This window comes from Limnothrix sp. FACHB-406 (assembly GCF_014698235.1).
Classification (GTDB): Bacteria; Cyanobacteriota; Cyanobacteriia; order CACIAM-69d; family CACIAM-69d; genus CACIAM-69d.
In genome coordinates this window covers 1-57671 of record NZ_JACJSP010000016.1, presented here as the reverse complement: position 1 = coordinate 57671, position 57671 = coordinate 1, and the positions used below count along the sequence as shown (strand labels likewise).

The 57671-nt window shown below is 56.2% G+C and carries 50 protein-coding genes and 1 tRNA gene (1 of these 51 running past the window's edge); 30 read left to right on the top strand and 21 right to left on the bottom strand.

Going from position 1 to position 57671, the window contains the following annotated elements; genetic code table 11:
• Positions 1-745, bottom strand: the 5' portion of a protein-coding gene (locus tag H6G53_RS14620) for an acyltransferase family protein (protein WP_199309266.1). It extends 452 nt beyond the left edge of the window; 745 of the gene's 1197 nt are visible here — the first part of the coding sequence; its start codon is at positions 743-745; the stop codon falls past the left edge of the window.
• 297 nt (positions 746-1042) lie between these two features.
• On the opposite strand from H6G53_RS14620, the gene sipA reads away from it, so the two are divergent.
• From sipA to H6G53_RS14605, 3 genes are all read left to right on the top strand, one after another.
• Positions 1043-1288 (top strand): regulatory protein SipA, encoded by a 246-nt coding sequence (gene sipA / locus H6G53_RS14615; protein ID WP_099533234.1) that lies wholly within the window; start codon positions 1043-1045, stop codon positions 1286-1288.
• 79 nt (positions 1289-1367) lie between these two features.
• Entirely contained in the window at positions 1368-1877 is a 510-nt protein-coding gene (gene coaD, locus H6G53_RS14610; RefSeq protein ID WP_099533235.1) for a pantetheine-phosphate adenylyltransferase, read from the top strand.
• Entirely contained in the window at positions 1835-2530 is a 696-nt protein-coding gene (locus H6G53_RS14605) for a DivIVA domain-containing protein (RefSeq protein ID WP_190534140.1), read from the top strand. The genes coaD and H6G53_RS14605 overlap by 43 nt, the downstream gene beginning before the upstream one ends.
• A 62-nt stretch (positions 2531-2592) precedes the next feature.
• On the opposite strand, the gene H6G53_RS14600 is transcribed toward H6G53_RS14605, so the two are convergent.
• A complete protein-coding gene (locus H6G53_RS14600; protein ID WP_347343148.1) occupies positions 2593-3234 on the bottom strand; it encodes an ABC transporter ATP-binding protein in 642 nt (213 codons plus the stop codon).
• A 957-nt stretch (positions 3235-4191) separates the two neighbouring features.
• Positions 4192-5433, bottom strand: coding sequence for an FtsX-like permease family protein (locus tag H6G53_RS14595; protein WP_190534134.1), 1242 nt, complete (start codon positions 5431-5433; stop codon positions 4192-4194).
• 130 nt (positions 5434-5563) lie between these two features.
• Between H6G53_RS14595 and H6G53_RS14590 the strand changes: the two genes are divergently transcribed.
• Positions 5564-6100, top strand: a complete 537-nt coding sequence (locus tag H6G53_RS14590; RefSeq protein WP_242026418.1) for a hypothetical protein — start codon at positions 5564-5566, stop codon at positions 6098-6100.
• A gap of 69 nt (positions 6101-6169) precedes the next feature.
• On the opposite strand, the gene H6G53_RS14585 is transcribed toward H6G53_RS14590, so the two are convergent.
• The gene (locus H6G53_RS14585) at positions 6170-6541 is read right to left on the bottom strand and encodes a hypothetical protein (RefSeq protein WP_099533239.1); all 372 of its coding nucleotides are present in this window, start codon (positions 6539-6541) and stop codon (positions 6170-6172) included.
• Positions 6542-6979: 438 nt separating this feature from the next.
• Between H6G53_RS14585 and H6G53_RS14580 the strand changes: the two genes are divergently transcribed.
• Together H6G53_RS14580 and ruvX are read left to right on the top strand one after the other, a co-directional pair.
• On the top strand, positions 6980-7756 hold the full coding sequence (locus tag H6G53_RS14580) for a hypothetical protein (protein WP_190534131.1): 777 nt from the start codon (positions 6980-6982) through the stop codon (positions 7754-7756).
• 42 nt (positions 7757-7798) lie between these two features.
• On the top strand, positions 7799-8272 hold the full coding sequence (ruvX, locus tag H6G53_RS14575; protein WP_099533241.1) for a Holliday junction resolvase RuvX: 474 nt from the start codon (positions 7799-7801) through the stop codon (positions 8270-8272).
• A gap of 78 nt (positions 8273-8350) precedes the next feature.
• On the opposite strand, the gene H6G53_RS14570 is transcribed toward ruvX, so the two are convergent.
• The 3 genes from H6G53_RS14570 to H6G53_RS14560 all read right to left on the bottom strand — a co-directional run bounded on the left by H6G53_RS14570 (position 8351) and on the right by H6G53_RS14560 (position 11223).
• On the bottom strand, positions 8351-9397 hold the full coding sequence (locus H6G53_RS14570; RefSeq protein WP_099533242.1) for a hypothetical protein: 1047 nt from the start codon (positions 9395-9397) through the stop codon (positions 8351-8353).
• A complete protein-coding gene (locus H6G53_RS19330) occupies positions 9375-10346 on the bottom strand; it encodes a 2OG-Fe(II) oxygenase (protein WP_199309265.1) in 972 nt (323 codons plus the stop codon). Before H6G53_RS19330 ends, H6G53_RS14570 begins: the two co-directional genes overlap by 23 nt.
• A gap of 232 nt (positions 10347-10578) precedes the next feature.
• Positions 10579-11223, bottom strand: coding sequence for a histidine phosphatase family protein (locus H6G53_RS14560; RefSeq protein ID WP_099533244.1), 645 nt, complete (start codon positions 11221-11223; stop codon positions 10579-10581).
• A gap of 178 nt (positions 11224-11401) precedes the next feature.
• On the opposite strand from H6G53_RS14560, the gene H6G53_RS14555 reads away from it, so the two are divergent.
• Positions 11402-11773, top strand: a complete 372-nt coding sequence (locus H6G53_RS14555) for a DUF1818 family protein (RefSeq protein ID WP_099533245.1) — start codon at positions 11402-11404, stop codon at positions 11771-11773.
• A gap of 268 nt (positions 11774-12041) precedes the next feature.
• Here the strand turns inward: H6G53_RS14555 and H6G53_RS14550 are convergent, their stop codons facing one another.
• Complete coding sequence (locus H6G53_RS14550; RefSeq protein WP_099533246.1) at positions 12042-12497, bottom strand: VOC family protein; 456 nt, start codon at positions 12495-12497, stop codon at positions 12042-12044.
• A 26-nt stretch (positions 12498-12523) separates the two neighbouring features.
• Positions 12524-13030 carry a TIGR02652 family protein gene (locus H6G53_RS14545; RefSeq protein WP_099533247.1) on the bottom strand — a complete coding sequence of 169 codons (507 nt, stop codon included), beginning with the start codon at positions 13028-13030 and terminating at the stop codon, positions 12524-12526.
• Between the two features lie 139 nt (positions 13031-13169).
• On the opposite strand from H6G53_RS14545, the gene H6G53_RS14540 reads away from it, so the two are divergent.
• The 4 genes from H6G53_RS14540 to H6G53_RS14525 all read left to right on the top strand — a co-directional run bounded on the left by H6G53_RS14540 (position 13170) and on the right by H6G53_RS14525 (position 17346).
• The gene (locus H6G53_RS14540; RefSeq protein WP_190534128.1) at positions 13170-13724 is read left to right on the top strand and encodes a gamma carbonic anhydrase family protein; all 555 of its coding nucleotides are present in this window, start codon (positions 13170-13172) and stop codon (positions 13722-13724) included.
• Between the two features lie 147 nt (positions 13725-13871).
• Positions 13872-13985, top strand: a complete 114-nt coding sequence (locus H6G53_RS14535) for a photosystem II protein Y (protein ID WP_099533248.1) — start codon at positions 13872-13874, stop codon at positions 13983-13985.
• A 365-nt stretch (positions 13986-14350) separates the two neighbouring features.
• Complete coding sequence (locus H6G53_RS14530) at positions 14351-15574, top strand: folylpolyglutamate synthase/dihydrofolate synthase family protein (protein WP_190534230.1); 1224 nt, start codon at positions 14351-14353, stop codon at positions 15572-15574.
• 347 nt (positions 15575-15921) lie between these two features.
• The gene (locus H6G53_RS14525; RefSeq protein ID WP_190534125.1) at positions 15922-17346 is read left to right on the top strand and encodes a type IV pilus twitching motility protein PilT; all 1425 of its coding nucleotides are present in this window, start codon (positions 15922-15924) and stop codon (positions 17344-17346) included.
• Positions 17347-17493: 147 nt separating this feature from the next.
• On the opposite strand, the gene hflX is transcribed toward H6G53_RS14525, so the two are convergent.
• Positions 17494-19368, bottom strand: coding sequence for a GTPase HflX (gene hflX / locus H6G53_RS14520; protein WP_099533250.1), 1875 nt, complete (start codon positions 19366-19368; stop codon positions 17494-17496).
• A 197-nt stretch (positions 19369-19565) separates the two neighbouring features.
• On the opposite strand from hflX, the gene H6G53_RS14515 reads away from it, so the two are divergent.
• Entirely contained in the window at positions 19566-20081 is a 516-nt protein-coding gene (locus H6G53_RS14515; protein WP_190534122.1) for an AAA family ATPase, read from the top strand.
• Positions 20082-20083: 2 nt separating this feature from the next.
• Here H6G53_RS14515 and H6G53_RS14510 read toward each other — a convergent pair whose 3' ends face one another.
• The 3 genes from H6G53_RS14510 to H6G53_RS14505 all read right to left on the bottom strand — a co-directional run bounded on the left by H6G53_RS14510 (position 20084) and on the right by H6G53_RS14505 (position 21704).
• A complete protein-coding gene (locus H6G53_RS14510) occupies positions 20084-20524 on the bottom strand; it encodes a hypothetical protein (RefSeq protein WP_190534120.1) in 441 nt (146 codons plus the stop codon).
• Positions 20499-20630: a hypothetical protein gene (locus tag H6G53_RS19010; protein WP_255512376.1), complete on the bottom strand. Its 132-nt coding sequence runs from the start codon at positions 20628-20630 to the stop codon at positions 20499-20501. The genes H6G53_RS14510 and H6G53_RS19010 overlap by 26 nt, the downstream gene beginning before the upstream one ends.
• Positions 20631-20894: 264 nt before the next feature.
• Positions 20895-21704: a carbon-nitrogen hydrolase family protein gene (locus tag H6G53_RS14505; RefSeq protein WP_099533253.1), complete on the bottom strand. Its 810-nt coding sequence runs from the start codon at positions 21702-21704 to the stop codon at positions 20895-20897.
• A 757-nt stretch (positions 21705-22461) separates the two neighbouring features.
• Here H6G53_RS14505 and dnaA point away from each other — a divergent pair.
• On the top strand, positions 22462-23880 hold the full coding sequence (gene dnaA, locus H6G53_RS14500; protein ID WP_190354999.1) for a chromosomal replication initiator protein DnaA: 1419 nt from the start codon (positions 22462-22464) through the stop codon (positions 23878-23880).
• 92 nt (positions 23881-23972) lie between these two features.
• A complete protein-coding gene (gene leuD / locus H6G53_RS14495) occupies positions 23973-24566 on the top strand; it encodes a 3-isopropylmalate dehydratase small subunit (RefSeq protein ID WP_099533286.1) in 594 nt (197 codons plus the stop codon).
• 75 nt (positions 24567-24641) lie between these two features.
• Here leuD and H6G53_RS14490 read toward each other — a convergent pair whose 3' ends face one another.
• On the bottom strand, positions 24642-26864 hold the full coding sequence (locus tag H6G53_RS14490; RefSeq protein ID WP_199309264.1) for a recombinase family protein: 2223 nt from the start codon (positions 26862-26864) through the stop codon (positions 24642-24644).
• 232 nt (positions 26865-27096) lie between these two features.
• Here H6G53_RS14490 and H6G53_RS14485 point away from each other — a divergent pair, with 232 nt between their 5' ends.
• The 4 genes from H6G53_RS14485 to H6G53_RS14470 all read left to right on the top strand — a co-directional run bounded on the left by H6G53_RS14485 (position 27097) and on the right by H6G53_RS14470 (position 31855).
• Positions 27097-28584 carry a proton extrusion protein PcxA gene (locus tag H6G53_RS14485; protein WP_190534115.1) on the top strand — a complete coding sequence of 496 codons (1488 nt, stop codon included), beginning with the start codon at positions 27097-27099 and terminating at the stop codon, positions 28582-28584.
• Between the two features lie 34 nt (positions 28585-28618).
• On the top strand, positions 28619-29632 hold the full coding sequence (gene ylqF, locus H6G53_RS14480) for a ribosome biogenesis GTPase YlqF (protein ID WP_190534112.1): 1014 nt from the start codon (positions 28619-28621) through the stop codon (positions 29630-29632).
• Positions 29633-29773: 141 nt separating this feature from the next.
• A complete protein-coding gene (locus tag H6G53_RS14475; protein WP_190534109.1) occupies positions 29774-30223 on the top strand; it encodes a secondary thiamine-phosphate synthase enzyme YjbQ in 450 nt (149 codons plus the stop codon).
• A gap of 630 nt (positions 30224-30853) precedes the next feature.
• On the top strand, positions 30854-31855 hold the full coding sequence (locus tag H6G53_RS14470; RefSeq protein ID WP_190534106.1) for a hypothetical protein: 1002 nt from the start codon (positions 30854-30856) through the stop codon (positions 31853-31855).
• A 98-nt stretch (positions 31856-31953) separates the two neighbouring features.
• Here H6G53_RS14470 and H6G53_RS14465 read toward each other — a convergent pair whose 3' ends face one another.
• The 3 genes from H6G53_RS14465 to H6G53_RS14455 form a co-directional block, all read right to left on the bottom strand.
• A complete protein-coding gene (locus H6G53_RS14465; protein ID WP_199309263.1) occupies positions 31954-32613 on the bottom strand; it encodes a DUF3124 domain-containing protein in 660 nt (219 codons plus the stop codon).
• 39 nt (positions 32614-32652) lie between these two features.
• Entirely contained in the window at positions 32653-34689 is a 2037-nt protein-coding gene (locus tag H6G53_RS14460) for a serine/threonine-protein kinase (RefSeq protein ID WP_190534103.1), read from the bottom strand.
• Positions 34690-34983: 294 nt separating this feature from the next.
• Complete coding sequence (locus H6G53_RS14455; RefSeq protein ID WP_190534100.1) at positions 34984-37017, bottom strand: serine/threonine-protein kinase; 2034 nt, start codon at positions 37015-37017, stop codon at positions 34984-34986.
• Between the two features lie 437 nt (positions 37018-37454).
• On the opposite strand from H6G53_RS14455, the gene H6G53_RS14450 reads away from it, so the two are divergent.
• From H6G53_RS14450 to H6G53_RS14440, 3 genes are all read left to right on the top strand, one after another.
• Positions 37455-39197 carry an ABC transporter ATP-binding protein gene (locus H6G53_RS14450; RefSeq protein WP_190534097.1) on the top strand — a complete coding sequence of 581 codons (1743 nt, stop codon included), beginning with the start codon at positions 37455-37457 and terminating at the stop codon, positions 39195-39197.
• Positions 39198-39322: 125 nt separating this feature from the next.
• Positions 39323-40738 (top strand): mechanosensitive ion channel domain-containing protein, encoded by a 1416-nt coding sequence (locus H6G53_RS14445; RefSeq protein WP_190534094.1) that lies wholly within the window; start codon positions 39323-39325, stop codon positions 40736-40738.
• 286 nt (positions 40739-41024) lie between these two features.
• Positions 41025-42122, top strand: a complete 1098-nt coding sequence (locus tag H6G53_RS14440; RefSeq protein WP_190527322.1) for an alkene reductase — start codon at positions 41025-41027, stop codon at positions 42120-42122.
• Positions 42123-42280: 158 nt separating this feature from the next.
• Here H6G53_RS14440 and carB read toward each other — a convergent pair whose 3' ends face one another.
• On the bottom strand, positions 42281-45580 hold the full coding sequence (carB, locus tag H6G53_RS14435; RefSeq protein ID WP_190534090.1) for a carbamoyl-phosphate synthase large subunit: 3300 nt from the start codon (positions 45578-45580) through the stop codon (positions 42281-42283).
• A 330-nt stretch (positions 45581-45910) separates the two neighbouring features.
• Between carB and H6G53_RS14430 the strand changes: the two genes are divergently transcribed.
• Positions 45911-45984 (top strand) — tRNA-Asp (locus H6G53_RS14430).
• Between the two features lie 374 nt (positions 45985-46358).
• Here H6G53_RS14430 and H6G53_RS14425 read toward each other — a convergent pair.
• The gene (locus H6G53_RS14425; protein WP_099535626.1) at positions 46359-47084 is read right to left on the bottom strand and encodes a response regulator transcription factor; all 726 of its coding nucleotides are present in this window, start codon (positions 47082-47084) and stop codon (positions 46359-46361) included.
• A gap of 411 nt (positions 47085-47495) precedes the next feature.
• On the opposite strand from H6G53_RS14425, the gene H6G53_RS14420 reads away from it, so the two are divergent.
• Together H6G53_RS14420 and trpE are read left to right on the top strand one after the other, a co-directional pair.
• A complete protein-coding gene (locus H6G53_RS14420; protein ID WP_099535524.1) occupies positions 47496-47945 on the top strand; it encodes a photosystem I reaction center subunit II PsaD in 450 nt (149 codons plus the stop codon).
• 410 nt (positions 47946-48355) lie between these two features.
• Positions 48356-49882, top strand: a complete 1527-nt coding sequence (gene trpE / locus H6G53_RS14415; protein WP_190534087.1) for an anthranilate synthase component I — start codon at positions 48356-48358, stop codon at positions 49880-49882.
• Positions 49883-49957: 75 nt separating this feature from the next.
• Here trpE and H6G53_RS14410 read toward each other — a convergent pair whose 3' ends face one another.
• Positions 49958-50620: a hypothetical protein gene (locus tag H6G53_RS14410; protein WP_190534084.1), complete on the bottom strand. Its 663-nt coding sequence runs from the start codon at positions 50618-50620 to the stop codon at positions 49958-49960.
• 616 nt (positions 50621-51236) lie between these two features.
• Here H6G53_RS14410 and H6G53_RS14405 point away from each other — a divergent pair.
• The 3 genes from H6G53_RS14405 (at position 51237) to H6G53_RS14395 (ending at position 54720) form a co-directional block, all read left to right on the top strand.
• Positions 51237-52823: an adenylate/guanylate cyclase domain-containing protein gene (locus tag H6G53_RS14405; RefSeq protein ID WP_190534081.1), complete on the top strand. Its 1587-nt coding sequence runs from the start codon at positions 51237-51239 to the stop codon at positions 52821-52823.
• Between the two features lie 386 nt (positions 52824-53209).
• Positions 53210-54061: a glutamate racemase gene (gene murI, locus H6G53_RS14400; protein WP_099535624.1), complete on the top strand. Its 852-nt coding sequence runs from the start codon at positions 53210-53212 to the stop codon at positions 54059-54061.
• Positions 54062-54249: 188 nt separating this feature from the next.
• Positions 54250-54720, top strand: coding sequence for an NADAR family protein (locus tag H6G53_RS14395; protein ID WP_099535622.1), 471 nt, complete (start codon positions 54250-54252; stop codon positions 54718-54720).
• A gap of 104 nt (positions 54721-54824) precedes the next feature.
• On the opposite strand, the gene H6G53_RS14390 is transcribed toward H6G53_RS14395, so the two are convergent.
• Entirely contained in the window at positions 54825-55667 is an 843-nt protein-coding gene (locus tag H6G53_RS14390; RefSeq protein WP_190355360.1) for a universal stress protein, read from the bottom strand.
• 678 nt (positions 55668-56345) lie between these two features.
• Here H6G53_RS14390 and H6G53_RS14385 point away from each other — a divergent pair.
• The 3 genes from H6G53_RS14385 to H6G53_RS19320 all read left to right on the top strand — a co-directional run.
• A complete protein-coding gene (locus H6G53_RS14385) occupies positions 56346-56789 on the top strand; it encodes a thioesterase family protein (RefSeq protein ID WP_099535620.1) in 444 nt (147 codons plus the stop codon).
• 147 nt (positions 56790-56936) lie between these two features.
• Positions 56937-57512 carry an IS607 family transposase gene (locus H6G53_RS19325; RefSeq protein WP_190534078.1) on the top strand — a complete coding sequence of 192 codons (576 nt, stop codon included), beginning with the start codon at positions 56937-56939 and terminating at the stop codon, positions 57510-57512.
• Positions 57415-57671 (top strand): helix-turn-helix domain-containing protein (locus H6G53_RS19320; RefSeq protein WP_347343147.1); only part of this gene is annotated, 257 nt, incomplete at its 3' end. The genes H6G53_RS19325 and H6G53_RS19320, both read left to right, overlap by 98 nt.

Genomic DNA, 57671 nt, shown 5'->3' with positions numbered 1-57671 from the left:
TGGGCTGGGTTTTCAGCCACTGCACCGCCCAATAGCCCGCTAGGGTAGACCCGATCGCGGGAAGGGTGCTCAACAGTCCTTCCGGGTCAAAGGCCACGGTTTGTTGATTCAGGGTGAGTTGGTAGAGATGACTTGCGCCGAGCAGGGTTCGATCGACCCAACCGACGATCGAACCATCAGGCGTAAGCGGCGTGGTGCTCAACAGGGCCCAATAGCCCAACCACAGGCCCGCCACGGCGATCGCTTGGGCCCGCCGAGAGCAGTGCAAAACCAGGAGCGCCGAAGCACCATAGGCCAAGGCAATCCGCTGCAAAACACCCAAAATTCGCCATTTTTCCCAGAGGAGCGGGGCCCCTTCAAACCAAGTCCGCATCAACAGGGTGGAGGCATTCAGGGCTAAGCCTAAGCCAAATAAAATCAGCACCCGTTGCAGCAATTTGCGATGGATTTGCCGCTGTTGGGGGCGATCGAGTGGGGCCTTTTCCGCCACGCGCCCCAAGGAGAAGGCCATGGCTCCCCCAACCACGAACAAAAACAGCGGAAAGACCAAATCTGTGGGCGTGAAGCCGTGCCACTCGGCGTGGAGCAGGGGGGGATAAACCTGGGCCCAACTGCCCGGATTGTTCACCAAGATCATGGCTGCGATCGCCAGACCCCGCAGCAGGTCTAAGCACCGAAACCTTGGGAGCTTGGTAGGTTCGGCGGGCAAAGGGCGATCGACCATCATGGCAAAACCGGTGGGCAATCAACCGGCGCAAACAACTGAAAGCAAGAATACAAATTTGCGATGCCAGCTTGCGATACTGGCTTGCGATAACGGCTTGCGATAGGCGCTAGGGGCGATTCGTTTGCGACGGGTCAGCCACTGAAAGCCGGGTGCTAGTCTGGACGGGGGGAAGGGGCGATCGGGTTCGGTTGAGTTTTCATTCAGCCATCCCAATTTGCCAGCTCTCGATTCCAATCCCGATTTACATCCCGATTCAGACCTCAACTCCAGTCCCGACCCGCGTGCAAACCCGTGTCCTAACCTGATTCCTGACCTATGAGCGAATTGCAAGACTCTGACCGTTTCACCCTGGCCGCGGGCGATCGGGTGCGGCTTGTGGCCCTGCCGCCCTACGTCAAAACGGCGGAACCCATGCCCATGTTGCGTCCGCCGTCGGTTTTGACGATCGGGGACTTGGGAACGGTATTGGGTTGCCGGCCCGGGAACTGTTGGGCCATTCGGTTTGCCAATGGGGCTTATCTGCTGACGGCGCAATATCTAGAACGGGTGCAGACTCCGTGAATGCTGAACCCCAATTCCTGAAGTAAATTTGCTAAGTCCTCTGAATTTTCTGATCCAATTGAGCTAGAGCAGAGACCATATGGGTGTCAGGGCGATCTATCCGGGGAGTTTTGACCCCATCACCTTGGGGCATTTGGATATCATTGAGCGAGGCTGCCAACTGTTCGATCAGGTGATTGTGGCGGTGTTGCGCAATCCCAATAAACAACCCCTGTTCGAGGTTGCCCAACGGATTGAACTGATTGAGCGATCGACCAGCCATTTAAGCAATGTTAAGGTCGATACCTTCAATGGTTTGACGGTGGAGTACGCTCGACAACAAAAGGCAACCGTATTATTACGGGGATTGCGCGTGTTGTCGGATTTTGAGTACGAGCTGCAAATGGCCCATACCAACAAGACGCTCTCCGAGGCGATCGAGACCGTCTTTTTGGCAACGCGCAATGAGTATAGTTTTTTGAGTAGTAGCCTGGTGAAAGAGATCGCCCGCTTTGGTGGCCCGGTCGATCGCCTCGTTCCCGATCCTGTTGTTGCGGAGATTCAGCGATGTTTTCCTCAGATGCCTCTGGTTTCGCCCCCCAGCCCGTAGCGGATTCGGCAGCTTCGGCGGCGGAACCAGCAGCGAATGAGACGCAATCGGCGGCGAGTCCCCAGGGGCGATCGAGCGGTTTTGATGTGCAACGGGCCCTCGATCGGCTCGAAGAAATTGTGCTGGACAGTCCCCGTATTCCCTTCGGGCGACGCACCTTGGTGGATGAGGAAGTGTTGCTGGACCAACTGGATTCGGTGCGGCTGAATTTGCCCGCCGCCTTTCGGGAGGCCGAGGCGATCGTGCGGCAACGGGAGCAAATTCTCTTTGAAGCCCAGCAGCAGGCCAAAGACATCATCGAAGGGGCCAAACAGCAGGCCGCCCGCGCCATTTCCGAAACGGAGCTGGTGCGCCATGCCCAACTGGAGGCGGACTCCATTCGGCAGCAAGTGGAAGAAGAATGCCAGGCCGCACGCGATCGGCTGCTGAATGAATTAGACCAGACGCGCCAGGCCGCCGCCGCTGAGCTGGAAGAAATGCGGCGGGCCGCCATTTCGGAATGCGAAGCCATCCAAGATGGGGCCGATGATTATGCCGATCGGGTCTTGGGCAGCATTGAGCGACAACTGGGCGACATGCTGCGGGTCATTCGCAACGGTCGCCAACAGTTACAGCAAGAAGCCGATCGCGCCATGGGCAAGTTGGGCAAATAGCCAAAACCCGTGCGGAGTTGCCCCTAATTGCTCAGCTCAATTACTCAGCTTAATTGCTCAGTTCAATTGCTCAATTCGCCATCTTCCAAGTGGGCCACCCGATCGGCAATATCCATAATTCGGGGATCGTGGGTCACAATCACGATCGTGCTGCCATCTTCCTTGGCCAAACTCCGCAACAGTTCCATCACCCCATGACCATTGCGGGAGTCCAACGCGGCCGTTGGTTCATCGGCCAAAATCAGCGGTGGATGGCCCGCCAAGGCCCGGGCGATCGCCACCCGTTGTTTTTCCCCACCCGACATCACCTTGGGCAGATGATCCGCTCGATGGCTCAAGGCCACGCGATCGAGCAACTTTCGCGCCATCTTCTTAGCCTGGGGGCCGCGAATGCCCTTTAAATTCAGGGCCACTTCCACGTTTTCCGCCGCCGACAGAGCCGGAAACAGATTGAACCCCTGAAACACAAATCCAATATTTTGGAGCCGGAAATTAGCCAACTGCTTTGGAGCCAACTGGGTAATTGCCTGGCCCAGCAGATCCACATGGCCGCTAGTGGGGGTCAAAATGCCCGCCAAAATTGACAGCAGCGTGGTTTTGCCCGACCCCGACGGCCCCATCAGCAATTGAATGTCTCCCCGCTTCACCCGCAGGCTCACATCCTTCAGCACATGGATGGCTTCATCGCCACCGCTGTAGCGCATGTCAACATGCCGCGCGTCGATCGCCCAAGTACAATCGCCTTTGCTCTCATGGCAGCGATCGCGACGGATCAGGGGTGGCGACACCGGAGCGGTTAAAGCGGGCGCAGTCGTGAAATTGGTAGACGCGGTCATGGGGGAAACGGCTGGTTTAAGGATGGGAGATGATACCGATTCGATCGAGGTGGGTGGTGGGGGTAGAGCTTAGTGTAAGCGGTTAACCGACCTGGCCGAGGTGACTAATCGATCAGTTCTTGGCGATCGGGAACAGGAGGCCCGTTAACCACTTCATTAATTGTCTATAGCTCTCCATTTTAGAATTGTCTATTTTCAAGGTTGCCCAGGATTGGGGGAAATTTTGGGAATTCGCGACTCCAGGCGATCGATATCTCCAGTTTCAGCCACGGGGAGTCATTTATTTCCGTCCATGACAGACAATTTCAGAAGCGGCCACAAAAATAGCCCAGCGAGAAAAGCAAGCCGAAAACAGGTCAAAAATCACTCACAGGCGACTCAAAAGCAACGTTAATCAAAACATAGAGTGATCCTCAATTGCCGGAAGATATGAAATAAATGACTAAGATGATGATCAACAAAGCAATCAGAGAAAGCATTTTATTGCAAGAAAGAAACGAGAAAATATAGAAGTAATATTAAAGCAATCTTAAGCTGATTTTCAAGAAATGAGAAAGCGATAATGAAGCAAAGATTGGGTAATGGGGCGATCGATTAGTTTCCAATTAATTTTTTAATTGATTTGTCTTGATTGACTCAAGAATGCTGATTGATATGAATTGCGAATCATTAAAACCGAAAACAACCACGAATGACCGAGTAGCAACCCATGCAAAACCGATTCATGATTAATGAATCACTCATGAACGGCTAAGGATGGGGCACACTGGGGCGCACACTGATTGATCGCATCTTAGCGCAATCGCCGGGTCATGATGGCTCTTTCTAGGCCTTGAAAACCACGGCGGGGTCAATGCGATTAACCTTTTGAATGGCAAACAGGGCCGAGCTGACGCACATCACCACCGTCACACCAAAGGTCAAAAAGGCGCTGAGGGGCGTAATGGCAATGACGACACCGGCTGTGGTGGCAAATTGCGCCACGCCCACACAAAGACCTATGCCGGGTAAATATCCCAAGACGGCCATCCAAAGGGACTGCTCAACAATAATGCCGCGCAAAACCCAACTGGAAGCGCCCATGGCCTTGAGGGTGGCGAATTCGCGGACGCGCTCGCTGGCGGAGGCGTAAAGAATTTGGCCCACGATCGCGATGCCCACGATCGCCCCGACGATCGCCCCAAGGGTCAAGATAAACCCCACGCCCGTTCGATCGCGCCAGTAGGTTTGCGAGAGGCGGGACAACTCCGCGCGGGTGAAGGCTCGGGAGTCTGGCAAGGCCGCCTCAATGCGGCGCTGGAGGTCTGGAATCGAGCTGCCCGGCTTGGCCCGCACCAAAATAAAGTTCACCGGGTCGGATGCATTGAGCGATCGAGGTGGCACAGGGCGATCGGCTCCGGTGGGCTTGGGGCTGACCCGATTCACACAATCCAGTCCCCCATCGGGCTGCACACTACAGGTCAACCGCGATTCTCGCCCAGCACTCAGCAGGCTGTTGGCCGAAACGGCAGACATAAACAAAAACGGGCTGAACACGATCGATTGCAGCCCCTGGCCCACCGCGCCCACTTGCAATGGGGTGGAACCCACCGTGCCCCGATCGCCCACCCGCGATAGCCCCAACTTCCGAAGATTCGTCACGTCGGTGATCGCCCGGTAGGGTTGTTGAACTTCGGTTGCTCGGCCTTGGGTCAGGTTCCAAGGTTGAAATAACACCCCATCCGGCTGATAGCCCAAGGTAATCACTGACTCAATCCGATTGTTGGGAGCACGCCACAGCACTTTGCCAAAAATCAGCGGCTCCGCCCGTTCTACCCCCGCCAACCGCTGGACACGGCTCAGGTGGTCGAAGGATAGGGGCAGGGTCAGTTCCAAATGCACCAAGTCCTTGGATGTGACCCAAATATCGGCCTTGGAGCGATCGACCAGCAGCGATGTGGATTCTGTGAAACCGCGAAACACGCCCGTTTGGATCGTCACCAGGCTCACGGCAAACAGAATTCCCGCTTGGGCCACCAACAGGCGCGGAATATCTTCAAATAGATTTTTACGGGCGATCGAGGGCATAGACCACCTAAAAAAGAATCGCCAAGCAGTTCATCAGACCGAGCAATCAGTGCCGTCAGAATCGAGAGATGCGCGCCAATGACCAGAGCGGATAAGCTAGGTGTTCTAGTCAGTTTTTTGTATTGCAGTTTTGACGGTTCATCGACAGCAGATGCGTCCCAAATTAACAGATTTAAACGATTGGTATCGGGCTGAGTTACTGATGCAGCCAGCCTTCCTGCGAACGATCGACAACATTCGCAAGCAACTGGAATCTTCCGGCTGGAAAGGAACCTACGAAGAATTTCCCGTCTTTCCCTACGGCACGTCTGAAGAAATCCAAACCCGCGTCACCCTCTTGCAGCAGGAACTAACCACCGCCAGCGGCGAACGGGCGGCGGAAATTACGGCGGCGTTGGATGACTTGCCACAACCCTATCCGGGCTATTGGTTCACCCTGGAGCACGATGGCCAGTCCACGCGCGTTGACGTGTGGGAACTGTGCTACAGCATTTGCTTCCGCGACTACCAAGCCCTCAGCACCCTCAGTGCGGGCGATGAGGTGATGGTCACCATTGATTTGGATTTGATTGGGGAGGATGGGGATGTGGACTGGCATCGGCTGGATGAAAAAGCCCAGCGGGTGGTGGCGCAAGTGTTCGATCGCCTAGCAAACATCATCAACTAGCGCTCTCCACTAGCACCCTCCGCTAGTACCTTGTTCGTGGGCTGAATGGGGTGGCAGGTTCCGCTGGCCCTAGCGCAACGAATTGAGGTCGATCGCCCCCACGCCGCCCCGTTGAATTTGGCGCAAAATAATTCCAAACTGCCACCAAACCGTCAGCGCTCCACCCACCGCCACCGGCACGGAAAGTTTATAGGACAGGTCGATCGGGAACGCGAAGCACTGCAACGTGGCCGCCAAAAAAAAGCCAGCCCCGCCGGCCATCCCCACAAAGGGGAGCCACAACTCAGGCCCTTTCATGGCCGCTGGATCCCGATCGGGTGACTTGAGCCAAACTCGCCCCTGTTCGCGCAAACTTTTCGCAAAGGCCAACCCCGACAGCGCTCCCGCCGCAACCCCGGCCGCCAACAACACGTAGGGCGATCCGCCGCTGGTGTAATCCATTGTTTCTATTAATGACGTTCAAAGCTTATATTCCAAGGCGTTTATTCTATCGTCTCTATTGCCAATGTAGACTAGATGTGAACGATGGGTGTTATCTCCAACCGAACGGGTTCAGGCTCACGGAACCCAACCCAACCAGCATGGCCCCACAGACCACAATTCTCGCAATTCTCAACGTTGCCAGTGGTCGCGGTGGGGGGTAACTTTGTGCTTGTCTGCGTCTAGGAAGTTTTGGCCCCCACCCGATCGCACCGCAGCTACGGTGATTGGCTCCAGGGGGTTAATCAAAAGAAAGTTACCGTTGACTAACAGGGGGGAAACGGGAAATTTTCTAAATTCATCGAAAAATTCATCGAATTCAACAAATTCACCGATCGCCCGTGAGGATTCGTATCTGTGAGTTGCCCAATGAGTCATTCAATGACAACATTGCCTGTCATGACGACCTCCATTATTCCGGTCATTAGCTTGCCCGCCGGGCCCCTGGCCCAGGCCCCAACCACCCCGGCTCCTGCTAATAATTTGTGGCTCATGAGCAGTGGCGCTTTGGCAGTGTTACTGGTCGCTGGTGGTGTTTATTTCAAGCTAGAAACAGACAAGCTCCAAAAGAGAATTCGTGCAGAAGAATTCCGAGTTCGTGAACTCAAAAAACGCCTTGACTTAGCCCTCAAAAGCATTCACAAGATGGAAGCAAATCCCGATCTTGTGAATTCTCGTGAGTTCAACTTGGATTACTTGCGAATGCGGATGCAGGAGGAGATCTTCCACTTCGCGATCGTGAATCAGATCAAGATGAAGATCAAAACCATGGTGTCCGTGGCCCTGCGGCCGACCCAACAACAGGCCGGCACTCAAAACAACGCGCAGACCAACCAAGGCCGCCAAGTGGATCAGCTCTTTGATGTGGAGTATGAAACTTGCACCGATGGCGTGAAGCGGGTGAAGCGGGTGTTGTTTCGAGTGCAGGTGCGCATCACCAAATTGCCCACCCAGCCCACTTCCCGGACGATCGAGGAAATCATCAACTGCCTGGAGCGCTACCTCAGTTTGGCGGATGATGATGACGATCGGTGGCAACCGACGATCCAGGGGCGCATCGTCACCATCAGTTGGGATCAAAAAGCCAAACCCACGCCGCTGTTGGTGTTGGAGCAGTCCGGTGAGGGCATGAATGTCACCCTCAAGACGCGGCGTGCGGCCGGTGCGGCTAAGTAGGCGGGTTGCTGTGTTTTGGTTCTGCACAACCGATGAGAGTCTATGGCGGTTGATTTAGGGGCGGCTGATTTGAGGGCGGCTGATTTGAGGGCGGTTGAATCGGGAGCGGTTTATTTGGGGTTTGATCCAGGCAGCGCCAAATGTGGATTGGCGGTGCTGCGATCGAGTGGCGAGATTTTGGCCCATGAGGTGGTGCGATCGGACGGGGCGATCGAGCAATTGCGCCAATGGCAGCAGCAGTACCAAGCCACGGCCATCATTATGGGTGACCAAACCACTTCCAAGGCCTGGGTCAGCCGTCTGGAACAGGGTTGGCCCGATGCCCCCCCGATCCAACGGGTTGATGAACGCTACAGCACCCTAGCCGCGCGCGATCGCTATTGGGAACTCTATCCGCCTCGGGGTTGGCGAAAGTTGCTGCCTCGGGGCCTGCGCCAGCCGCCCCGCCCGGTGGATGATATTGCGGCGATCGTTTTGGTGGAGCGGTTTTTAGCGAATAGCTCTCCCAAGAACTGAGTTTCGCAGAGAAATTTCACAGAGAAAATTTCGCAGAGAAATTCCGCCGGGTGCATTCAGCCTGCTCAAAGCTCTGGGCTAAATCCCGCGCGGCAGATGTTGGACGGCACGCTTGGCGCGATCGGACACGGGCCAACGCCACACATCTTCAAAGAGCCAAACCAAATTGTGCTGGGTGGTTTCGCTGAGGGCAATGATCCAGTTGTCCACGGCTGCTTGGGTGCTGGTGGCATCGGGGCGATCGCGCACGGCGGCCCACAACCGCTTAGCAAAGGTGGGATCGTTGGGACTGTAGCGATCGCGCACTTCCAGCAACATGGCCGCCCACAATTCCGGCGCACCAATGCAAATTCCCCGCTCAGAACAGAGGGGGTTTTTGGGAGCTTGACCCGATCGCAGGGTGTTGTGCCAATTCAAAGTGCGATCGGCTTGATAGCGCCATAGGAGCGATCGCAAATCCTGACGATAGATTTCAAACGGCGTGCCATACACCGATCCCGGCTCAATTTGCAGCACGTCCAACACTTCCAAACGCATAAAAGCCGCAAACCCGGTGCGTACCGTAACGCTAGCATCGGCTCCCTGATATTCCAGTTTTTTGGCATAGGATTTCAGCCAAAAATTGCGCCCCAATTCATAAATGGGCAGGGTCTCAAACTCGCCGGTTTTCTGATAGTTGCTGTAAAGATCTTGGAAATAAGGAGCTTTTACCTCAATGCCGGTGCTGGAGATGTAGCCACAGCCACCACCACAGGTTTTGGGAACAATGGCCACCGTTCCCAATTGATCGCGAATGGTGGGGCCGTAGGGGGTGGGCTTGCCGGCCACGGCTTCGGCATAGAAATCATAGGCGCGATCGACCAGTTCAATCAGGGGTTGCAATCGTTCCGGCTCCCAAGTTCCCTCCGGCAACAGCCACACCAAATTGCGGCCACGATAGGGATATAACTGCAACTCGGTTCGATCGAACGCTACGTAGGGAATGGGAGCCGGCCGGGCCGGTTGGGATGGCTCGATCGCCCCGGCTGCCCCGGCCGCCAACCACAGCAACCCCGCCCCCAGACAACCCAACCAAACCCGCCGGACTGATCCCCGCCGAGGACTAAGCCCGCCGAATCCAGCCATTGAGCGTGAACCGGCCATGGTCAAATTGGCGCGACGGACAAACAACGGGCAGCACTTCATGTTTACAGCGACTATCAAAAAAGACAATCCGATTATTCAGCGGTTCAATGGTCTCGAAGCGATCGGACGCGGTTACCATGGGCCCGCTGATATCCGTTTCATACATTCGCAATTCGCCACCCGAAAACCGCTTCGGTTCCTGATAGAAATAGTAAACATAGGTCAGGACGCGCGTGGCCGTTTCCGGACTGCCTGAATCGTTGTGAATTTTATAAAAACAGCCATCATTGTGAGCCGTTAGCTGCATCTCCACTTGTCCCGGCTCAAAGCCAGGCATTCCCAATTGCTGCACAACCGTTGGCAATAGGCCAATTAACCGTTGGCGCAAGAGTTCGTAGAGATCTGGATAGAGCGTGGCATACAAAATACTGGAGCGACGGTAATCGCTGGCGTTGGTTGTGGTTTTGGAACCAACGAATTGATCGGCCTTATTCAAGGCCGTGCTGAGGGCAAATTGATGCTCTTCATGACTTAGAAAGTTGTCAATTTCTAAAACCGTTGGCTCCAAAACTTGGTCATTGCGAGCCGCTGAAGGAGCAGTCGCAACGGGGTAGGCCAGGGACTGATGTTGGGTGGTGGCGGTGCTGTTTGAATGGGGGCGATCGGGGCCGATGGCGGGCTGGCCCTTGGCAGCGGATCGCAATCTTGCGTCCAGTGGCGATGCTGACCACGATTCCGGGCCCGGGTTCGTCAGGCGTTGGGTCAGTTGCGGCAATTCCCAACCATCGGTGTTGAGACCTTCGATCGGGTCGGTTCCATGGGCCAATTCCAAAACACGCAGGGCCACCAAGGTTCGATCGCGCAATGACAGTTCAGGAGAGTCCAGCGCTTCATTGAGGGTGCTCACTGCTCGATCGAGCAGGCCCTGCATTTCGTCTGATTGAGTCACCGTTTATGGGGGGCGTTAGGTTGCCAGAGGTTTATCCAGGAATCAACCATCGGCGTTGATTCCTGTGGATTCCTTCCGTCTTATCAGATCGATCGGGAATCTGAGAACTGATTGCGGCGGCCATCTTGATTCCCTGGAGGAAAAGCCATGGCGATCGGTCTTGCCCAGATTTCTAACCAGATTTCTAGCCAGATTTCTAGCCAGATTTCTGGCCAGATTTCTGGCCATGCTCCTAAGTGGAAGGAAGGGCCCGCAATCGTTCATCTAAATAACTACGATCGGCCACACTGTGGAACAGGGGCCCCCGATCGCTCATTTCCACCACATTCAACCCCGCCACCGGCAACGAGAAGCGATCACGATAGCGACCCACATCAATGCCCATCAGCACACAAAGCAAAATCCGAATCGTTGCCTTATGGGACACCAACAGCACTGAACCCGTGGGGTGACGACGCTCAATTTCGTCCAAAACCAATGAAGCTCGGCGGGCAATGTCCACACCCCGCTCGCCTCCCGTGGGCGCATTCCAAGCCGGATCCGTCAGCCACCGCACATAGTCATCGTGATAGATTCGATCGACCTCGCGGGGGTGCAACCCTTCCCACTTCCCGTAGGCAATTTCCCTTAGCCCATCTCGCAACTGCATATTCAGCCCCGTCATTTCGCACAGAGGCGTTGCAGTCTGGATCGCGCGGCGCAGCGGACTGGTGTAGATGGCTGTCCACTCAAGGGAGGCATAGGCGATCGCGAACTTCTCAGCCATTTCATGCCCCTCGGGCGTGAGGCCGGGATCATTTTCAGGCGTGCCGCAATAACCACCGGATGCACTGTAGGCCGTCTGAGCATGACGCAAGAAGAAGAGCTTAAGAGCCATGGTGGAGTTCGATCGACATGGAGCTTCAATGGTTCAATCCTAGATTCAATCCTAGGACTGAAAAGGAGTAGTGGAAAAATTAGACGGTCTCCATGAAGGTACTTTTCAGACATCTGCTCGGAGCAGTTCAATCCGGAGATAAGCTAAATCCGGCAATTTAGGGCCAATCAACAGCGCTATGGCTAACGATCGAATCTTGAAGTCTGGCCCAGGATGGCGATTGGGCTGGCAGCCTTCGGCCACGAAATTTTCGGGATTGGTGGGCAGTGATGATTGGGCTGTGGAGCTGACGGAGCCGGAGTTAACCGACTTTTGCCGACTGCTCGATCGCCTGGTGGATTCAGTGCGGGCGATCGCCGATGAGTTGATGCCCGAGGAAAAAATTGCTTGCGAGGTGGAGAGCGATCGGCTCTGGCTGGGGGCCGAGGGCTATGCAGATGCCTTTGGGGTACGGTTTGTGTTGCTGTCGGGGCGGGGTGCTGAAGGGGGATGGCCGCCGGAAGCGGTGGATGGGTTGGTGCAGGCGGCCCGCACGATCGGGCTGTTTTAGCGCCCTTTCTCAAGGCTATCTCTCAACGCCATCTCTCAACGCGATTCCCAAACATCGTGCCTCACCAGAACGCCACGACGCTGAACGATGACTCAATAGACCTCTTGCACGAATCAGCTCGTTGCCCTCATCCCCCAACCCCTTCTCCCAAGGTGGGCGAAGGGGAGCCAGAACTGCTGGGTTACGGCGATCTCGTGGCGGGTGATCAAGTCCCTCTCCCGACTTGGGAGAGGGATTTAGGGTGAGGGTCTTGATTAATGCAAGAGGTCTAATGTTCAGCGTCGATCGCGCCCTTGGGTGGCGGGAGTTGAGATTGAAGGCGCAACAGTTCGATCGGCATTCCATCCGGATCTGCGATGAATGCCACCTCATAGACCCGATCGCCAATCATTTGCTGGCAAGGGGCCAACAACAGGGGCAGGGGCTGCGGAGCCAAGCGATCGCCCATCAGACGCAACCAATCCGGCAGCGTTTCTGGGCGATCGGGCGATTGGGCCAAATCTAGCGACAAATGGTAGTAGCCCACATAATGCTCATTGCCAAAGGGATCGGGCGGCGATTGGGGTTCCGGCACTTGCAGCAGCTCAATCCGTCCCCCCCAACCTTCCATCCAACAGGCCAGGGTCATGCCCGCCGTGAACCGTTCGGCCATCCCAAACCCGATCGCCTCATAAAACGCGATCGCCCGGTGAATATCCGCCGTTTTTAAGGAAACATGGTGCATTGCGCCGCTACCGCCCCCCCCTTGGGCTACTCAAACAGCCGGAAATAGGGATAGCGCACCGGCACACCGGGTTCCTTGTCCAACACAAAATTAATCACATCCCAACAGGGATCCGCCGCTTCCGTGGCGCTGAACTCCACCGGCAAGCCATAAAGCCGCGGCCGACCGTCGGAACTGGGATTGCGCGGGTTTGCCCGATCGAGATAGGACGCAATGAGGGTTTGGTAACGATGGGCAACGGTTACCTTTGTGGCCCGGAAGCCTTGGGTATAGAGCCGATCGAGCGCTTCATGAATTTCAAAGCGAATGCCGTCGGGGTGCGTATGCTGGCGATACCATTCACCTTCCCACTGCCGCCAATGGCGACTGGATTGCAAATGCACCAGTTCTTTGGTGTTGGGGTCGGCTTCAAAGGCCCCATGCCGGGGACAAAGGTACGTGTCCGTAAGGGTCAGGGCCGGGATCGGCTGCCGACAATGGGGACACAAAATTTCTGGGCCAAAGATGGGATATTGCAACGTCGGATTCAGCATGGGTTCGATCGAAACCTCGTGCAGGACGGCGGTGGGAGCGGGGGTTCGATCGCGGGCCGTCGCCTCGCTACCCTATTATAGCGATGGCATTTTGGCGGTCTGGGCAAAACCAACGCTTCTTGAAATATTTGTCACGTTTATGTCACGTCTAGAGGCAACAGGGGCGATCGCCCATCCCATTTTGGGCACACCGGACATCGCGGCTGCGGCCTTTGTCGCTCCCAACGCCACCATTATCGGCCGGGTCACCCTGGCCGCCGGGGCCAACATTTGGTATGGCGCGGTGCTGCGGGGGGATGTGGAGCGAATTGACATTGGCGAAAACACCAATGTCCAAGATGGCGCAGTGATCCATGGCGACCCGGGCCAGCCCACAATTCTTGAGGCCGATGTGACCGTGGGCCACCGGGCCATCATCCACTCCGCCCACATTGAACGGGGCTGCACGATCGGGATGGGAGCCATCATTCTCAACGGTGTGCGCGTGGGTGCGGGTAGCATCGTAGGGGCTGGGGCCGTGGTGACCAAAGAGGTACCACCCCGATCGCTCGTGGTGGGAATTCCGGGCAAGGTCGTCCGATCGCTCAGCGGTCAGGAAGTGGCGGAACAAATTGAACATGCGGCCCGCTACGTGAAGTTGGCCCTGGTGCATGGCGGCCAGGGCACGGATCTGGGTTTTCACGGGGCGCACTAGGTAACTCGGCCTACCCCAATGCCCGCCAGTGACCCAGTTCCCAGGATTCCGATCGACTGGTCGCGTTCGGGAGGCCCCAAATGCCCGACAATGGCATTTAATTAAATTGGCTCGCCTGTTTTTAGAACTGTTACGGGAGATCAAGATATGGATTGGCGCGTTTTGGTTGTGGTGTCTCCGCTGCTGCTGGCTGCTGGCTGGGCTGTTTTCAACATTGGTAAGGCAGCTCTCGAGCAATTGCGTCGTCAGCTAGACAGCTAGGTTCGTAGTAAACTCTGGCGGTTTTGTCGCGATCGCCCACAATCGATACCCAATCGCAGAATAGTAGGGGCGCTTTGATGGCGCTCCTACTTGTTTTTGGGCATTTTTGGCCCCCCGCAAGGCGCAATAGGCTAAGGAGCAACACCATGACCCCGGCGATTGAACCATCCAACCCAGAGCCGCTAGATTCAGCAAATTGGGTCAGTGCAGCTCACCCGGCAACCCAGGATCATCAGGGCAATCACGCCAATCACGCTCACCAGGCCAATCAGGATCATCAGACCCATCAAGTAGATCAGGTAGACCAACTAGACCAGCAATTAGCCAGTTTTCAACCCTTCGGCGTGCAGTTGGGTTTAGAGCGGATGCTAGGGGTGCTGGCGGCTTTGGGGAATCCTCAGCAACAGTTGCCGATCGTCCATGTGGCGGGAACCAATGGCAAAGGTTCCGTTTGTGCTTACCTGTCCAGCATTCTGACGGCAGCGGGCTATCGCACCGGGCGCTACACTTCACCGCACCTGGTGGATTGGACGGAGCGAATCACGGTGGATCAAGTCCCGATCGAACCGCAAGTTCTGGCTGAGTTGCTGCATGAGGGGGAACAGGCGATCGCCCAAACCGGCATTTCCCTGACCCAATTTGAGCTGGTGACCGTGGCCGCTTGGCTGTATTTTGCGCGCCAGCGGGTGGATTTGGCGGTGATGGAAGTGGGGCTAGGGGGGCGGTTGGACGCGACCAATGTGGTGGATGGGCCGATCGCCTGTGCCATCACCTCGATCGGACGGGATCATTGGCAGGTTTTGGGCGACAGCTTGGGACAAATTGCCGGAGAAAAAGCCGGCATCCTAAAGCCGGGGCGGCCGCTGGTGGTGGCTCCCCTGCCGCCCGAGGCCCGGGCCGTGGTGGCCGATCGCGCGGCCCAACTGGCCTGCTCGATCGATTGGGTGGAGCCGGCTGAGCCGATCGCCCCGCCGGCCGAATCTTGGCCCCACTTACCTTGGATGCGATCGGGCAATTTAACCTATCCGCTGCCCCTGGCCGGAACTGTCCAGCGCACCAATGCGGCCGTCGCGATCGGGCTGGTGCAACAGTTGCGAGCGGCCGGTTGGGCCATTTCCAACCCAGCCATTCAAACCGGCATGGCCAACGCCCGCTGGCCGGGTCGGTTGCAGTGGACAACCCATCAAGGGCGATCGCTGCTGGTGGATGGGGCCCACAACCATGACTCGGCCCAAGTGCTGCGGGACTATGTGGATCAGCAAAATTTGGGGCCCGTGACCTGGGTGATGGGTATGTTGAGCACCAAGGATGCGGCCGCCGTGTTGCGAATCCTGCTGCGATCGGGCGATCGGCTCTACACCGTGCCTGTTCCAGATCCCCAGTCGATCGCCCCCGAAGCATTGGTGCATCTGGTTCCCGAGGCGATCGTCCTGGCAGAGGGTCGCCCCTTCACGGATCTGTTGCCAGCTTTGGAGGTGGCCCTGACGGGCGATCGGCCCGTGGTGCTCTGTGGTTCCCTGTATCTTTTGGGGCAATTCTTCCGGATCAGCACCCCCACCATTTCCCCAGCCCTAGCAGCCAAAAGCTGACAAATCCATTGGTTTTGGATTAGAAACAAAGGGAGCCTGATCCGCAAAATCACGGAGTTCAGGGGAACCCTCTTTTCGGTTTCCTAGCTCTCCAGTAGCAGGCAGGTATGGGTGGGTCAGGCTGAATGCAAGGGCTTTCGACCATGGGCCAAACTGTGGATTGAAAATCGATCGGGGCGGAAGCGGGGCGATTCATCTCGAAACGGCGGCCAGTCCGGTCTTGTCAGCCTAGGTTGCGGATGAAGCGGACTTCGCCGTGATGAAGCAGGAAGCCTCCCGATTGCAGCCTTCGCGAGCGAATGGTGGCAATTGCTAGTGAAGTAGTGACGGATTTTGGAGGTTTCTCAATGAAAATTGTTCAGGCTCCCAGCCAACCCGTGCGCCCGCTCCAGCGGTTTGTGGTGGCTGGTGTGGCAACGCCCGATGATGCGGGCAAACCGTTGGTCGTCAGTCTGAATAATGACTTCAAGATAACAGGGCCGATCGTGGCCAAGGACGGCACTTGGCGCTTAGACCTGGTGTTTCCCAAGCCCGGCAACCATCACCTGAGTGTGAATTTGGGCGATCGGCGGGCGGACTGGTCATTTCAGGTGATTGGGGAAAATGGCGAAACGGCCCCACCGGGCCCGATCGTCCCGGAAGCCAGCCCCGTCAGCGGCCGCCGTCCCCTCCCTCGGGCGAAGGCCTCGGAAGGTGCGCCCACCCTGCGGCAGTTGGTGGAAGAAGCCTTTCGCAACAACCACTCCGATGTGCATTTGGCCGTGGGCCGAGAACCGCGCTTCCGCAGCCGGGGGCAAATGCAGCCCACCACCTACCCCACCACGGACGACAACACCTTCATGGCTTGGATGCAAGAGGTGTTGAGCGATTTGGAAATTCAGCATTTTCAAGAAAACTTAGACTTTGACGGGGCGGCCCAATATCCCTTTGCACGGGTACGGATCAATTTGTTTGAAACCCTGAATGGGCCGGCGATGGTGTTGCGCTTGATTCCGATGGAAATCAAGACCTTTGAGCAGCTTTGTTTACCGGCGGCCTTTGCCAATGTTTGTCATGCCCACAAGGGGTTGATTTTGGTGACGGGGCCCACCGGCTCCGGGAAGTCCACCACCTTGGCGGCCATGATTGACTACATCAACCGCAACATGACCCGGCACATCATCACGATCGAAGACCCGATCGAGTTTGTCCACCAAAGCCGCCGGTCGGTGATCAATCAGCGGGAGGTGGGGATTCACTCCCTACGGTTTGACAATGCGTTGCGGGCTTCCTTGCGGGAAGATCCAGACGTGATTCTGATTGGGGAAATGCGCGATCGGGAAACGGTGGAAACCGCCCTGAAGGCCGCCCAAACCGGTCACTTGGTATTCGGAACGCTGCACACCAACGGGGCCGTCAAGACGATCGAGCGGATTTTGGCGCTCTATTCACCGGAAGATCGCGAGGCCGTGCGAACCCAAATTGCGGAAGCGATGGTGGCTTGCATTTCCCAAGCCCTAGTGCCCACCACCGACGGCAAACGGGCCCCAGTCTTTGAGGTGCTGATCAACACGGATGCCATTCGGGATTACATCAAGAAAGGGCAGATTGACGAGGTGGAGGACATCATTCCCCGATCGGAATACGAGGGCATGTGTACGATGAACCAAATTCTCTACAAGCTCTATTTGGAAGGACGCATCAACGAGGAGATTGCTCTCGCCAATTCGCCCCGCGAGAACGAAATGGCGATTATGTTGCGAGGTGGCTCTCTTTACAGCTCTGCGGTCTAGGTCGGGGCGCAAGGCCCTAGGCCCGAAAGCTGCTGTTTGACTGTCGATTAACCCATTGCGGCGGTGTGTCCCACCTGATCGATCGGGCAGGTATCGATCGGGCAGGATCGATCAGGATGAATCGGGCAGGATCGATCGGGCAGGGGCCTATTCGCCCGTGGCGTAGCGAACCAGGTTCAGCAACTGTTGCCGGAGGGTTTCGAGTCCCAAGCGATCGCCTGCGGAAATAAACACCCCGTGGGGACATTCCGCCTTGGCCTGTTCGATCGCCTCGGAGCTGGCCGCGTCGATTTTGTTGAAAACCAGCAGCTCCGGCCCCGGAACGATCGGCATTTCACCCAAAATTTCATGCACCGCCGCAATATGTCGGGGCCAGGAAGGATGGGATAAATCCACCAAGTGCAACAGGGCCTCTGCTTCCGTCACCTCCTCCAGGGTGGCGCGAAAGGCATCCATCAAGGGCGGCGGCAGCTCTTGAATAAACCCCACCGTATCCGTCAGCAGGATCGATCGCCCCTCGGTGGGTTCCGCAAATTCGGGGCTGTCTGGAAATTCCGATTCAGCGATCGGGGCGATCGGGGCGGGCGCAGTCAGGGTCAGGCGGCGAGTGGTTGGATCCAACGTGGCAAACAGTTGATCGGCCGCGTAGACTTCCGCATCGGTCAGCACGTTCAACAGGGTTGATTTTCCAGCGTTGGTATAGCCCACGATCGCCACGGTCGGCACATCGTGGTGTTGGCGACGTTGGCGCAGGCGGTTGCGGTGGGCCTGGAGTTCGTTCACCTCCCGTTGCAAGCGGGCAATGCGCCGCTGAATCACCCGGCGTTCGGTTTCCAATTTGGTTTCACCGGGCCCCCGGGTTCCAATGCCGCCGCCCAACCGAGACATGGCTTGGCCACGGCCCGTCAGTCGCGGCATGAGATATTCCAACTGGGCCAGTTCCACTTGCAGCTTGCCCGCGCCCGATCGGGCCCGTTGCGCAAAGATATCGAGAATCACCTCGGTGCGATCGACCACGCGCGTGCCGATGAATTTTTCCAAGTTACGGATTTGGGCCGGGGACAAGTCCCGATCGAACGCCACCAGGTTGGCCCCCAAGCTCTGGGCCTGGAGGGCAATTTCTTCCACCTTCCCTTCACCCACCACGGTTTGGGGATGGGGGCGCGATCGCTTTTGGCGCACCACACCGACCACGGAACCGCCGGCCGTGTCCACCAGCCGATCGAGTTCTGCCAACCCGTCTTCAAAGGCCCTGGGATCCCGATCGCTCGTTTGCACCCCCACCAACAACACCCGATCGCCCGCTTGATCAATCTCTAAGCCGGACACTTCTCGGGCAAACTCGGCCTCCAGCCCCGTCACAAAGTCCAGAAAGTCCTGTTCCGCCAAATCCTCGATCGGGACAGGGGGTAACACCGTGGTGCTTTGGGTGACGCTTTCGGCCGTCGATTCCGTCCCTCGCACCACCAGACCCGGCAGATTGGACGGCGGCAACAGATGGGCCACCCGCGCCGATTTCACATAGCCCCCCACACCGCCACCACGCCGCGCAAAACCACTGCCCGTGAGTGGCAACCAAACCAACGCATCCAACCGTTGCAGGGCCAAAGCCGTCAAGGCTCCGGTTCCCGGCTGTTCTGACTCGGGCGCAGTGGCCATGCAACGAATTCCGCACAGACGCTCGGCCCCATAGCGCGGCAATTCCAAGGGCGGGATTTGGGTTTGGCGCGGTGTGCCCACGCCGACTCGAATCACCTGGCCCCGCCGGTTAAAGTAAACGCAAAGGGGTTTTTCCAGTTCGGTGCTGATGGCGGCCAAGCGCTGGGCAAATTCCGGCGTGGTGAAGCGATCGCCGGGCACGCGCTGATGATAAAGCCGCTTCAGTTGTTTGAGTTGGTTGGTTTTGAGACCTTTCAGATCTCCATGAATGGTTTCGATAAGCCACCTCAGAATGCGACAAAAAAATGGAAAAGAATAGAACGGCAAAATGAACCAGATCCCCAAACGGCGATCGCCGCACATCTCCCACCTGGGAGGGGCGATCAGGCGGTGGAGAATGGTTCAATTTTAGGCGGGCCGGGCCGGCTAAGGCGAGGGTGATCCCTGATCCGTAGGCGGTTCAACGGCTCAACCATGCTCAAACCATCTCGTTAGCCGATCTCGTTAACCTACAGCGTTAACCTGTGGCGTTAACCGGTTGATTAGCCCATTCCAGCACCATGCCACTTCCCGATCGCCCCGTTGCTGATCCCCCCGCCTCTGGTCTGCCCACGACTCACCTGATCGTGCTAATTGGGCCGCCGGGCTGTGGCAAGTCCACCCTGGCCCGCCAGTGGCAAGCCGCCGCTCCCGATCGACATTGGATTTCCACCGATGCCATCCGGGCTGAACTCTTTGGTGATGCGGCTGTTCAGGGCGACTGGTCAGCCATTTGGCAGGTGGTGTGCGATCGACTGCAAACCGCGATCGTCAACGCAGCCGATGCCGTTTACGATGCCACCAACGCCGACCCGCGCCAACGACAGCGAATCTTAGAAACCGCAAGGGAATTGGGTTTTCACCAGATCATCGGCTGGTGGGTGCAAACCCCGTTGGAGCAATGCCTGGCCTGGAATGCCCAGCGCGATCGGCAGGTTCCCGCCCATGTCATTGAACGGATGGCCCAACAATTGGATCGATCGCCCCCAGAACTGGCAGAAGGCTTTGATCAACTGGAAATTATTGGAACCTTTTAGTTTCAGCTTCCCTCTGGTCTGGATCTACCGGCCAAGAAACAGTCTTCAGGTTGCGCAAATTGATAGGAACGAGCCACACCTGCTTCTATCCAGTCAATTCCTTCAATCCGTACATACCAGCCTCTCAAATCAATAGGTTTGATTTCCAGGGCGATCGGTTGATCGTTGCGGTTGAAAAGCCCTTGAGCACCCATTCCCAGTGAACGATCATTCAGTGATCGTCCCGCTCGGTTCAAAATACTATTCTGTGTTCGCACAACATAGCGTACATTAACATCTGTTACTGGCTTTCCTGTTCGATTTTGAACTGATCCCATCAAATGAATCACCGTTTTCGTGAGACCTGACGGTTGTTCTGAGCTACTTTCCTGTTCAAACCAGCATTGCAACAGCTCCACATTGCCGCCGCCATTGGCACTAGTGGCCGCCGGAGGTGGCCCCATCGGCGCAGATGCCGGAGCGCTGTTTGGGGCCGTTGGATTGTTGCCCGGCCGACCACACCAAGCACTGAGATCCCGGCGGTTGCCAGCCGCATCGGTGAAGTAGCACAGGGGGTCTGTGTCCTGGCCCTGGGCTGATTTTCCGAAGCTCACCGTAAGCAACAATGCCGTTACCATCAGGGTTGAAAGCTGAACTCGGGGAACCATGGCAGCTTGGAACTCAAAAGATTACATAAAGTGATTTGTTTAATAATATCTGGGTTTTCGCAGGAAAGGGAATTCGCCAATAATTAGAAAATCAAGGTTTGGGGGCGGGTGTTGCGCCCCCGTTGTTTGGATGGATTGTTTGGATGGGCGTTAATCAGATGGACATTTAGCCGAAAACGCGGTGCTCCAGGCAGGGCATTTGGCGACGGACTTGGGCCAGTCGATCGGGGTTGATTTCCGCGATCGCGAGGCCCACCGGATCCCCCGCGTCGGCCAAGATTGTGCCCCAAGGATCAATAATCACCGCGTGGCCATGGGACTGGCGGCGGCCGTAGTGGAGACCCGTTTGGGCCGGGGCGATCGCGTAACAGGTGTTCTCGATCGCCCGGGCTTGCAGCAACACTTGCCAATGATCCTTGCCCGTGTAGGCCGTGAAGGCTGCGGGCACAAACAACACATCTGCGCCCTGTTTGGACAGATGGCGATATAGCTCTGGAAACCGCACGTCATAACAGACCGAGAGACCCAAATTGCCCAAATTGTCCGATCGATAGAGGGGCGGCAAGTGGGAACCGGCCAACACCGTTTGCGATTCGCGGTAGGTGTTGCCATCGGGCAAATCCACATCGAACAAATGCACCTTTTCGTATCGCACCACGGAGCCATCGGGATCCACCAGCAGCGCCGTGTTGGCCACCTGGTTGTCCGGCACTGGCACGGGAAATCCACCCCCCAAAATGGTGACCTGATATTTCTGGGCCATGGTTTTCAGGAATTTTTCGCTGGCGGCGGCGATCTCGCTGGCCTGGGCGAGTTTTGCGTTTTCTTCGCCCAAAAAGGAGAAGTTTTCCGGCAGGCCAATCAGTTCTGCCCCCCGGTTCACGGCCAGATCAATTAAGTCTTCGGCTTGGGCCAGGTTGTGGGCCAGATCGGGCTGGCTGTTCATTTGGACTGCCGCCGCCAGGTAGGACTTCATAGGTTCAGATCGGTTTAACAACAGGAATTAGGGGCAGATGGCCCGCATTAGATTATCCGTAAATTCTTCCCATTCGTTGCGTTCAGTTACACCCAAGTCATTAACCATGCCAAGTCTGAATGGCAGATTGAGCCGCAGGGAAGACGGATGGAAGGCGCACGGAAGGCGCATGAATTGTTTAAGAAATTCCGGCCGATCGCCCCTTGGCCCGATTCATGATAGGTTTATGGCTCTTTGCTGGACACTAGATGTCAGCGAGCAGACCCTTCATGCTGCATTTCGCTGCTGGAGTTGTGTTGATGATTGGAGCGCGATCGACCAGACCAGCATGGAATCAGGGTCTTGAGGAATCTGATGACGGGCCGATCGGCCCAGTCCAACCTACTGACGGGGCCAACGCAATGGCGTGAGGGTGACCCAACTGCCCGATCGCTGCCCTGGGTTTCGGGGCTGTTGCGTTGATTTTGACCGGGTTTTTGTGCGCTGGGTCGGGTTCGATCCGTTCAATCGAACAAAGACGGCTAGAATAACTTCGCTGCACTGGTTGCCGGTTGTGGCGATCGCTGCCATCCCAGCAGTCAATGCTATGCAGTCAACCTATGCAGTCAACCTATGCAGTCAACCAGTGCAATCGAATGGTTGCCATCGAACTGAAGTCGCGGGGCAATACACCGTTGGGGGTGTTGGGCACGGGTGGAATCGCTACCGGTGACCTGCGATGGGGGTTCGATCGAGATTCGTCCAGAGGATGTCCACCGTGGAAAAATCGCTCGATGCGTTCTGGGGTCAGGTTTTGGATCAGCTCCAAAACCAACTGAGTCGGCCAACGTTTGAAACTTGGATCAAAACGGCCATCGCAGAGCGCTTAGACGATCAGGCTTTGGTGGTGCGGACTCCCACGCCCTTTGCTCGCAATTGGCTGCAAAAGTATTACCTAAAAGCTATTTCCCAGGCGGCCCGCGAAGTGTTGGGCCATGAGGTGGAAATTCAGATCGTGGCGGCCCGGGGTGATGAAAGCGTTGGCGGGGCGATCGACCCGGAAGCCTTTTTGCCGCCACCGGAGCCGATCGCCGATCCCCCCAGCGCCCCACCGATCGCCAGCCCTGCCCCCAGCGATCGGGGCCGCACCGCCACGGAACTGAACCCGAAATATACCTTTTCGCGCTTTGTGGTGGGGGCTAACAACCGCATGGCCCACGCGGCTTCCCTGGCGGTGGCCGAGTCGCCAGGTCGGGAATTTAACCCCCTGTTTTTGTGTGGGGGAGTGGGACTGGGCAAAACCCATCTAATGCAGGCGATCGGTCATTACCGTCTGGAAACGGATCCGAATGCCAGAATTTATTACGTTTCCACCGAGCAATTCACCAATGATTTGATCGCCGCCATTCGCAAGGACGGAATGCAGCGGTTTCGGGAGTTTTACCGCGCCGTTGATGTGCTGATTGTGGATGACATTCAATTTATTGAAGGTAAAGAATATACCCAAGAAGAGTTTTTCTATACCTTCAATACGTTGCATGAAGCGGGTAAGCAAGTGGTGTTGGCGAGCGATCGCCCGCCCAGTCAAATTCCTCGGTTGCAAGAGCGGCTGTCGTCCCGGTTTTCCATGGGCTTAATTGCCGATATTCAACCGCCGGACTTTGAAACCCGGATGGCCATTTTGCAGAAAAAAGCCGAGTATGAAAATATTCGAATGACCCGCGATGTTATTGAATATATTGCCGCTAGCTATACTTCCAATATTCGGGAATTGGAAGGGGCCCTAATTCGCGCGGTGGCCTATATTTCGATCTCGGGATTGCCGATGACGGTGCAGAATATTGCACCGGTTTTGAACCCGCCCGTGGAAACGGTGGAAGCTTCGCCCGAGTCAGTGATTCAAATTGTGGCGGATGCGTTCAATATCTTGATCGAGGATTTGAAGGGCAATTCTCGCCGCCGAGAAATTAGCCAAGCCCGTCAAATTGGGATGTATTTGATGCGGCAACATACGGATTTGAGTTTGCCCCGAATTGGGGAAGAATTTGGCGGCAAAGATCACACCACGGTGATGTATAGCTGCGACAAAGTGGCGCAATTAAAGGATGCGGATCCGGAGTTTGCCCAAAATTTGCGCCAACTGAGCGATCGAATTAATTTGGCGGCTCAACCTCCGGCTCCACCAACGGCGAGTTAAGGGCATTCAGTTAAGAGTATTTCCGATTGCGGTAGGATAATTCCACTCTGTTTCATGACCATCAGCAGCCTTTTAGCAGTCCTATGAGCGAAATCAACAGTCAAGTTCAGCGGGTTTCGGGTACTGGTTTGCCGTTACGCGGTGATGACATTGACACCGATCGCATCATTCCGGCTCGCTTTCTGCGCTGTGTCACCTTTGATGGGTTGGGTGAACATGCCTTTGCGGACGATCGCACCCAACTGAACGGCGAACATCCTTTTGATCAGGCTCAATACCAAGGGGCCAAGCTGTTGGTGGTGAATCGTAACTTTGGTTGTGGTTCCAGCCGCGAACATGCGCCCCAGGCGATCGCCCGTTGGGGCATTGGGGCGATTGTGGGCGAAAGTTTTGCGGAAATCTTCTTTAGCAATTGCGTGGCGATCGGAATTCCCTGCGTCACGGCTAGCCATGAGGATGTGTTGGCGCTGCAAGGGGCCATTGAAGCCAACCCCAGCGCCTCGGTGTCTTTGGATTTGGTGAATCTGACCGCTGCGATCGGGGACTTAACCATCACCGTCACCATGAAGGAAGGGCCGCGCCAGGCCTTCCTCAGCGGCATGTGGGATAGCTGCGGTCAATTGGTCAGTCAAGGAGAGGCCGTGCAGGCCACTGCTGGCCGTTTGCCTTACCTGGCTTGGGCCTAGGGCCTGTCGTCTTGCCCCCCACGATCTCGCCACGGTGGAATCCGGGTTGCAGACGAACGGGAAAGCCCCGATTTCCTAATTGCCAACCCCAAGCTCGCTGGCATCGATCACCGGGCGCATGGGCCCCAACTGGTCTTGGCCGGTGACCGATAGATCGCTGTGGCACAGATAAAGCCGATCGCGGCAACGCCCCAACAGGTCATGCACCACCCGATCGAACCGATCGAGGTCTGCTTGTTCCTCGTCGTCTGGGGTGCGGCGGCGACCGTTCCAATCTTGCAGAAACAGGGGTGAGCCGAACAACACCGCTGCGCCCCCCCGGGGCCAAAGGGGCGAAGAGGCATCTAGCCAAAAGTGCCAGCGGTGGGAAAGGCGAGCGGTGCGGTACTGGAAAATATTGGCGAGGGTGATGCCGCTGGGGGCCGGGTTCAGCACTTGGCTGGGGAAGGGGTTGGCGGCGATCGTGCCGCGTCGTAACAGAGCAATGAATTTGTGGATGGTTTCCGTTTCCGGTGCTTGGGGATCAATGCGGTGGCTGATGTCCCAATAGCGATGGGCGGCTTCTAGGAGTTCGCGCAGGGCGGCCAATTCGGCGGGATCCAAGCGTCCCCCATGCCACAAAAACTGCTGAACGGCGCGATCGAGCACAATCAGGGGGCTGCGAACCAGTCGCTGGCGGAGTTGTTGCTGTTGCTCGCTAATCCACGATCGCAGCTTTTGATAGGCCATGGTGGCTCGGTAGCCCAACCGATCCCAACGGGCAAAGACTTCTACGGGCAACAGTTCCGGCCGCTGTCGATCGGGACGGAAGCAGTGATCGGCAATCAGGCCGGCACGCACGGGATCGATCGCCCGGCGCAGGCCCGTGGGGCTGGTTTCCGCCAAGTCCGGCAGCGCCAAATCCAACTCCGCTTCTGTCCCGATCGACCCGGCCCCGGTGGCCGCCGGTTCCGGGGTGGCCAACCAAGGATCCGGTTCCGTACTCAGCCCCACCAACATTTCCGCCACATCTTCCCGATTTAGCCAGTCGCCCAAACCCGAATAAACCAACGTCCACAGGGTCAGGAGCGATCGCACCGTGGGCGAACTAATCAAAGGGCGCTGGTTGCCCAACAGGGTTACGGGTAACCCCCGATCGCGCAGGATGGAGGCCAGGGTGTAGCCCGCGATCGAGTCCAAACCGGGACTAATTACCGCAATGTCCTGGGGTTGGAGGGCTTCCGTTTGGACGGCTTGCACAATGGTTTCGGCCGTTTCCCGCAGCAGTTGGGCCCGAGCAATGGTGGTCAGCACTTGCACCGTGGGGGGCCAGGCCTCGGCCCAGGGGGCGATCGCAAAGGGTTCCCGCGCCACCGTGGTTAGTAACGGAGCCACCCGTTGCACCAAATCGTGATTCGCGCGTCCCAAATCCAAATGATCGGTGCAGCGATCGGCTAAGGGCTGCAAGGCCGCGGGATCCGCACCCAACCCCAAGCGGCTGGCCCCATCCCGATTGTGGGTGTAGCCGGCCCAGGCCCCGCCTTCTTGCAACAGGGTCAGCAGCCGCCCTGCCAGGGCCGGAAAATCATCGGTGTCATCGGCCAACACCACTTGATAGCGTCGTTGCAGTCGATCGAGATAGCGCGGATCCGACAGCAAAAAGTGGCCATAGAGCCAACTCACCAGCCCGTAGGTGAGCAGACCGCGCCGCAAGCACCAGTCTCGCCACTCCACAATCAGAGCGCCCGCCCGATCGACCCAATCTCCCGGCAGTTCCACCCCCGCCGCTGTCCCCAGCCCTTGCACCAGCCGATCGGGAATTTCCGCCAAATCCGTGCCGCTGTTGGCTGCTAACTGCAACAGATCCAACAGCCGCCGCACAGCCCGCTCTCGCAATGGCTGGGCGATCGGTGCATCAGGGTTTTCAGCCAGCGCCGGGCCCCACAACTGCCCCGCCAGTTCCTGTTCATTTTCCGGGCGCAACAGCAGCGGAAATTGCGGCACAAACCCCGCCCGCTCCGCCAGCAACGGATAGAACAGCATCACCTCCTGCTCAAAAAACCCCAAGGGGGTGGTGCAGTCGATGGCTGGCCAACCCACCGCCGCCAATCGCTCCATCAGGGCCCAACGGGTTTCGCTGCTGGCCGCCAGGGCCAACACCCGACTTCCCGGGGGCAACTGATCCCGCAAACCCTGGAACCAATCCACCAGGGTTTGGGTTTTGCCGCTGAGGGCCCCGCCTGTAATCCAAATTGATCGGGCGATCGCAGCCGGGCGATCGGGCGCAAACGTGGCGGAGGCCGGGAAATGGTTAGCCACAAGCACGGAAAAATGATGGTTTTGCTATGATACCGATCGCCCAGTGATTCCAAACGATCACCCCAATACCCAAGCCTCAAGTCCCGCCCCAGGGTTGCCCTTTGGGTCTCGTTGGGCAACTGCGGTTGTGGGGTTAAATAACGGCTCGGAATTCCCTGAATTTTCCTCAGGGAAAGATGTCAACCTGTCAGCCCGATCGCTGGCCACAGCATTTCAACCGCCTTTGAACAATATGAAGAATCGGTGGCTTCCGGGTTTGCGATCGCTCTGGGCGAATGCGGGGAGTTGGTATGAGTCCACCCCAGAACGGGCGCTCAACCAGGCCTATGAAGCGGCCCTCGCCATTCGGGCCCTGGAAGATCGTTACTTCGAGGGCAATCCAATCGACCTTGACAGCACCCGCTACGGTGACAGCACCTGCGATTACTTTCGCACCGAGCTGCAAAAACAACTGAAAATGATCGATGTGCGGTTGTGGGAATTCAACAGCAGCAACGCTTTTTTGGATTTTGGCACCAAAATGATCGGGATTCCCGGCCGCAAAACCGAAGCGGGCCTGAGCAATCCCAACGCCCTGATCGCCACCAGCACCGACGCAAGCGGCCGGCGATTCTCGGAGCCGGGCGATCGCTCCTTCATCGTGCTCAAAAAACTGGAGCTAATTGACAATACCTTGGATCGCTATGTCCACGGTCGATCGGTCGATCGGCTGGAACTTAACAGCGACAACCTGCCCGCCACCCCGGAGGAATCGCCGCCCGTCACCGCCAACACCACCACCGCCGCCCTAGACCAGTCCCGATCGTGGCAGGCCGCCGCCAACGCCGCCAAAATTCGCCCCAAGCGGCCCTCCAGTTGGCGAACCGGGGCCCTGAACGTGGCCACGCGCAACATTTCCGGCGGAATGCGCAAACCCTCCGCCACCGGCAGCACCGGCCTCATTCCCCGATCACTCCTCACCACCTTCGATCGTGTGCGGCGCGACCTGGACGATCGTTCCGAAGAAGAAGTGCTGCAAAACTATCGCACCTCCAAAGTTCGGACGATCGTTTCGCTCAAATTCATCTTGCTGCTGATTTTGGTTCCTTTGTTGGTGCAGCAGATGTCCAAAAACTTCCTGGTGGGGCCGATCGTCGATCGGGTCTATCACCCCAGCATCAACAACGTCTTCCTCAACATGGACATGCAAGAAGAAGCCATGGTTGAGCTAGAGCGCTATGAAAACTTCCTGCACTTCCAGTCCCTCTTGGGCAAAACGCCCAAACTCACCCCCGAAGAAATTGAGGAAAAAGTTCAAGAAAAAGCCGCAGAAATTGCCAATGAATCCTGGGTTCGCAGCGCCGATGCCCTCAAAAATGTCTTTTCCGATTTCCTGTCCCTGGCCGGGTTTGGGCTAGTGATTGCCTATAGTCGCGAAGAAATTGCCGTCCTCAAGTCCTTCATTGATGAGATTATGTATGGTCTGAGCGACAGCGCTAAGGCCTTCGTGATCATTCTTTCAACCGATATCTTTGTGGGATATCACTCGGCCCACGGCTGGGAAGTGGTGGTCAGCGGCATTTCTCGACACCTGGGGCTACCGGAAAATAAAGACTTCATGTTTTTGTTTATTGCGACCTTTCCGGTGATTTTGGATGCCGTGATTAAGTATTGGATTTTCCGATATCTCAATCGCATTTCACCTTCCGCCGTTGCCACTTACAAAGACATGAACGAGTAGCCCGTTTCCAGTTCTTCTCCACCCTTGCCCGCCCATGATTACTCCAACCATTCAGTGGTATCCCGGTCACATTGCCAAAGCCGAAAAAGCCCTTTTGGAGCAACTCAAATTGGTGGATGTGGTTTTTGAGGTGCGGGATGCGCGGATTCCCCTGGCCACCCATCACCCAAAGTTGCAAAGTTGGCTGGAGCGCCCCGGCACCAAAACCGGCCGCGTGTTGGTGCTGAATCGGGTGGACTCCATCCCGGGGCCCGTTCGCCAAAATTGGGAACAGTGGATGCGATCGCAAGGGGAAACACCCTATTTCACCGATGCGCGCCAGGGTCAGGGGGTCAAGTCGATCGCCCATGCGGCCCAGGATGTGGCGGCTTGGGTGAATGAGCGGCGGCTGCAACGGGGAATGCGGCCGCGGCCGGTGCGGGCTGCGGTGATTGGGTTTCCGAATGTGGGCAAGTCGGCGCTGATTAATCGGTTGGTGAAGCGGCGCGTGGTCGAAAGTGCGGCCAAACCGGGGGTAACGCGCCAATTGCGGTGGGTGCGAATTTCTTCAGAATTGGAATTACTGGATGCGCCGGGCATTTTGCCCGCCAATTTGGTGGATCAGTCGGCGGCCGTGAAGTTAGCCATTTGTGACGACATTGGCCAAGCGGCCTACGACAACCAAAAGGTAGCGGCGGCTTTGGTGGATTTGCTGTGCGGGTTGAATTTGGATCCGCAACCGACGCTCGAAACCTCGGCGAATATTTCACCAAAAACTTCACCAAAAACTTCGCCAGAAACTTCACTAGAAACTTCACTAGAAACTTTGCCAGAATCCCTAACAGAAACCTCCACAGCAACTCCAACGGCAACGGCCCGATCGACGGGCGATCGGGCACTGGAAAAACGCTATGGCTTGGCTCCGGGACTCCTGAACGGCGAGGACTATGTGCCCGCGTTGGCGGAATTTCGTTATCAGGGCGATCGGGAACGAGCCGCCCGTACCCTGTTGCAAGACTTTCGGAAGGGCGCGTTGGGTAATTTGCCCCTGGAACTACCGCCCAGTTAGCAATCCAAATTAATTCAAGTTAATTCAAATCAAGCCAATTCAAATTACTTCAGCCCTATTCGATCCTGCTCGATCCTATTGGCTCCTATTGGCTCCTGATGATTTGTCTTTTCATTCTCTGCCCATCGTTCCCTTAGCTCCATGCAAATTGTTCACCACACCCTGAAACGAAACACCGATTCAGGGATTGAAATCTATGATTTAACCCCCGAAATTCGCGAGAAAGTTGCCGAATTTTGTCACCAAACCGGTGCTCAAAATGGTCAAATTTTGGTCTCTTCTTTGCACACCACCACGGCCTTGGCGGTGAATGAATATGAAGTGCGCTTGTTGCAGGATCTAAAGGTTTGGCTAAAAACTTTGGCTCCACCCATGGGTTCCTATCGCCACAACGATCTGCATTTGCGAGATGTGCCGGAAGATGAACCGATCAATGCCCATTCCCATCTGATGGCGATCGCCCTGAGTAACTCGCAGGTGATTCCTCTAGTGAACGGGGCACTGGGTTTGGGGCAATGGCAATCGGTGCTGCTGTTTGAGTTAGACGGCCCCCGATCGCGCTCCGTGTCTCTGCAAATTTGGGGTGTTTAAGGGGTGCTTAAACGGCTGACTAACCCATTCTGACTTGGGAAATTGCCCCCGTTGAACTATTAGCCACAGGCTTTACCTTTGAAGCGTTGCTTGCCGTTGTGGATACGACCATTTTTGACCGTGTAGCCGGATTGGCATTGAGGATAAGCAGACATGAACTGGAGCTATGAATGATGACTTCTAAGCTTGCATCATTACTTCACAGGCACTACCCTTTGTTTGCCAAGTTTAGGGTAAATGGAACGATTGATTTGCTACGTAATTGGCGCTTAGCATTACCAACTTGAAGCTCTCAGCTGATTCACCGTTGCGCTTTGACCGGTTTTCAGCCACCACAGCACCTGCACTTTACGCCGCTGGCTGGCTTTCTGTTGGCGCTCCATCAAGGCTTTGAGTTCCGCCGCTGATTCCTGGATTTCGAGTTTGAGGATGCCTGATATACTTGCAGGGATAGGGAATAAGAGTGTGGCCTCTATTCTGTCTCAAAATTTTGGGAAATTAGTATAAGCTGGCAACCGCTTCAGCTCATCGGTCAAACTAGGGAAGCCGCTCCCCAGTCGATCGATCGCTGTCGATTTTGCGCCAATGCTGCCGGATCTCACGCCGCTTCGTTCTCGACTCTCAACCCTTGTGCGCCGAATTCGCCGATGGGCGCTGCTGTTGCTGGTGACCATCGGGGCGATCGGCCTGGTCAACGCCCCCCTGTGGGCCCGCAGTCCTCTGCTCCTGCGCTGGACAGAACTCGGGGCCGATCGGTTCTCGGGCATCAGTGGCCTGGCCTGGCAGGGATCCGATGGCGATCAAGAGTTCTTTTTGGCGGTTCACGACACCAAGGGCGATCGGGCCCGCACGGCGCTTTATCGGCTCAGTCAGGTGCAATGGGCCGATCGACCGCCCCGGGGCCGATCGGCCCTCGCTTGGCCCCCCGATGCCGAACTGCCGATCGACCTCGAAGCCATCAGCGCCATTCCCGGAACCGGGGACTATCTGGCCGTGACCAGTCGCGGACGAGCCTATCGGTTGTCGGCGTTGGAGAATGGTTCCTCGATCACCGATGTTTTCCTGAATCCAGACCCCCGATCGCTGGCCGGTGAACTGACCGTTCGGGCGGTTTTTAACTTGCCCCCCACCCCGGAACCCGATCGCGACATCGAAACTCTGCGGATTGTGCGCTGGGGCGATCGCCTGGCGATCCTGTTTGCCGATCGCGGTGGCCAGGGCCGCCCCGCCACCCTCCATTGGGGTTGGTTTGACCCGGCCAGCAACGCGATCGCGCTACAAGGCAGCACCCCCGTGACCGGCCCCTTGGATTTGGCCACCCAGCGATCGCTCTCGGATTTGGTGTATTTGACCGATGGTCGCCTGTTGGGTCTGGCCACCATTGATGGCGGCGATCAGGGCCCTTTTCAGTCGGCCCTATATTGGGTGGGGTCGCTGACTTGGGTTGAGGGTCAATGGGTTTGGCAGCCGGTCGATCGCCCGCAAAATCTGATCCAAGCGGGCAACCATAAAATTGAAGCGATCGCCCTGGCTCCGGAGCCGAACGCTACGCGCCTGTTGTTGGCCACCGATGACGAGGATTTAGGCATGGCGATCGCGTTCATTTCCCTGCAATCTTTAGGATCCCCGTAGTTCTCAGCCCTGGCTCCGACGGCCGCAGCATGGTTCCTAAAGTAGGATTTTGCTCGCTGAACCCGTCCCATGGTGCAACCAGATGTGCCCCCTTGTCATCACTGCGAATTGGGCGATCGGGCGGCTGGTGGGGCCGAAAGCTCTTGAACTACGCGGCCAGAACTGGTGAATGAAACGCCCTGCTGAAAACTGGTGCTGAGCATAATCGCTTCCACGATCGGGGCCGTAACCTGTTTTTGTTCCGCGACCCACTCCACCACAAAACTGGCGCTGGAACCGCCGCTGCGATCGGTTTGGGGAATGAAAAATTCTGTGCTTGCTAAGGGCGGCAGCTTCAAGGCACTGCTGGCATATTGCTTGATCAGCTTGCCTTGGGAGTCGTAATACCGCACTGATCGCACCACAATCGACTCCGTGAGGCTGGTGTTGCGAATACTGAGGGTGATACTCAGCAGGAATTCATCCTGCCGATCGCCGTAATACACATGGGAGTAGGCTGGCACCAAGATGACCTGACCGGTGCTGACGGCCAGGCGATCGGGCGCGATCGCAATGCCGCCGCCGGATTGGGTGATGCGCGTCAAGGGTTGCACCGGGGGCGAACCGGCCGGCACGGACGACGAAGACAGAGAAGGCGATGGGGGCGCTTGGCAACCCACCAACAGACCCGCCACCGCGCCCATCAGTCCGGTTTGCCGGATGCGGCTGGCGGCTTGCCCGAGCCATGGGTTCCCGATGATTTTCCCGATCGACAGCATGAGGGTATGGGGGTTGGAGAATAACCTAGAGAACAGCCCTTAAGGCATGGCCTGCAATTTCTCTAGCTCACGGCGGGCTGCGTCATAACAATCCAGTTGCCCCCGATCGAGACAGAGCTTGGCCGCCTGCCGAAAATCCGCCGCCGCCGGGGCCCGGTTCCCCAAGCCCACCTGCACCAATCCCCGCTGTTGATAGGCCATGGCATAGCGATCGTCCAGGGCGATTGCCTGGTTCAGATCGCTGAGTGTGCCTTGGGGTTCCCCCAGGGCCTGGCGAGTGAGGGCGCGGTAGTAGTAGCTTTCCGGATCTTTGCTGTCTAAACGAATGGCCACCGTCAAATCGGCCAGGGCTGAGGGCAGATTGCCGCTGGCAAAGTGAGTACGTCCCCGCACCTGATAGGCCCTGGCGTTGTTGGGATCGAGCCGGATGGCTTGGGAACTGTCGGTGATCGCCCCTTCGGAGTCGCCCGCCAGCATTTTGGCCAAGGCCCGACCACGATAAGCCGCCGACCAACTGGACTGCTGAGACAGCACTTTGTCAAAGTCCGCGATCGCCCCTTTCGCATCGCTCAGTTGCAACCGCACAAACCCCCGACCCAAGTGGGCCGCACTCAACTTGCCATTGTCTTGAATGGCTCGATCGTAGCTGGCCAGAGCACTTTGCAAATCGCCCAGGCGATCTTGCGTGGCCGCCAGATAGGTACGGGCGATCGCGTCACTGGCTTCGAGCTGCAAGGCTTGGTTTAAGTCGGCCAACGCCGCATTCCAGTTGCCGCTGTTGTAGTAGGCCACGCCGCGCAAAAAATAGGCGGAACTGCTGGCGGACCAAACCAGCGCTTGGGTTGCGTCGTGGATGGCCTTGCTGTAGTCCCAGGTGCGATCGGGAGCTGGGGTTTTTCCCTCCAACACCCGCGCAATCCCCACCAAATCCGAGGGGGACGCATTTTGGTTCATCACCAATCCCGTGGGCACTTGAGACCAGCGCGACAAAATCATCTGGGCAATGGCCAACTGGGGCAACCCCGACTGCCACAGGGTTGCCAGCCCCACCACCGTGCCCAACAACCCCAACCCCCAAGGCCACCAACGTCGCCACCATTCAGCCCAAGGAATGGAGTTGCCTAGTTCTTCCTCGGCGGCGGTGGTGATGGACTCGCCAACATTCCCGCCCATCAACGGCAGCAGATCCATCAACACTTCCTCGGCGCTGGCGTAGCGCTGTTGATAGGAAGGATGCACCATCTTATCGAGGACGGTTCCAAACGCCGTGCTGACGGAAATGCTGGCCCGCCAATTCAAACGGCCGCTCACCGGCTCCTGGGATCCGCGCAGGGCCTGCAATTCCTCCGAAGAAAAGCCCCCTAAGGCCTGAATTGCGATCGCCCCGACGGCATAGATATCGCTGTTGAATTGGGGATTGCCATAAAACTGCTCGATCGGCATGTAGGCCGGAGTACCCGCCGCGATCGTGCGGGCGGCGGCCGATTCCCCATCGGTTTGCAAAATTTCCTTCACGGAACCAAAGTCAATCAACACCAACCGGCCGTCAGCGCTGCGGCGGATTAAGTTGGCGGGTTTGATATCCCGGTGAATCACCCGGTTGCCATGGACAAAGGACAAAATTTCCAGAATTTCCGCCACCATGGAAATCACCCGTTGCTCCGGGAGCGGTTCCCCCACCACCAATTCCCGCGAGAGGGGGTGGCCCGGTGCAAATTCCTTGACGAGATAAAATTGCTCGTTTTCTTCAAAAAAAGCCAACAGGCGGGGAATTTGGGGATGGGTTCCTAACCGTTGCAACATTTCCGCCTCCCGCTGAAAGAGACGGTGGGCGTTTTTGGCGGCGGTGGGGTTGGGACGCAACAGGCGCAGTTGCTTCACCACACATTGGGGATAGCCCGGCCGGCGAAGATCCGCAGCCAGGTAGGTTTTGCCAAAGGCTCCGGAACCAAGTACTTGCAAGATGCGATAGCGCTTATCCAGCAGTTGGCCGATGGTAATAGGATCCTTGCCTAAGGATGATTTGGGAGGTCGATCGCCCGGAGGTGGAGGAGAAGGTGGGGTGTTGGGGGCCAAGTTCAGTTAGGGATGGGGCAAAAACAACGGGTTAAATGATCCAGAAACGAGGTCTGGGGCGTTAAAGGGTGAGACAGACCCCAGCAGGTGAATGGATGGCCGCGCCTAGTCGCGCGATAGGTCTAATTCGTTGGGCGCAGATTACGGAGTTAGTCGCAATCCCAGGGGGCTGAAGCCCTTTGCTGCCTAACGATCGGGTAACGGGAACAGTCATTTAACTTAATTAACTCAATCTATGGCTTGACCGATGGCTTGACCTATGACTTGGCCGATGAAAACAAGCCGGCCGCGTGACTAGGGGGGCGGCGGGCTGGCGGCGGGGCTGGGTTCGGGTGGTGGGGCTTCGGGTTCTTCCTCATCGGACAATTTGAGATCGGTGGGCAGTTTGCCCGCTTGGATCTGTTGGATTTGGTACTGGGCATCACGGTAACAACCCAAACGGCCTTCGTCGATGCACAGCTTGGCCGATTGTTGGAAGTCGGTGAGTGCGCCGGTTTGGTCGCCCTGCTTGAGCCGAGCCACGCCCCGATCGTAATAAACCAGGGCATGTTCTGGCCGCAGCTCGATCGCCTTGTTGAAGTCTTCGATCGTGCCTTCCACTTCGCCCAAATCCCAACGGGTTAGCCCCCGATTGTAGTAGGGGTCTGGGTCATCTGGTTGTAGTTGGATCGCAATGTTGAAGTCCTGAAGGGCGGCCTGGAGGTTGCCGGCCCGCCGATGGGCTAGGCCGCGGTTTTGGTAGGCCAGGGCATAGCTGGGGTTCAGTTGAATTGCTTTGGTGGCATCGTCGATCGCCCCCTGTTGGTCATCCAGGTTCGATCGCGATAGGCCCCGATTCAGATAGGCGGGGGCCAGGAGGCGGGCCGGCACTCCCTTGGCCGCAATCACACGGTTGTAGTCCTCGATCGCCCCTTTGTCGTCGCCAATGTCGCCCCGAACGTTGCCCCGGTTCAAATAAGCCTGCACCAAGTTGGGGTCGTAGGTCAGGGCCCGATCGTAGTCCTCGATCGCGGCGCGGGCATCGCTGAGACGGTAGCGGGCGTTGGCCCGTTGGAAATAGCTGGGGGCATGTTTGGGCCGCAGGCGAATGGCCCGATCTAAATCCGCGATCGCCTTTTGATATTCCCCAATTTCCTCATAGGCGGCTCCCCGTCGGTAGAGCGCTTCCGCATTGTTGGCATCCACCTGGAGGGCTTGGCTGTAGTTGGCGATCGCCTCTTCCAAGTTTTCGGCCTTCAGTTGGTCACTGCCGCGATCGACCCAATAGCGCGATCGCAGGGGCCCCGCCAACAACAAGGCCCCAAACCCCAAACCCACCACCGCGATCGCCACCCCCAACCACAACCGGCGATCGGGCCAACGGCGTTTGGCCGCTTCCTGGGCCTCGCTGTGGGCGGGGGAGTTTTGGCTGCTGCTGGCCAGCCGGGCCCGCAGGCCGCTCATGCCCGCGCCGCTGAGATTCACCCCGCTGCCCATGGACAGGCCATAGAGTTCCTGCAAATCCCGCAGGGCATCGGCGGCTGACTGATAGCGGCGATCGAAGTAGGGAGAAATCAGCCGCTCAATTAGGGAAATCAGTCCGGGGTTAATTTGCCCGTGGTTGGGCCAATCCAAATGGGGCGGGCGATCGCCATTGTTGTCTTTGGGTTTGGGCAGGGCATTGGGCGATAACCCGGTCAGGGCTTGGACGCAAATCATCCCCACCGCGTAGAGATCGCTGTTGTAGAGCGGGTTGCCCTGCAACTGTTCCGGCGACATGTAAACCACCGAATCCGGCGAAGGGGGCGGCGTGATCGCATCAGCCCGGGCTGAGGGATTGGCAATTTCTTGAATCAAGCCAAATTCGATCGGGACAATTCGCCCATCGATCGTGCGGCGAATCAGGGTTTCGGGCCGCAAATTACGGTGAATGACCCCGTTTTTGTGGACAAAATCCAGCACTTCCAGCGTATCTTGCAGGAAACGCACCACATACTCTTCCGGTTGGGGCTGATTGGCCTTCAGCTCCTCGGCGATGGTTTGCCCCTGGATCAGTTCCTCAATGAAAAAAAGTTGTCCCTCCTGCTCAAAGCAGGCCAAAAGCTGCGGGATTCGATCGTGAGTGCCCAGCTTTTCGAGGGTTTCTGCTTTTTTCTTAAACAGCAACTGCACCACTTGCAGCGCTTTGGAATTTTTACTGGGGAATTGGAATTGCCGCACGATGCAGTGGGGCAAGCCCGGTCGGCGCAAGTCCGCAGCCAGGTAAGTTTGCCCGAACGCTCCGGACGACAGGATTTCTACGATCCGATAGCGTCGGTCGAGAAGTTGACCGACTGAGAGCGTCACCATAGGGCCAGGCTGCGTTTACTGTGTCAGCGTTCAAAGCAGTGGGTTTGTAGGGAGCGAGCGGCATCCGGGGGCAAAATTGGGCGATCGCGCGGGATGGTCGCACGCTTCAAGTTTAAACCACCCACCCGAGGGCTACGACGGCTAACACCATAACTCTTTGGGGATCCTTCGGAGGAATGGGTATGTTTTTTAACGATCCATGGGGGGATTCGCTGCAAAGGGGCGTTTGAATCAGCCATTTTTAGACCATTCTTTTTTAGACCATGCTTAGGGCATTCATTTAAGTTTGCTAGATCGATCGTTTCCAATCCCCTTTCAACCGGCTTTCGATTCTGGCAATTGCGGGGATCAGCCCAGGAGGAGATTGGATCCCGATCGGGATTCGGGGTTGATTAACAGGTAGCATTTTGGCTCTATCCACAAAGCAGGTGTAAACCATGTCCCGAACCGGCAAAGGGCGATCGCACTATTGGCAACTGTGGCCCTTCGTGCGCGCGGAGGCCAAGACGATCGCCCTGGCGTTGGCCTGCACGGTGGGGTTCACGGCTTTTTGGCCGGTGTTGGCCTGGTTGCCGGGGCAGTTGGCCGAGCCGATCGGCACGGGTCAACCAGACAAGATCTTGCAATTGGCGGGCTTAGCAGCCCTGATTTTTCTGGTGCGCGGCGCGTTTCAGTATGGCCAAGATACCTTGATGGCCAAGGCGGCTTTGCGGGTGGCCATGACCCTACGGGTGCGGCTGTATGGACATTTACAAACCCTGAGCCTGGACTATTTTGAGCGATCGCAAACGGGTGACCTGGCCTATCGACTCACGGGCGATGTCGATCGGGTGGGAGATGCGGTGGGCAAGGTGTTTCACCAGTTTGTGCCCTGTGTGCTGCAACTGGTGGTGGTGTTGGGATACATGATCTATCTCAACTGGCAGTTAACCTTGGCTACCTTTGCGATCGCGCCCTTGATTGCGGTTTTGATCGCTTGGTTTGGGGATCGCCTGTTGAGCTTTGCTCGCCGCAGCCAGGATCGAATTGCGGGATTGGCGGCCACGATCGCGGAAATTTTGGCGGGGATTCGGTTGGTGCAAGCCTTTGGGGCCGAACGCACGGAACTCGATCGCTTCCGGCAAGAGGCCGAAGCGGCCCGACACGCCAAACTGCAAGCGGCCCAAGCGAAGGCGGCTCAGTTTGTGATTGTGGGCTTTTTGGAAGCCATGAGCGTGTTGGTGTTGTTTTGGTTGGGAAGCTGGCAAATTGGCCAAGGCAACTTAACCGGCGCGGGGTTCATTAGCTACGTGACCGCTGTGGCCCTGTTGATTGACCCCATTTCAATCACCACCAGCAATTACAACGAATTCAAGGAAAGTGAGGCCTCGGTTGATCGGCTGTTTGAGCTGCTGGCCGTGCCACCGACGGTGCGCGATCGCCCCGGGGCGCAACCCCTGCCCGCCATCACCGGCCGGGTGGAATTCCACGCGATCGAGTTTGCCTACCCGAGCGCGGCGGAACCGGTGCTGCAAGGGTTGGATCTGACCGTGCGGCCCGGTGAGGCGATCGCCCTGGTGGGGGCTTCCGGCGCGGGCAAAAGCACGATCGTCAATCTGTTGCTGCGGTTTTATGATCCCCAAGGGGGCCAGGTTTGCATTGATGGCATCGATTTACGAGAGGTGACCCTCAACAGCCTGCGCCAACAGATTGCGATCGTGCCCCAAGAAACGATCCTCTTTTCCGGTTCGATCGCCCAAAACATCGCCCTGGGAAACCCCAAAGCCAGCCGCAGTGCCATCGAACAAGCCGCCCAAATTGCCAACGCCCACGACTTCATTAGCCAACTCTCCGAGGGCTACAACACCTGGGTGGGCGAACGGGGAGCCAACCTGTCCGGCGGCCAGCGCCAGCGCATTGCGATCGCCCGGGCCGTGTTGCGAGATCCCAAAGTTCTGATTTTGGACGAGGCCACCAGTGCCCTCGATTCGGAATCCGAAAGCCTGGTGCAAGAAGCGCTCGATCGACTGCGGCGCGATCGCACCACCCTGACCATTGCGCACCGCCTGGCCACCGTGCGGGGAGCCGATCGGATTTTGGTGGTTGAAAAAGGGCAAATTGTCGAATCGGGCAGCCATGATCAGCTACTGGCCCAAAACGGTCGTTATGCCGCCTACTATGCTCGCCAGTTTCGTGAATAAAGAGTTGCAGTTTTTTGGAAAGGGTTCTTGTGAAGAGTTTGGTTTGAAAAATCTTTCCTGAACGATGCTTCCTGAATACTGAATTTGGCCACTTTCCCAACCCAATCCCGATCGGGAACGTCTTCATGGCTGCTTTACAAGTTGCTTGGTCGCAAATTACACAAGCTCCCCTTTTCAGGTTGGGAACCACCCCGATCACGATCGGGTGGATGATTCAAGTGGCGTTGCTGCTGATGCTGGTGAGTCTATTCACCAAAGGCCTGCGCCAACTGCTGAAAAACATCATCCTAAAACGCTTGGGCATGAGCGAAGGAACCCGTGGAGCGGTCGCTATTTTGTTTAGCTGGAGCATGGGCGCTCTGGGTTATGTGCTGGTGCTCCAAGCCATGGGATTACAATTAGAATCCTTTGCTTTGGTGGTCAGTGGCCTAGGCGTTGGCATTGGTTTGGGATTGAAGGAATTAACCAAAAACTGGGCCAGTGGTTTGACCCTGTTGGGTGAGCGAAAACTCAAAGTCGGGGACTTGATTGAATTTAATAATAAGCTGGGCTACATCCAAGATATTTCGATTCGTTCAACTGTGATTCGCACGTTTCGTGGGTCGGAATTAATTGTACCCAACAGCGAATTAACAAATCGAATGGTTGAAAATTGGAGTTATCAAGATTGCCAAAGTCGGATTGAAATTCCCTTAAAAGTAGTTCCGACTAGCGATCTTTCAGTCGTGACAGAAATTTTGCTGGCGGCGGCTTTTACTCACTCACATATTTTGCGATCGCCCCCACCCAAGGTGATGTTTCAAGGCTTTCAAGAAAGCAGCATCAGTTTAGAGCTGTGGGCCTGGGTCGATCGCGTTGATCAACGTGCTGGCATTCGCAGTGCTCTCCACTTTGCGATCGCCCATGGTTTGCGGCAACATCAGATTCAGCTTGCACCAACCCTTCCTCATTGGGTTGCGGCCGAGTCGGAACCCTCAGCGGCCGAGGCCGGGGCGATCGCTCCGGCAACTATTCCCAACGAACCCCTCAAAGACCTGCTGCGGTCGATCGACTACTTCCAAAGTTTCACCCCCCTGGAAATTGAATTTTTGATCCAATTAGGCTACCGGCGGCAATTAACAACGGCCGAAATTCTTTATCAGCAAGGGGATGGGGCTCATGAATTTTGCATTGTTTTAAAAGGGGCGATCGAAGCCATTTTTGAAAATCAACGCATTAGCCGCCGGTTGTTTTCCTTCACAGAGGGTGAATTTTTTGGTGAACTGCCGCTGATGTTGAATGTGCCTTACCCCACCACCATGCGAGCGGCGGAACCGACCGAACTTTTTTTGATTCACCGTGATGGGTTTCAACTACTTCTGAATAACCATCCCCATTTGTTGGAGGTGATTTCGCAGGCCATGGGCGATCGTCAAGATGTGTTGGAAAGCTATCGCCACCATTTAGAAACAGCGGGTCTCTTGGAAGATTCGGAACCGAAAAGCCTAATGGCTAGATTTCAGAACCAACTTCGCCAATGGGTTAGTCATTGGTCTGCTTAATTACTTCCTGAAATTTGATCCAGAATATTTTTAAATTTTTGGCCGAAATCTTTCACTAAATTTCTGTCTTGATTTCAACGGAAGCATCTTAAATTGTTTTTCACGCTCATGTGATCAGTGAGTAATGTCTCTTGGGCTAAATTATGGTCAAAGAGTTCGTAGGGGCCATTGCTCAAATCCAAATACTTAAACGCAATTTAATCTGCCAGTAGAGTCCCAAGTCCTAATGAATTTGCTAGATTGAAAGTCACGACTATCAACCTTGCCATTCATTGGGAATCGTTCTGTGAGTTCATCTCCTCAGCTTCTAAGTCCTTTCACGTTTGGTGATTTAACCCTCAAAAATCGCGTGGTTTTGGCTCCCCTAACCCGCGCCCGTGCAGGGGTGGAGCGCCTGCCCAATGCCTTGATGGCGGAATATTATGCCCAGCGATCAAGTGCTGGCCTTTTGATTAGCGAAGCCGCCGTCGTTTCTGAGCAGGGCATTGGTTGGCAAAACTCTCCCGGCATTTACAACGACGCTCAAACGGAAGCCTGGAAACAGGTCACCCAAGCAGTACACGATCGGGACAGCAAAATTTTCTTGCAACTGTGGCACTGTGGCCGCGCTTCCCACAGCAGTTTCCGCGCCGATGAGTCGCTGCCGGTTTCGGCCTCCGCGATCGCCATCAGCAACGACCACATCCACACCCCCACGGGCAAACACCCCTACGAAACCCCGCGCGCTCTGGAAACCGACGAGGTGGCGGCAGTGGTGGAAGACTATCGCCGGGCCGCCGAACGAGCCAAGGCGGCGGGTTTTGATGGGGTGGAAATTCACGCGGCCAATGGCTATTTGATTGATCAATTCCTGCAATCCAAAACCAATCAACGCACCGATCGCTACGGTGGCAGCCTGGAAAATCGCTATCGGTTTCTGAGCGAAATTGTGGCAGCCGTAATCACAGTTTTCCCGTCCGATCGGGTGGGGGTTCGGCTTGCGCCCAATGGGATTTATAACGATATGGGTTCGCCGGATTATCGGGAAACCTTTACCTACGCGGCGCAACAGCTCAATGCACTGAATTTGGGCTATTTGCACGTTATGGATGGCCTAGCAATTGGGTTCCATAACTTGGGTGAACCGATGACCCTGAGCGAGTTTCGATCGGTGTTTTCAGGCCCCTTGATGGGCAATTGTGGCTATACCCAAGAAACGGCAGAAGCGGCGATCGCGTCGGGGAATGCAGACTTGATTGCTTTTGGGCGACCTTTCATCAGCAACCCGGACTTAGTTGAGCGGTTTGCCCATGATTGGCCCCTGGCTCCGGAAGCTCCGTTGGAGGTTTGGTACGCTTTTGACGAAAAGGGCTACGCGGATTTTCCCGCCTATCAAGCATCGTAGGCCGCTTCGACTTGCATAGCGCTGAAATGGGCTAAGAATCCCTTGAAAAAGCTGAGGAAATCAAGGAATTCCGCTAAAAAACAAGGGGCTTAAGCCCCTTGTCTGTTTGATGCTCGATATCCTCTTAATGCTGGATATCCTCCCCGCCTTTACTTGACTTAAACCAAATATTCCTGGAGGGATTTCACGGTTAGGGGTTGAGATTGGAGCGATCGAATGGCGGCGGCTGTGGCCTTGGCCCCGGCGATCGTGGTGATGATGGGCACTTTGTAGACCAGGGCCGTGCGCCGAATGGCTCGATCGTCGAACTGGGCTTGCTCCCCGGCGGGCGTGTTAATCACCAACTGCACCTGACCGTTGACGATCGCATCGCGAATATTGGGCCGGCCCTCATGGATTTTCAGGGTCAGTTGCACCGCCTTGAGGCCATGCTCATGGAGCACTTTGCGCGTGCCTTCGGTGGCCAGCACTTCAAAACCCAAGTCCAGCAGTTCCTTCACCACCGGCACGATCGCCGCCTTGTCGCGACTGTTGACCGACACAAACACCGTGCCGGCTAGGGGCAACCGTTGACCCGCCCCCAGGGCTGCCTTGGCGAAGGCCGTGCCAAAGTCTGGATCCACGCCCATCACTTCCCCGGTCGATCGCATTTCCGGCCCCAAAATCGTATCGGTGCCCGGGAATTTTTCAAAGGGCAACACCGCTTCCTTGAGGGCAAAGCGATCGGGAATCACTTCCTGTTCAAAGTCCAGCTCGGCCAAGGTTTTGCCAGACATTACCCGCACGGCCATTTTGGCCAAGGGCACCCCGATCGCCTTGGAAACAAAGGGAACCGTCCGCGAGGCCCGGGGATTCGCTTCCAGGATATACACCTGAGGTTGGCCATTGTCGCCCGTGACCACCGCGAACTGAATATTCATCAGCCCCACCACCTTCAGGGACTTGGCTAGGTCGATCGTCCAGCCACGGATGGTGTCCAGGGCGCTGGCCGGCAGCGAGAAACTGGGAATGGCGCAGGCGGAGTCACCGGAGTGAATCCCGGCCTGTTCGATGTGTTCCATGATCCCGCCGATCGTCACGTTGCCACCGTGGTCGGCGATCGCATCCACATCCACCTCGATCGCGTTTTCCAGATACTTATCAATCAAGATTGGGTGATCCGGTTCCACCTGCACCGCCACGGTCATGTAGCGTTCCAGATCCGCATCGGAATAGACAATCTCCATGGCTCGACCGCCCAACACATAGCTAGGCCGCACCACCACCGGATAGCCAATCCGCCGGGCAATATCCAGGGCTTCACCATAGCTGCGAGCAATGCCGTTGGGGGGCTGCATGATGTTCAGTTCCCGCAACACATGCTCGAACCGTTCCCGGTCTTCGGCCATGTCGATCGAGTCGGGTGAAGTTCCCCAAATTTCCGTTGGCAGGTCGGGGTTGCTTTGCAAAGCCGTCAACAAAGGAACCGACAGTTTTAGGGGGGTTTGGCCGCCAAACTGCACAATCACGCCCTTGGGCCGTTCCGCTTCGATGATGTTCAGCACATCTTCCTTGGTCAGCGGTTCAAAGTAGAGCCGATCGCTGGTGTCGTAGTCCGTGGAAACCGTTTCCGGGTTGGAGTTAACCATGATCGTTTCGTAGCCATCCGCTTGCAGCGCAAAGGAAGCATGGCAACAGCAATAGTCAAACTCAATCCCCTGGCCAATTCGGTTGGGGCCGCCACCCAGGATCATCACCTTTTGTCGATCGCTCGGCAGGGTTTCCGTTTCCGCCGCCACGGTTTCCGCTTCGTCACCGGTCAACACCAGGCTGCTGGTTTCATAGGCGGAGTAGTAGTAGGGCGTATAGGCTTCAAATTCAGCGGCGCAGGTGTCCACGGTTTTGTAAACCGGCACAATGCCCAAGCCTTTGCGATAGGCCCGCACTTCGTCTTCGCTGGTTTTGGTGGCGTAGGCAATTTGTCGATCGCTGAAGCCCTGTTGCTTGGCTGCCAGCAGAATTGCAGCGCTCATGTCCTTCAAGGGCGTGCGCTTCAGCAGCTTTTCGGTTTCCAGAATTTCTTGCAGCTTATCCAGGAACCAAGGATCAACGCCGGTCAGTTCGTAAATGTCCTCCACGCTCATGCCTAGCTGCATGGCATAGCGCAGGGTAAAGACGCGCTCCGGGCTGGGGGTGCGCAGGCTCGATCGAACCTGTTCCAGGCTAGGAATTTTTTCATCCCGATCGCAGCCCCAACCGGCCCGACCCGTTTCGAGCGATCGCAGGGCCTTTTGGAAGGATTCCTGGAACGTCCGCCCGATCGCCATTGCCTCACCCACGGATTTCATTTGGGTGGTCAGCACGGCGGGCGTGCCGGGGAATTTCTCGAAGGCAAACCGGGGAATTTTGGTGACGACGTAATCGATCGTCGGCTCAAAGGAGGCTGGGGTTTTTTGGGTGATGTCGTTGGAAATTTCATCGAGGGTGTAGCCCACGGCCAGCTTGGCGGCAAACTTGGCGATCGGGAAGCCCGTGGCCTTGGAAGCCAAAGCCGAGCTGCGCGACACCCGGGGGTTCATTTCAATCACAATCACATCACCGGTTTCCGGGTTCACCGAAAACTGAATATTGGAGCCGCCGGTTTCCACCCCAATTTCGCGGATGATCTTGATCGAGGCATCCCGCAGCCGCTGATATTCCTTGTCGGTGAGGGTTTGGGCCGGAGCCACGGTGATCGAATCGCCCGTATGCACCCCCATCGGGTCGAAGTTCTCGATCGAGCAGATAATCACCACGTTATCGGCCAGATCGCGCATCACCTCCAGCTCGTATTCCTTCCAACCCAACAAGGATTGCTCAATCAGAATTTGTGAAACGGGGCTGGCATCCAAACCCGACTGGGCAATTTCTTCAAATTCCTCTTGGTTGTAGGCAATGCCGCCGCCGGAGCCGCCCATGGTGAAGGCCGGGCGAATAATCAGCGGGTAGGAGCCAATTTGGCGTGCCACATCACGGGCTTCTTCCAGGGAGTTGGCCAACCCCGAGGGGCAAACGCCCACGCCAATTCGCTCCATGGCTTCCTTAAAGAGCTTGCGGTCTTCGGCCATCTCGATCGCCGCCAGCTTGGCCCCAATCAGCTCCACACCATAGCGAGCCAGCACGCCGCTCTTGGCCAAGGCCACGGCAATGTTCAGGGCCGTTTGGCCGCCCATGGTGGGCAGCAAGGCATCAGGCCGCTCTTTAATGATGATTTTCTCAACCACTTCCGGGGTGAGCGGCTCAATGTAGGTGCGATCGGCCATTTCTGGGTCGGTCATGATCGTGGCTGGGTTGGAGTTCACCAGCACGACCTCGTACCCTTCGGCCCGGAGCGCTTTACAAGCCTGAGTACCGGAGTAGTCAAATTCGCAGGCCTGACCAATCACGATCGGGCCGGAACCAAGGAGCAGAATCTTGCGAATGTCGTCGCGGCGGGGCATAAGGGCAATCCCAGGGGACTAGCGATTTCGATCGACCACGGGCCGCCCGGCCCGAGATCCTGCCTATTGTACGAGGTGCGATCGTCCCGTCAATGTTTAGGGCGCACTGTTCTCCGGCCCGGTTTCGCTTTGGGTTCCTACCCCAGGCCCGCGATCGGCGGCCAAAGGGGCGAAAAAGTTTTTTAGAAAATCTTCTGGAAGACCGCCCAGAAAATTTTTTTAGAAAATTTCAGAAAAACGTTTGACAAATTCGGGTTTATCCGCAAATATGTATATCGCTGAAGGCGCGGGACGCGAAACAAAAGCGCTCCGAAAGCCAGAAAGCAATTTGGGTCTGTAGTTCAATTGGTTAGAGCACCGCCCTGTCACGGCGGAAGTTGCGGGTTCGAGCCCCGTCAGACCCGTTCAAAAGATAAAGTTCAAGAGTGAGGAGTGAAGAGCGTCAACTCTGAACCCGAACTGAACCTACGTTGTTACTGATGTTGATTCTATTGCTTCAGTCTCAACCAGGCAGGTCGATCCTGTGTGATCGATCCTTAGGGCCTGTCGTCATTTCCATCGCCGTAGGGGTTGGGTCTCCCAACCCTAACCTGGGCGATCGCCACAACCCTGTCCACCCCTGGGAGCACCCAAGGATCACGAGAACTGGGCGGGGAAACCCCGCCCCTACGACTGATTGGTTTAAAGAACGAGGTCATCAGGGTTTCAGGAAATTTGACGACAGCCCTAAGCCCCTTGTTACGACGATTGGGACATGGAAAATCAGGCGAGTTCGAGATTAATTCCCGGGGTCTTCAAACTTATAGCCGGCCCCAATCACCGTTTTCAGAAATTGGGGATTTCCGGGATCCGGTTCAATTTTCTTGCGCAGGCGAGCCACGTGAGTGTCCACTACTCGCTCATCGCCAAAAAAGTCATCGCCCCAAAGTTTGTCGATCAGTTGGCTGCGGCTCCAGACCCGGCCCGGATAGCTGAGGAAGGTGGCCAACAGATTGAACTCCAAGGTGGTGAGGTCAAGATCTTCGGAATCGTGATCGGGCAGGTGGCGACGGGCCACGCGCCGATCGCTGTCGAGGCTGAAGTGGTGGGTGGCGTAGGTGGGGGTCAAGTCCCGATCGCCCCCGGTTCCGGCCTGGCGCAAACTGCGACGCAACAGCGCCCGCACCCGAGCCACCATCTCGCGGGGGCTAAAAGGCTTAACTAAATAGTCATCCGCACCGGTTGACAGGCCCACAACGCGATCGAACTCTTCGCCCCGCGCCGTCAACATCAAAATATAAGGATCCTTGTCGCCGGGTTTTTGGCGGATGCGGGCACAGACTTCGAGGCCATCAATGCCCGGAATCATCCAATCCAAAATGACTAAATCGGGCTGCGATCGATAAAACTGCTCGATCGCCGCTTGCCCATCGTGACAAACCCCACAGGTGAACCCTTCGCGATCGAGCGTGCCGCGCAACAACTCCGCAATCTCCGTGTCATCTTCCACAATCAGAATTTGCATGATTTGCAGGGCCTCATCCGTGTCGCGATCACACCAAACACATCGAACAACAGGTCGAAAAACAGGTCGAAATCACACCGAAGCTTTGAGCATTTTGAGCCGATCTTCAGCCCATCCTGTCCCAGGATCACACCCCCATCCCGGCCATGGGCCGATCGCACTTTCCCTTTCTGGGTGCTGATGGGTGATCGGGTTAGCTCCAGGGTGAAGCGGGTCTTTCGTCCTCAGCATAGCGCTCGGAAACCGGGGCGATCGTGCCGCAGATCCTTTGCAGCAGCCATTCTCAGCTCGATCGGCTCAAATAAAGAACTGTAACAGTTCTGGCCGGGGGGGTATGGCTCAACACAAAGCCAGTGCTAGGATTTCCCGTAAATTCGCAAGACTTTTTAGAGACTAGCGAGACAAAAAGCGATGTCCGAAAATCCTACACCTGAAACCAGCGGCCTCACGGGCCAAACGCCGAAATTTGGCGGTAGCACGGGTGGCTTGCTCTCGAAGGCTAACGTCGAAGAGAAATACGCCATTACCTGGACCAGTACCAAAGAACAAGTTTTTGAAATGCCCACCGGTGGCGCTGCCGTCATGAATGCAGGCGAAAACCTGCTGTTCTTGGCCCGCAAGGAGCAGTGCATCGCCCTTGGTAAGCAACTGCGCACCAAGTTCAAGCCCAAAATCGAAGACTATAAGGTCTATCGTATTTATCCCAACGGCGAACAGGAGTTCATCCACCCCGCCGATGGCACCTTCCCCGAAAAGGTGAATGCTGGTCGCGACTTCAACGGCAAGAAGGATCGCCGCATTGGCGAAAACCCTCAGCCCGCAACGGTCAAGTTCAGCGGCAAGCAAACCTACGAAGTGTAGGTTTTTGGGGTTGCCCATGGTGGGTGCTTGGATGGGCGAGGGGTTGAGCTTGAATTGCAAGGCGGTTTTTGACTCCTGCACTTAAACCGCTAATTTGCTCAGAATTCTGCTTGACCGCTCCGCTTGATCCCTGTGTTTGTCCATGGGCTGGGGAATTTTCCCCGATTCCAAGACTGCCAAATCGACTCAATAAACGGGCCGCTTCCTTGCTTTGGGGCGGCTCGTTTTTGTTTTGGGCTTGTCTGTGTTGTGCTTGTCTGTTTTGGGCTGGCTGATTACCGGTGCTGTGCCATTGCATTCCTACGCTGGGACATCGACACCATGGGGCGATCGCCCGATCGGAGAAGTTTTGGTGCAAGGAATCCAGACGGTTGCTAGTATTTTGAGACTTGCTCATCTGCTGCTGACCCATGTTGCCCGACTTTAGCCAATTTTCGGAACTCGCCCGCCAAGGAAACTTCGTCCCGGTTTATCGCGAGTGGGTTGCGGATTTGGACACGCCGGTTTCGGCCTGGTTGCGCACTTGCCAGGGCCAACGCTACAGCTTCTTGCTGGAGTCGGTGGAAGGGGGCGAAAACATTGGCCGCTATAGCCTTTTGGGTTATGACCCCCTGTGGGTGCTGGAAGCGCGTGGAGATTTGGCGGTGCAAACGTTCCGGGATGGGACGGTGGTGGAGCACCGGGGCAATCCGTTTGAAATTTTGAGCAGTTGTTTGGAGTCGGTGCGGCCGGTGAAGCTGCCACAGTTGCCCCCGGGAATTGGCGGGCTGTTTGGCTTTTGGGGCTATGAGCTGATCCAGTGGATTGAGCCGCGTGTGCCGGCCTATGGGCCCACCGAGGCGGATTTGCCCGATGGGCTGTGGATGCAGGTCGATCGCCTGATGATTTTTGATCAGGTGAAGCGCAAGGTGTTTGTGATTGCCTATGCGGATTTGCGGGATCCGACGGTGGAGCTGCGCCAGGCCTATGAGGCGGCCTGTGGGCGGGTGGATGAATTGATCGATCGCCTCCAAGGCAGTATTGATCGCCAAGAATCACTGCTGCGCTGGACTCCGGCCACCCAGAGCGATCGCCCGCCCTTGAACCCTCGCAGCAACACCACTCGCGAAGCCTTTCATGCCAACGTGCTCAAGGCCAAGGAGCACATCAAGGCCGGCGATATTTTTCAGGTGGTGATTTCCCAACGGTTGAGCACGGATTTTGAAGGGGATCCTTTCGATATCTATCGATCGCTCCGGTTGGTGAACCCTTCGCCCTACATGGCCTATTTCCAATTCGGTGATTGGCAATTAATTGGTTCCAGCCCGGAAATCATGGTCAAGACCGATCGCCAAGTTGATGGAACCATTCAAGCCACCGTTCGCCCGATCGCCGGTACACGCCCCCGAGGAGCCAACCACGCCGAAGATGAAGCCCTGGCGGCGGATCTGTTGGCGGATCCCAAAGAAGTGGCCGAACACGTGATGTTGGTGGACTTGGGCCGCAATGATTTGGGGCGCGTTTGCAACAGCGGCACGGTCACGGTCAATCAACTCATGACGATCGAGCGCTACAGCCACGTGATGCACATCGTGAGCAACGCGATCGGGCAAGTGGCGGGCGATCGCACGGCTTGGGATGTGTTGGCTGCCACCTTCCCCGCCGGAACCGTCAGCGGTGCGCCCAAAATTCGGGCCATGGAGATCATTCACGCCCTAGAAGGCTGTCGGCGCGGCCCCTATTCCGGAGCCTATGGCTACTACGACTTTGAGGGGCAACTCAACACCGCCATCACCCTGCGCACGGCCTTGGTGCGCAACCGCGCTGATGGCACTCACGAAGTGTCGGTGCAAGCGGGCGCGGGCCTGGTGGCGGACTCGGATCCCGAAAAGGAATACCAGGAAACCTTAAATAAGGCGCGCGGCGTGCTGGAGGCCTTGCGTTGCTTGCAAGGTTAATTCAGCAAGGGTTGACCCTAGCAGCTTAGAAGAACCGCCATTCAAAGCGCCTGAGCGCCTTGATGCAAGCTGGAATTAGGGCGCTGGCTGCACTGCCAAATGTTTCAGCAGCAAGCTCACCCGAGGGCCATAGCCTTCCAGGTATTCCATGGGCAAATGCACGAGCACCACAAAGGGGCGACCCGCCATTTCCCCTAGATAAAGCTCTCCGGCGATCGGCTCGCCCTTGTCGGTGCGCATGAAGGCGATCGCCCGCTTCACCCAACCAAACCGCTTGAATTTGGGGTCGTCGCTCGATCGAACAATGCTGGCCCGATTCGTGGCCAACCAGCCATTGGGGCCCGTATAGCTTTGCCACAACTGTTCCGGCGTGGTGGGCGTTTCCGGAACAATCACACTGACATAGGCCGCTTCGTTGCGGACTGCTCCCCCCTGGGCCACAAACCGGGCGATCGCGCGGCCCCCTTGGCGATTCAGGATCGGGGCAAAATCTTCCCGAGCCAAATAGGTCACCACTGGAAATTGATCGGGCGCAAACCGCTCCAGCTCGATCGACTCCGGCTCCCCTTCAACCATGATCGTCTCGGTGATGCGGGCGGGCGGTGTGGGCGTAGCTTGGGCAACCGGCGCGATCGATTGGGGAGCGATCGGCGCAACCGGCGGGCGATCGGCTCCGGTCACGGGCCCTCCCATTGAACAAGCACCCAACAAAAGCAAGGTCAAGACTGCACGCATCACGATTTTGTCTCCCAGCAATTCAGCATTCGCGAAGTTCAACAGCAATTCAGCAGAAGTCCAGCAGACGTTCAGGCATTTAGTTGCTCCCTTGCTGAACCGCTCATCCCTTCAGTAATTTGGCAATTCGGTAGCTTAAAAACAGCAAATCAGGACAACTATCGGTATAAATCAGTAGAGGTCAGGGGCCAGTAGGGCTAAGCGATCGGCGGAGCTGAGAGTTGAACCTGCTCGGTTTTGCCTCCCCCAGTCCACCACCCCATTGCTATTTCCGCCACTAATCATCAACAGACGGGATAGAAATTGATCAGAATTCAAAGCAGCAGTTAAGTAAAGATTTGCAATCAGGAATTACAACCCGATTTGCAATTCAGCCCTCTCGAATCACATGATTCCCCGTCTGCCATTCACCAACCTTGTGAGGCGAGCTCCTGGATAAGTTGCTATCGCCTAACAATCCACAACTATTCCTGACAGAGGGCATCGAATCAGGCTACGGTAAACACGGCGCTATTTGCGCCCAGCGTCTACATTTTTTACCTGCATCTTCCCGATTTTTTTCCTTTAAGGTGTGCATCATGCAAATAGCATCTGAGCCAAAGCCGTCACTCAGGGAGTCATGTCAACACTTCAGTTCTATCAAGCCCTGAGTGGGCGACTTCGCAATTGGTCGTGGGAATGGTTACTCATTGCCTTGCCTGCCCTGGCGGCCCTCATCAGTGGAGCCATCACCTGGCGGTGGCAACTTCTGATTTTTTCGGAGACCGCCCCAGAGCTGAGCCAGATGGTTCCCCCCGTCAGCACTGTGGCAATGGTGGCTTTGTTGAGTACCTCAGCAGCCAGTGTGATTGGGTTTTGGATGGCCCGCCAAACCTGCGCCCAGGCGATCGCCCATTCTTGTTCTCCTCAGGATTCTGATTCCCATTCCCGTTTGCGCTTGGTCAATCGTTTCGATCGCCATTCTTCCCATCGCCATTCTCATTATTCTTTCGATATCAATCAACATCCCCATTCCAATTTCAAGATTAGTTCTGAATTTGAAGCTGACGGTTCTGCATTTGTTAATGATCATCAGGGAGAAGATAGCCCCAGTAACCGTCATCAAGGGTTGAATGAACCGGTTAACGAACTTGTTCATGGGCAAGTGAATGATCAAAATGATCAAGAAGCTGATGATCAAGAAACTGATGATCAAGAAGTTGAGGAAATGAATGACGAGGCCAATCCTGAAGCAACGGATTTGGCAGAGATTGACATTACAGATTTGGCAGAAATTCCGGAAGATTCGGCCGATTGGGATGGTTTAGATGGGCGATTTGTGCCCACCCAATTTCTGCAATTGTTGCAGCGGTCAACCTTGGCGGAAGTGAGCCTGGGAGACTATACGGAACGAACCATGGCGGTCATGTTTGCCGATATTCGGGGTTTTACGACCCTTTCGGAAACCATGTCCCCTCAAGAAAATTTGCGTTTTTTGAATGCCTATTTGGGTCGAATGGAGCGAGCGATCGCCCAACATAATGGGTTCATTGACAAGTACATTGGCGATGCCATTATGGCCCTGTTTGAAGGGGATGCTGACCTGGCGGTTGATGCGGCCATTTCGATGCTCAAGGCGTTGAGTGAATATAACCAGGAGCGCTTGCAGGCAGGGCGATCGGCCATTCGCATTGGCATTGGCTTGGATACGGGGCCGCTGATTTTGGGCACGATCGGGGGCGTTCACCGCATGGAAACCACCGCGATCGGGGATGCGGTGAATTTGGCTTCTCGCCTAGAGGAATTAACGAAGCAATATAGTGTTTCGATTTTGGTTTCCCATCGTCTGTTGGCAGCGCTGCATAACCCCTCCAAGTACAGCATTCGGTTTATTGATCGGCTGTATGTGCGCGGCAGAACTCAACCTGTGGCGGTTTATGAAGTCCTGAATGCCGATCCGATTGAATTGCAAACCCTCAAGCGTGCATCCAGTAGTTTATTTGAGGAAGGAGTCCTGCGATTCCATCGTCGGCAATATCGGGAAGCCGCTTCTTTGTTTGAGGAATGCCTCAGCATGAATCCGACCGATCGCGCAACTCATATCTATTTGCAGCGATCGGTTTTGGCGGGTTTTCCACCTTCTGAACATACCTGGCAATTAATTAAGGGCAAGGTGATTCATAAGCGCAAACGCTACCGAGGGCGGCGACGGGCCCGATCACGCTGATGATCACGCTGATGTCTTGAGCCAAAGCCTGCGGGCCCTCACCGGAACCGGCACTTGACCCACCATTGACTCCCGATCGGCTTCAGAGTTGACATCCCCGCCAAGCTGTAGCGTAATTGATGGGAACTTGCCCCGATCGCTGTTGCAGCCTTCATCCATTCCCCGCCATCCATTGCCGCTGGTGCTGCGATGAATGAGAGATCGCCGGAGTTTCCTGAAGACTAGGATTTCCCGAAACTAGGGTTTCCTGAACAGGATCTCGGATGCCGTTCCAGATGTGGAGTTGCAAAATGGCGCGGTTCAATGGTGCGGTTGTGATTGGTGAGGCAGTTGCTTGTCCTTGAGGATTGGAGGTCTGGAGTTTGAAGGGGCTAATTTCAGGAGCGATCGCGAGGGATGCCCGAAGACGGCCGATCGGCGTGTTTGACAGTGGCGTGGGCGGCCTAACGGTTTTGCGGGAGTTATATCGCCAACTGCCCAACGAGTCGCTGCTGTATTTGGCGGATACGGCCCGCTTGCCCTACGGGATGCGATCGCCCGCCGAAATTGTCCAATTTTCACGCGAAATCCTCTCCTGGATGGAACGCCAGGGCGTGAAGATGGTTGTGATGGCCTGCAATACCTCTTCAGCGTTGGCGCTGGATGTGGTGCGAGCAGAGTTTGATTTGCCGATTGTGGGCTTGATTTTGCCGGCGGCTCGGGTGGCGGTCGATCGCGGATCCCGGGTGGGGGTGATCGCCACGCCAATCACGGCCGCCAGCGATGCCTATCGCCGGGCCATGGTGGAGATTGATCCCACGGTGCAGGTTTGGCAAGTGGGCTGTCCGGAATTTGTGCCGATTGTGGAGCAAGGACGGTTGCACGAACCCGACACCCGAGCGATCGCGCAACAGTACCTGGAACCGTTGTTGGAACAGTCGATCGACACGTTGGTTTATGGTTGCACCCACTATCCACACCTGGCAGGGGTGATTGAACCGCTGCTGCCGCCGGGAGTGGTCACGATCGACCCGGCCGTCCATGTGGTGGCCGCCGCAACCCAAGAGCTGGAGTTGCTCAACCTGAAGCATTTGGATCAACCGCAACCCACTCGCTTTTGTGTCACGGGCGAGGCCGATCGCTTTGCCAGTTTGGCAACTCGCTGGTTGGGCTGTGCGCCGTTGGTGGAGCAGGTGCAACTGCTGGAGGCGGAAACCCTAGGCGATTACTTGCCGATCGAGTCGCCGTTGTCAGCTTAGGCCGGGCGATCGGGAAATTGCCCTCAGGGATCACTGCCATGCGATGATCAGCAATAGGCACGCTCCCAAAAATCTTGAGAACACACTTGAGAACACAGTGATCGCCTCATCCATCTCTGCCCATTGATCCCAGGCTGGAATAGTCGCCGGGTTCGATGGGCTGTCCGCCGTTGCCCGATCGATCTCCCATGACCATTTACTTCTACAAAGTTGGTGAACCCTATGGGTGTTTTTCCAACTTCTCGCCCCATTGGATTGTTGTTGATGGCGTTGACTGGCCAACGGTGGAACATTTCTATCAGGCACAGAAGTTTGTGGGCACGGAATCGGCGGCCGTGATCGATCGAATTCGATCGGCGCTGACTGCATCGGAAGCGGCCGCCTTGGGGCGCAACCCGGCCCATCAGTTGCGATCGGACTGGGATCGGGTGAAGCGATCGATCATGGCCCAAGGGGTGTGGGTCAAGTTTTCCAGCCATCCTGAATTGGCGCAAGTGCTGCTCAGCACGGGCAGCGAAGAACTCATTGAAGATTCACCCACAGATTATTACTGGGGATGTGGAGCCGATCGCACCGGAAAAAACGAACTCGGCAAGGTGCTGATGGAAACGCGCGATCAACTGCGGGAGAACCTGGCCTTGAGCCGCAGTTTTCTCTAGATAAACAAACAGAATAAACAAACAGGCAAGGGGTTTAAACCCCTTGCCCCCGAAAGCTTGGCTCGCGCTCAAAGCCCTAAGCTCGAACGCCCAAACTGAAAACCTTACGCACTCGGAATCCGCGTCAGCAACACCGGACAGTTGGCATAAACCCGCACATAGTCCGACAGAGACGATCCCAACAGGCGATCGAGATCCGGCAGTCCCTTCGCCACCGACGGCCGGCGATCGGGCGACCCCAACAGCAACAGATCCGCATTGTTATCATCCGCCAGGCGACAGATGGTTTCCCCAGCCCGGCCCCCGGCCGAAATGGCCTTGTAGCCAACCCCAAACTTTTTCGCCTCCGCGATCGCCCCAGCCAACACCTCATCACTCTCGCCGCTGATCACCTCATCCGGCTTCCGTTTGGCATCCACGTGGGTCAAAATCAATTGGCTGCCCTTGATATCCCGCGTCAAAAACAGTCCCAATTGCAGCGCTTGCTGAGATGCATCGGACTTATCGATCGCCACCATCACGCGGTTAATCCGCTTGACGTAGATATCATCCTTCACCAACAACATCGGCCGCCCCGACAGTTGGAAAACATACTGACTCACCGAGTTTTCCAGAATCGATTGCAGCCGCTTCAGACCCCGCGATCCCATCACGATCAAGTCCGCGTCTACACTGTCCGCCACCCGCAGCACCAAATCTTTGGGTTCACCCTGCTGCAACATGGGCGACACCTGTTCCGGCGGCAGACCCAAAAACTCGATCGCCTTGGCCAGCATTTTGCCGCCTGCTTCCAGCTTTTCGGCCATTTGGTCAGACCCAATCCGACCAGGAACCACGTGCAAAATGGTGACATGGGCATCTTTGATCGCGGGGATCTCCATCAGAAATTTCAGCATTTCTTCTGACTGTCCCGTGCCCGAGTCAGCGAACAAGATTTTTTTAATCATGGCTTCTGAAGGAGTCGCGTTGCTAGACCGATCAAGAACTACTCAAGAACAATGTTGAAATTTGATCCAGAGAAAATCAATAAAACGCTAACGCCAACCTAAGACTAACCAACTGGATATCAAGTAAATATCCTGAAATGGGTATTGCTGAGAGTTGGTGTTATTTAAGGATGTCTCTTTGCTGTGTGAATCAACCGGGTCAGGGGTGACACAAACCCAGTAGGCACACCACTTGCTGACCATCGACGAGTTGATTCAACAGGCTTCAACAGTTCATTTAAAGCCTACCACCGAATTCCTGAGTTGCCGCCAGAACCCCTTGTAATAGTTACATTTTTCAAGAATTGCTGGAAAAATTAAAACCTTAAAGAATTACAACGGGATCGGGTCTGGAGGTGTTAAATGGGGATGGTGGGCCCGAAGGCTGTCTGCTTCATTTGCTAACAAGAGGATTGTGTTCTGAATGACCTCGGGCCCCATGATGATCGCCTAATGATCGCCGGTTTCATCCTGGTTTAATCAATGCGATCGCCGGTTCGATCGCCCCATGCGATCGCTGGCTCGACCAAAGGGGATTGGCCCGGCCTGAACCTTGGCCGATTAAATCCTTCTGCAATTTTTGCAATGTGCTTTGCAATGTGCGCTATGAATGCCTCTGTAACTGCCTCCTCAGCTCCGATGGCTCAAGATTCAACGGATTTTCAGGGTTTTGCTTACCCGGCGCGGGTTCAGCCCCACCACACGGACTATGCCGGGGTGGTGTGGCATGGCACTTATCTTTCTTGGATGGAGTCGGCGCGGGTGGAATATTTACGATCGCGCGGGTTGGCCTATGAGCAACTGGTGGAGATGGGCTGTGAGTTGCCCGTGGTTGACCTGGGGATCCAATATCACCGCCCAGCACGGATGGGCGAAGAGGTGGTGGTGAAGGTGGCCCTGGAGCCGATCGAGGGAGTACGCTTGATGTTTGACTACCAAGTGGAATCGGCGGCGACGGGGGAATGTTATGCCACGGCCTGTGTCACCCTGGTACCGGTCGATCGAGCAACGGGGCGAGTGATGCGCCGCTGGCCACCGGAATTGGTGTCTGTGTTGCAGTCGATCGCCGGGCCCGTGCAGTAGGCCAAGGGCGATTCACGATCATTCACGCGCGACTCGATTCAGTCATTCATCACTCAGTTCGTGACCGGTGGCTCATGCATGGCCCATCAAGGTTGATCAACAGTAATTAATTTACTAACATTCGCTAACGTATGCCAATATTTAGCTATGGCATACATTCCTCTCAGAAAAGCGGTCGAATTTCTGGGATTGCATCCAAATACGCTAAGGAAGTACGCAGATGAAGGGAAGATCGAAACCATCCGAAACGAAGCGGGCCAGCGGCTTTATAACGTCGAGTCATATGGACGCAACGCAACTCGATCTACTGTCGTTTGCTACTGCTGCGTCAGTTCAGCCAAGCAACGAGACGATCTCGCTAGACAAGTCCAGTTCATGCGCGATCGCTACCCCGAAGCCGAAATCATCCAAGACATCGGATCAGGTCTCAACTTCCAGCGAAAAGGATTGCAATCCCTACTGGTCAGACTCATGCGTGGCGATCAGCTCCAAGTTGTGGTTGCCTGTCGAGACCGACTCTGCCGATTCGGATTCGAGCTGTTCGAGTTCATGGTTCAACAAAACGGTGGCGAACTCATGGTTCTCGACCAATCTGTTCACTGCTCAGAATCCGAACTCACAGCGGATCTGCTCGCCATCCTTCACCTCTTCTCTCGTCGAATGCCCGGACTCAGAAGCTACCGGAAGGCGATCCAGGAAGATCCGAATCTTTCTAAACCCTGATCAAAAAGCACTCCTGAAGCAATGGTTTGGCGTTTCAAGATACGTCTACAACACCACAATCAAACATCTTCAGGAGCCGGGAACCAAAGCCAATTGGATGGCAGTTGCGCCCATCATCCTGGGTGCGCTTCCTGAATGGGCCAAGCCAGTCCCCTATCA

Bases quoted from the DNA above. Each gene is read 5' to 3' on its own strand.
- H6G53_RS14390 (WP_190355360.1), bottom strand. From the start codon at position 55,667: ATGATTAAAAAAATCTTGTTCGCTGACTCGGGCACGGGACAGTCAGAA.
- trpE (WP_190534087.1), top strand. From the start codon at position 48,356: ATGTTGCCCGACTTTAGCCAATTTTCGGAACTCGCCCGCCAAGGAAAC.
- H6G53_RS14530 (WP_190534230.1), top strand. From the start codon at position 14,351: ATGCTAGGGGTGCTGGCGGCTTTGGGGAATCCTCAGCAACAGTTGCCG.
- sipA (WP_099533234.1), top strand. From the start codon at position 1,043: ATGAGCGAATTGCAAGACTCTGACCGTTTCACCCTGGCCGCGGGCGAT.
- H6G53_RS14595 (WP_190534134.1), bottom strand. From the start codon at position 5,433: ATGCCCTCGATCGCCCGTAAAAATCTATTTGAAGATATTCCGCGCCTG.
- coaD (WP_099533235.1), top strand. From the start codon at position 1,368: ATGGGTGTCAGGGCGATCTATCCGGGGAGTTTTGACCCCATCACCTTG.
- H6G53_RS14550 (WP_099533246.1), bottom strand. From the start codon at position 12,497: ATGCACCATGTTTCCTTAAAAACGGCGGATATTCACCGGGCGATCGCG.
- H6G53_RS14455 (WP_190534100.1), bottom strand. From the start codon at position 37,017: ATGGTGACGCTCTCAGTCGGTCAACTTCTCGACCGACGCTATCGGATC.
- H6G53_RS14540 (WP_190534128.1), top strand. From the start codon at position 13,170: ATGTCACGTCTAGAGGCAACAGGGGCGATCGCCCATCCCATTTTGGGC.
- H6G53_RS14385 (WP_099535620.1), top strand. From the start codon at position 56,346: ATGGCTCAAGATTCAACGGATTTTCAGGGTTTTGCTTACCCGGCGCGG.
- H6G53_RS19325 (WP_190534078.1), top strand. From the start codon at position 56,937: ATGGCATACATTCCTCTCAGAAAAGCGGTCGAATTTCTGGGATTGCAT.
- H6G53_RS14580 (WP_190534131.1), top strand. From the start codon at position 6,980: ATGACGACCTCCATTATTCCGGTCATTAGCTTGCCCGCCGGGCCCCTG.
- H6G53_RS14605 (WP_190534140.1), top strand. From the start codon at position 1,835: ATGTTTTCCTCAGATGCCTCTGGTTTCGCCCCCCAGCCCGTAGCGGAT.
- H6G53_RS14420 (WP_099535524.1), top strand. From the start codon at position 47,496: ATGTCCGAAAATCCTACACCTGAAACCAGCGGCCTCACGGGCCAAACG.
- H6G53_RS14475 (WP_190534109.1), top strand. From the start codon at position 29,774: ATGCAAATTGTTCACCACACCCTGAAACGAAACACCGATTCAGGGATT.
- H6G53_RS14545 (WP_099533247.1), bottom strand. From the start codon at position 13,030: ATGCTGAATCCGACGTTGCAATATCCCATCTTTGGCCCAGAAATTTTG.
- H6G53_RS14560 (WP_099533244.1), bottom strand. From the start codon at position 11,223: ATGGCTCTTAAGCTCTTCTTCTTGCGTCATGCTCAGACGGCCTACAGT.
- H6G53_RS14535 (WP_099533248.1), top strand. From the start codon at position 13,872: ATGGATTGGCGCGTTTTGGTTGTGGTGTCTCCGCTGCTGCTGGCTGCT.
- carB (WP_190534090.1), bottom strand. From the start codon at position 45,580: ATGCCCCGCCGCGACGACATTCGCAAGATTCTGCTCCTTGGTTCCGGC.
- ylqF (WP_190534112.1), top strand. From the start codon at position 28,619: ATGATTACTCCAACCATTCAGTGGTATCCCGGTCACATTGCCAAAGCC.
- H6G53_RS14405 (WP_190534081.1), top strand. From the start codon at position 51,237: ATGTCAACACTTCAGTTCTATCAAGCCCTGAGTGGGCGACTTCGCAAT.
- H6G53_RS14465 (WP_199309263.1), bottom strand. From the start codon at position 32,613: ATGCTGTCGATCGGGAAAATCATCGGGAACCCATGGCTCGGGCAAGCC.
- H6G53_RS14485 (WP_190534115.1), top strand. From the start codon at position 27,097: ATGAAGAATCGGTGGCTTCCGGGTTTGCGATCGCTCTGGGCGAATGCG.
- H6G53_RS14555 (WP_099533245.1), top strand. From the start codon at position 11,402: ATGGCTAACGATCGAATCTTGAAGTCTGGCCCAGGATGGCGATTGGGC.
- H6G53_RS14570 (WP_099533242.1), bottom strand. From the start codon at position 9,397: ATGGCTGGATTCGGCGGGCTTAGTCCTCGGCGGGGATCAGTCCGGCGG.
- H6G53_RS14600 (WP_347343148.1), bottom strand. From the start codon at position 3,234: ATGCGCTACAGCGGTGGCGATGAAGCCATCCATGTGCTGAAGGATGTG.
- H6G53_RS14395 (WP_099535622.1), top strand. From the start codon at position 54,250: ATGACCATTTACTTCTACAAAGTTGGTGAACCCTATGGGTGTTTTTCC.
- H6G53_RS14450 (WP_190534097.1), top strand. From the start codon at position 37,455: ATGTCCCGAACCGGCAAAGGGCGATCGCACTATTGGCAACTGTGGCCC.
- H6G53_RS14510 (WP_190534120.1), bottom strand. From the start codon at position 20,524: ATGGGGCCACCTCCGGCGGCCACTAGTGCCAATGGCGGCGGCAATGTG.
- H6G53_RS14585 (WP_099533239.1), bottom strand. From the start codon at position 6,541: ATGGATTACACCAGCGGCGGATCGCCCTACGTGTTGTTGGCGGCCGGG.
- H6G53_RS14445 (WP_190534094.1), top strand. From the start codon at position 39,323: ATGGCTGCTTTACAAGTTGCTTGGTCGCAAATTACACAAGCTCCCCTT.
- H6G53_RS14425 (WP_099535626.1), bottom strand. From the start codon at position 47,084: ATGCAAATTCTGATTGTGGAAGATGACACGGAGATTGCGGAGTTGTTG.
- H6G53_RS14515 (WP_190534122.1), top strand. From the start codon at position 19,566: ATGCCACTTCCCGATCGCCCCGTTGCTGATCCCCCCGCCTCTGGTCTG.
- H6G53_RS14525 (WP_190534125.1), top strand. From the start codon at position 15,922: ATGAAAATTGTTCAGGCTCCCAGCCAACCCGTGCGCCCGCTCCAGCGG.
- H6G53_RS14505 (WP_099533253.1), bottom strand. From the start codon at position 21,704: ATGAAGTCCTACCTGGCGGCGGCAGTCCAAATGAACAGCCAGCCCGAT.
- ruvX (WP_099533241.1), top strand. From the start codon at position 7,799: ATGGCGGTTGATTTAGGGGCGGCTGATTTGAGGGCGGCTGATTTGAGG.
- hflX (WP_099533250.1), bottom strand. From the start codon at position 19,368: ATGTGCGGCGATCGCCGTTTGGGGATCTGGTTCATTTTGCCGTTCTAT.